The organism is Massilia scottii (assembly GCF_030846495.1).
Classification (GTDB): Bacteria; Pseudomonadota; Gammaproteobacteria; order Burkholderiales; family Burkholderiaceae_D; genus Telluria_A; species Telluria_A violaceinigra.
In genome coordinates, this window is the sequence record NZ_JAVCWM010000018.1 from 57,672 (window position 1) to 115,342 (window position 57,671).

The following is a 57,671-nucleotide window of genomic DNA, read 5'->3' on the forward strand; positions in this document are numbered from 1 at the left end:
GCCTGACCATGCGCGCCCAGCCGGCCCGGCTGGCCGTGGCCAAAAGCGCGGGCACGCCGGCGCGCGCGGCCGTGCCGCCGATTCCCGGCATCGAAAACCTGTCCGGCATGCTGGACGCGAGCGAGCAGGGCGGCGCGATCAGCCTCGATTCGCAGCAACTGGTGCTGCAATTGCCGGCCTGGTTCGCCGACCCGGCCATGCCGTTCGACCAGTTCGCCGCGCGCGCGCGCTGGCGCTTTGCGACCGGCAATAAATTGATGGTGGACCTGGACAGCCTGAACTTTGTCCAGGGCGCGCTGAGCGGATCGCTCTCCGGCACGCACCAGATGACCCTCGGTTCGCAGCCGGGCAAGCCGCCCGCCATCGTCGACGTCAGCGGCACGCTCAGCGGGTTTGCCCTGAACACCATCGGGCGCTACCTGCCCCTGGCCACCCCGGAACACCTGCGCGGCTGGCTGACCGGCGCGCTGGAAGACGGCGTGGCCCAGGACGCCACCTTCCGCCTGCGCGGCGACCTGGCCCATTTCCCGTTCCGTAGCAATACGCCGGGCGAGCGCAAGGGCGAGTTCCGGGTCGGCGGGCGCCTGGAAAATGCGCGCCTGAACTACGCGCCCGGCCATTTCGCCCCCGACGGCGTGGCGCCGGTCTGGCCGCAGGCCGAGCAGATCAACGGCACCTTCCTGTTCGAGCGCGCACGCATGGAAATCAAGGGCGACACGGGGCGTACCCGCGGCGTGGCATTGAGCGCCGTCAAGGCCGTGATCGCCGACCTGGCCGATCCGGACAAGGTGCTGGAAATCGATGGCAACGCGGCCGCGCCCATGCAGGATTTCCTCGGCTACGTGGAAGCGAGCCCGGTGCTGAACTGGATCGGCCGCTTTACCGAACACACGCGCGCCAGCGGCAACGCCAGGCTGGCGCTCAAGCTGCAGTTGCCGCTGAACCATCTGATCGAATCGAAGGTGCAGGGCACCTTGCAACTGATGGGCAACGACGTGCTGCTGTTCGACCCCTTGCCGCCGCTGCAGGCGGCCATCGGCAAGCTCGAATTCAACGAACGCGGCATCAACCTGAACGGCGTCGGCGCCAGCTTCCTGGGCGGGCCGCTGGCCTTGACCGGCGGGAGCGGGCGCGACAATGCGATCGTGATCAAGCTGAGCGGCGTGGCCACGGCCGACGGCATCCGCAAGACCTATCCCTCGGCTGCCCTGCGCCACGTGCTGGGGCTGGTCTCGGGCGGCACCCGCTACACCGGCTCGGTGGTGGTCAAGGATCACCAGGCGCTGGTGACGGTCGACTCGACCCTGGCGGGCCTGGGCGTGGACTTGCCGGCGCCCCTGAACAAGGCGGCGGCCGACACCCTGCCGCTGCATTTCACCCTGGGCGGCCTGCCCGGCACCGACCCCGGCGTGGCGCGCGATGAAATCCGGGTGGCGCTGGGCGCCAACATGGGCGCGCGCTACCAGAGGATCAAGCATGGCAAGGGGCCGTGGCGGGTCGAGAGCGGCGGCATCGGCGTGAACGTGCCGGCCCCGGCGCCGGACAGCGGCATGATGGTCAATGTCGACATGAAGTCGCTCAACGTCGACCAGTGGATCGCGATCGCCGCCTCGGTGGCGCATGCCGCGCCCGAACCTGTGGGCGGCACCCCGCCGGCCGGCGGAGCGGCGGCCGGCGCAACGGCCGATGGCGGCATGGACCTGGCGCAGTACGTGGTGGCCGATGTGCTGGCCGCGCGCGCGGGCGAACTGATCATCAGCGAGCGCAAGCTCGACAACGTGGTGGTGGGCGCGTCGCACGTCAAGGATACCTGGCAGGCGAATATCGATGCGCGCCAGGTGGCCGGCCACATCACCTGGGTCGAGGGCGCCGGCGGCCAGGGCCTGGGCAAGGTCACGGCGCGCCTGGCCTCGCTGATCATTCCCGAGTCGGCCGCGGCCGGCGTAAAGGACTTGCTCGAAGGCGGCAAGAGCGCCGCGGCCACCATCCCGGCGCTCGACATCGTGGCCGAGCACTTTGAACTGTTCAACAAAAAACTGGGCCGGCTGGAACTGGTCGCCAGCAATGCCCAGGTTGCGAGCGGACGCGAGTGGCAGATCAACAGCTTGCTGCTGGCCAATCCGGACGGCGTGCTGCGCAGCACCGGCAAATGGGTGACGCGGGAAGGGCAGAGCAATACCAGCCTGAATTTCTCCATGGAGATCGAGGATGCCGGCAAGCTGCTCGACCGTTTCGGTTTCCCGGAAACGCTGCGCCGCGGCAAGGGCAAGATGTCGGGCGACATCGCCTGGAACGGCTTGCCGTATTCGCTCGATATCCCCAGCCTGTCGGGCAAGATCGACATGCGCGTGGCCTCCGGCCAGTTCCTCAAGCAAGACCCGGGCGCGGCCAAGCTGCTGGGCGTGCTGAGCCTGCAAATGCTGCCGCGCCTGCTCAAGCTCGATTTCCACGATGTGTTTTCGGAAGGCCTGGCGTTCGACGGCATCAGCGCCAACGCCAGCATCACGCGCGGCGTGGTGCGCACCGACAACCTCAAGATGCATGGCGTGGCCGCCACCGTGCTCATGGCCGGCACCGCCGACATTGCAAACGAGTCGACCAACCTCCATGTGGTGGTGATCCCCGAATTTAACCTGGGCACCGGCCCGCTGGTGTACGCGCTGGCGGTCAATCCGGTGGTCGGGCTGGGCAGCTTCCTCGCGCAACTGTTCCTGCGCGCCCCCGTGATGCGCGCGCTGACCTACGAAATGCAGATCACCGGCCCGTGGAAGGCGCCGGTCATCACCAAGCTGGGTTCGCCCAAGGGGCCGCCACCGCTGGCCGTGCCGGCAAGCAACGTCAAGCCTGGGACCAACTGAAGCGAACCACCGCAACGACCGACTGGAGAGAATGACATGAGCACCGTGGCCGCAGTACAAATGATCAGCACCCCTGATGTCGCCGAGAATATCGCCACCGCCCGCCGGCTGGTGCGCGATGCGGCCGCGCGCGGCGCCACCCTGGTGACCTTGCCGGAATACTGGCCCATCATGGGCATGAGCGACACCGACAAGGTGGCCCATGCCGAGACGCCCGGGCAGGGCCCGATCCAGGAATGCATGGCGCAGGCCGCGCGCGAGCACGGCATCTGGCTGATCGGCGGCACCTTGCCGCTGGTGTCCACCGACGCCGGGCGCGTGATGAACACCACCCTGGTGTACGACCCGCAGGGCCAGCCGGTGCAGCGCTACGACAAGATCCACCTGTTCGGCTTTACCCGCGGCGCCGAAAGCTATGACGAGGCGCGCACCATCGTGCCGGGCGAGGCCGTGGTGGCGTTCGAGGCGCCGTGCGGGCGGGTCGGCTTGTCGGTCTGCTACGACCTGCGTTTTCCCGAGCTGTACCGGGCCATGGGCGAGTGCGCGCTGATGGTCGTCACCGCCGCGTTTACCCACACCACGGGCCTGGCGCACTGGGAAGTGCTGCTGCGCGCGCGCGCCATCGAAAACCAGTGCTATGTGCTGGCCTCGGCCCAGGGCGGCACCCACCAGAACGGCCGCCGCACCTTCGGCCACAGCATGCTGATCGACCCCTGGGGCGAGGTCAAGGCCGTGCTGGAAGAGGGCGAGGGCATCGTCAGCGGCGCGCTCGACCCGGCCTTCCTGGCGGGGGTGCGCGAAAGCTTGCCTGCGCTCAAGCACCGCAAACTGTGAGCTACCGCAATAAGCCGACTATGGCACAATGGCTGATCCACACTGAAAGACCCGCAAAATGACCCCGTTCGAACCGAATCTCTCCTCCCTGGCTGTCGCGCGCGATGTGCTGCTGACGCCATTTGGCCTCGATGAAGGCAAGCTCCTCTCCACCCTGGGCACGATGTTCACCCACAAGGTCGATTACGCCGATCTGTATTTCCAGTTTACCAAGAGTGAAGGCTGGAGCCTGGAAGAAGGCATCGTCAAGACCGGCAGTTTCTCGATCGACCAGGGCGTCGGCGTGCGCGCCGTATCGGGCGACAAGACCGCTTTCTCTTACTCCGATGAAATCTCGGAACGCGCCCTGCTCGACGCGGCCGCGGCCACGCGCACCATTGCGCGCGCCGGCGCCGGCAAGATCAAGGTGGCGTCCTCGATGACGCCGGTGGGCGGACGCTCGCTGTACCTGCCCAACGATCCGCTGGCATCGCTCGACGCGACGGCCAAGGTCAAGCTGCTTGAGCGCGTGGAAAAAATGGCGCGCGCGAAAGATCCACGCGTGGTGCAGGTGATGGCGGGCCTGGCCGGCGAATACGATGTGGTGCTGGTGGTGCGCAGCGATGGCGTGCTGGCGGCCGATATCCGGCCGCTGGTGCGGGTCTCGGTGACGGTCATTGTCGAGCAGAACGGGCGCCGCGAAATGGGCTCCTCCGGTGGCGGCGGGCGCTACAACTACGGCTATTTCGACGACGTGGTGCTGGAGCGCTACGCGGAGGAGGCGGTCAAGGCGGCCGTGGTCAATCTCGATGCGCGTCCGGCCCCGGCCGGGCCGATGACCATCGTGCTCGGACCGGGCTGGCCCGGCGTGCTGCTGCACGAAGCGATCGGACACGGGCTCGAAGGCGACTTCAACCGCAAGGGTTCGTCGGCATTCTCGGGCCGCATCGGCGAGCGCGTTGCCGCCAAGGGCGTGACCGTGGTCGACGACGGCACCTTGGCCGACCGCCGCGGTTCGCTCAACATGGATGACGAAGGCAATCCGACCCAGTGCACGACCTTGATCGAAGATGGCATCCTGAAGGGTTACATCCAGGACACGATGAATGCGCGCCTGATGAAGATGCCGGTGACCGGCAATGCGCGGCGCGAATCGTTCGCGCACCTGCCGATGCCGCGCATGACCAACACGTATATGCTGGGCGGCGACAAGGACCCGGAAGAAATCCTGGCCTCGGTCAAGAACGGCTTGTACGCGGTCAATTTCGGCGGCGGCCAGGTCGATATCACCAACGGCAAGTTCGTGTTCTCGGCCAGCGAAGCGTACATGATCGAAAACGGCAAGGTCACCTATCCGGTCAAGGGCGCCACCCTGATCGGTAACGGTCCGGACGTGCTCAACCGCGTATCGATGATCGGCAACGACATGCGCCTCGATTCCGGCGTGGGCGTGTGCGGCAAGGAAGGCCAGAGCGTGCCGGTCGGCGTGGGCCAGCCGACCTTGCGCATCGAAGAGGTGACGGTGGGCGGCACCGCGTAAGTTTTTCAAGGCCGGCTACGTTTCAGCAGCGTCAGGCAGCGTCATTGCCGGCGCTGTTACACAAAGGGTGCACTTGCGGTGCGCCCTTTGTGCTTTCCGGCCGGCCTTCCCGCTGGCGGCACTCGCCAACGTCGCACTCAGAACTTGTACGTTGCCCTCACGTAAAACGTCCGTCCGAGCGGATCCGTGTAGCGCGGATCGTAGCCCTGCTGGAAGGTCGTACTCTGGACCGTGAAGGGCGGATCGTCGTCGAGCAGGTTCTTGACGCCGGCGGTCACGCTGACCTTCTGGTTGGCCGTGTAGGTGCCCGCCAGGCTCCAGGTGGAGTAATGTCCCACGCGGCCGGGCACGAGCCCGTTTTCATCGGGCTGGTCGTCGTAACCGGACAGGTAGCGGTTGGACAGGGTCATGTTCAGGGGACCCCGGGTCCATCCCAGGCTGGCGTTGTGACGCCAGCGAAATACCGGACTGGCATCGGCATAGCGCCCCGCGTTGACGGTGAACGGCCCGTTGCGCTCGTTCTGGTAGTCGTAGCGGTCGACCCAGGTGCCATCGACCCCCAGGGTGAAGTTACCCCACTGGCCGCGCTGCAGGCGCCACAGCAGTCCCAGGTCGACCCCGCGGGTCTTGACCTCGCCCAGGTTCTGGGTGATTGTCAGCACGTAGTCGAGCCGGGTGCGGGCGGCATTGTAGACATACAGGTTCTGGTATTTCTGGTAGTTGCCGAAGATCGATTCCTCCGCCAGTGGGCTGATCTGGTCCTTGAGGCGGATATCCCAGTAGTCGAGCGACAAGGTCAGGTCGCGCGTCGGTTCGAGCACGATCCCGGCGCTGTAGGTGCGCGAGCGTTCCGGTTTGACGTCGGGGTTGCCTCCCTGACGCTGGTTTTGTTGCTGGTCGCAGGCGAGATTGGGATTGGCCCCGGGAGCCGCCGTACCGCCCGGACACAGCACCGGATCGTCCCAGGGGCTGCTGGTGTTGGTGGTGGTTTGCGGCCCGTGCAGATCGTACAGGGTGGGGGCGCGGAAGCCCTTGTTGAACGAGCCGCGCACCAGTACCTGCTTGCTGGGCTGCCAGCGCAGCGCCACCTTGGGGTTGAAGCTGTGGCCGAAGTCGGTGTAGTCGTCGTAGCGCGCGGCCAGGTTGACTTCGAGGTCCTTGATGACCGGGATGTTGAACTCGGTGAACACGGCGCCGATGTTGCGGCTGCCGCTCTGGTCCTGGGCGTCGGCGTAGCCGGAACTGGACGCCTGGCTGGCCAGCGCGCGGTTGACGCGGTAGTCGGCTTCGTCGCGCCGGAATTCGCCGCCCAGCGCGAAGCCGAGCGGGCCGGCGGGCAGGTTCATCAGCTCGCGGCTGGCCTTGAAGTCGATGGCGCCGCTCTTGATCTTGGCGCGCAGGTATTCGCCCTGGAGCAGCGACTGGCGCAGGTAGTCGTTGCCGGCCGGGGTCTGCTCGCCGAACGGGTTGAGCAAGCCGTTGCCCACGCCCTCGATCATGCGCGCATCGATCACGTAGCCGTTGGTAAACGCGCTGCGCGCCCGCCCCACCGCGTACGACAGGCCGGCGTTGTAGTCCCAGCCGCCCATCGTGCCTTCCATGCCGGCCAGCAGGCGGTCCGACAGGCTCACGTCGAGGCCTTCGCGCTTGCCGGTCACCAGGGGCCGCCAGCTGACGTCGAGCGGCTCGCCGGTCAGGCCGGCCACGGCCGGGGTGATGCCGGCGCCCGGATAGAAGGGGCTGGTATTGGTCATGGTCAGGCCGATGCCGGCCAGCGGCGGCGGCGCCACGCGCGCTTCGTTGGTGCTGCGGCTGTGCAGGTATTCCAGGGTGGCGGTATGGTCGGCGCCGAGTTTCTTGCTGAAGCGGCCGAGGAAGGTTTCCTGCTTGGTCAGCGGAATCAGGTCGACGAACTGGGTGTAGTCGAAGCGGCAGCTCGGCCCGCCGGTCAGGTTGGGGATCGAATAGGGCGGGCGGCACCCGCTGGCAAAGCTGGGATTGCCGGAGATGTCGTTCTCCGAATAGAAGTTGGCGGGGAAGGTGGTGCCGCTGGTCTGGTACATGCCGCGCTCGGGGCGCACGCCGGTGCGCGCGAAGTCGCGGTCGGTGGCCGTCAGCGCGGACTGGCGGTGGAAGTCCACAATGCCGAGCACGTTGTAGCCGTCGGTGGCCAGGTCGCCCCAGCCGCCGATGACGTTGATCCGCTGCTCGTCGCCGCCCCCCGAGCCAACCGGTTCGTACGCTTCCACGCTCACTTCCAGGCCGCGGTAGGAGCGCTTGGTGACGAAGTTGATCACGCCGCCGATGGCGTCGCTGCCGTAGATGGCCGAGGCGCCATCGCGCAGCACCTCGACCCGGTCGAGCGCGGCGACGGGAATGATGTTCAGGTCGACCGTGTCGGCAAAGAAGGGGTGGTTGGCCAGGCGCCGGCCGTTGAGCAGCACCAGGGTCTTGTCGCCGCCGAGGCCGCGCAGGTTGGCCGTGGCGCGCCCGCCGGTGCCGGAGCCGACCGACTGGCTGGCGCCGGTCGAGGTCTGGTTCATCGGGATCGTGGCCAGCACTTCCTGCGCGGTCGAGAGGCCCTGCTTGGCGAAGTCTTCGGCGCGCAGCGAGGTGATCGGCAATGCGGTTTGCGCCTCGAGGCGCCGCCTGATCGAGGTGCCGACGATTTCGACTTTTTGCATCGTCTGGGAAGTGTCGGCGGGCGCCTGGGCCTGTGCGGGCAGGGCCAGCACGCCGGCGCCGAGAAGGGCGCCGCCGGCGCACAGGCCGCGGATGGCGGCGGGTAAGGCTTTTTCAATCATGGATTGCTCCGGTGGTTAAACGGTTGGTGAAAGGGTGCTGCTGAAAGTTGCTGCTAAAACGTGCGGCTAAAACGTGTAGCGCACGCCCGCCGTGAAAAAACGCCCCACGGCGCCGGCATGGTCGAGCGGGTTATAGGCGGTGGCGCCATACGTCAGCGGGTCGAGCGGGGCGATCTGGTCGAAGATGTTTTGCGCCGTTCCGAACACCTCGATGCGTGGCGCCGGCTTCCAGCGCACGGTCAGGTCGACCGTGGTGAACGATGGCAGTTCGCAGTCGGCCGGGGCCGGGTCGCCGTTGGCGAAGTGGCTGGCGCAACCAGCGGGGTCGTTCTTGAACAGGGTATTCTTGAGGTCGCCGCGGTAGTTCAGGTTGGCCGACACGCGCCAGGCCGCGCGCTCCCATGACAGCCTGAAATTGACCCGGTCGTCGGGCGTGCCGATGCAGTTGGTGACGTCGCAGTTGCCGTGCGTGCCGGCGTAGTCGCGCGTGCTGCCGTCCTGCTCGGTACGCTGCCACTTGAACAGGTGCGTCCACTTGACATCCATGCTCGCTTCGCCGGTACCCGGCCCGAAGTCGAAGTGCTGGCGCAGGTCGAGGTCGGCCCCGCGCACCTGGGTCCGCGCCGAATTGACGTAGCTGGCCAGCACCGCCGTGATCGGGCCGGGGTCGCCGGGACGGGCGGCGCTGCTCGGATCGCGCGCGATGCGGCCCGCCGCGATGGCGGCGTCGCTCTGCTCCTGGTTGATGTCGTTCTTGCGCTTGACTTCCCACAGGTCGAGCGCGATATTGGTGCGCCGGTAGGGGTCCCACACCATGCCGACGTTGATGCTGCGCGATTTTTCGGGCGACAGCGCCGGGTTGGGCGAGGTGATGATCGCCACCGACGCCGGGCTGCAGGCGATCTCGATGCCCAGGGCGCAGCGCAGCGGGTCGGCCGCGGTGGAGTACGCGGCCAGGCCGCCGACCCCGTTTTCGGCCGTGCTCGGTGCGCGAAAGCCGCGCGCGTAGGTGCCGCGCAAGGCAAACTGGCGCAGCGGCGTCCATTTGAGGCCGAACTTCGGTGTGTAGGAGTCGCCCGCGTCGGTGTAGTGGTCGGCCCTCAGCGCAGCGGACAGTTCCAGTGTGCGGTGCACGGGCGCGAGCACCTCGCCGTACAGCGCGGCCACGTTGCGCGCGCCCTTGTAGGCCGAATAGCCCTGGCCGACGATATTGCCGCGCCCGGTGCCGGGGACGGCTTCCAGATCGGCCGTTTCGCGGCGGAATTCACCGCCGAACGCGATGCCGAGATTCCCGCCGGGCAGCTCGGTCAGCTGGCGCGAGGCGCGCAGGTCGATCTGGGCGATGCGGCTCTTGGCGTCGTTGGCGAGCGTCGGCGCCAGCGCCGCGTACAGGGCCGGCGAATTGAGTCCGGCGTTTTCGGCGATGCGCCAGACGCTACCGGGGGGCAGCGCGGCATAGGCCGGATTGGCGCGCGCCGCCGCCACATTTTCCGGGCTCGGATTGAGCAGCGCGAACAGGACGTCGCGCTGCGGGTAATGGCTGCGTTCGCTACTGACCTGGTTTTGCGAGAACAGCAGGGCGGTGTCGAGCTCCCACGGGCCCATGCTGCCCTTGGCCCCGAGCAGGAAGCGCACGAAGTCCGAGTCGGTCTGGCTCGTGCGTGGGCCGAGGTCGGCCGCCATGTAGCGCAGCCGCGCCGGCCTGCCGAAGTACGGATTGTCGGGATGGGCCGCGCCCAGCGCCACGGCGGCGCTGTTGACCGGCCCGGCGGGCGAGCCGACCGCGCCGCTCACCGCCGACGGCGTGGAAGACGATGCCGATTCGCTGCGGTACAGGTTCAGCTCGGCGTAAGTCTGCAGCTGCGGGGTGGCCTGGAACGTGGCGCGCCCGAAAAAGTTGATCCGTTCCTGGCTGGGCTGGATCTGGCCGTACAGTTGCGCCGCGTCGACCAGGCAGCCGCCGCCCGGGTCGCCCTGCGGATGGCGCGTGAAGTTGGCGCAGGCCGCGCCCGGAAAGATGCGCGTGAAGCCGGCCCCGGCCAGGTTGCCGCGGTTAAAGTAGTCGAGCGTATCGGGGTTGCGTACATTGCCGTTGATGGCGCTGCCGGCGGCATTGTTGATGGTGATGGCGCCGGTGCCGCCGAGCGACTCCTGGGCGCTGAAACCCCACGGGCGCAGGTCGCCGCGCCCGATGTGGCCGCGCCCGGCGCGCTCGCGGTTCCAGATGGCGCCGCGCCGCCCGTACTCGAGGCTGGCCAGGACGTTGTAGCGGTCGGCGTCCAGGTCGCCGCTGCCCCAGGTCACGGCGGCGACGCCATCGTTGCCGTCGCGCTCGCGCGACTGGCCGAAGCTGGCGCGCAGCGCCGTGCCGTGAAAGTCGCGCCGCAGGATGACGTTGACCACGCCGGCGATCGCGTCCGAACCGTAGATGGCCGAGGCGCCATCCTTGAGCACTTCGATCCGCTCGACCGCGTCGGCCGGGATGATGTTCAGGTCGGAGAACATTTTCTGGCCATCGTCGGCCAGGCCGTAGGGCGCCACCCTGCGCCCGTTGAGCAGGACCAGGGTGGAGGCGGCGCCCAGGCCGCGCAGCGAGATGCCGGAGGCGCCGCTGGCGAAGCCGCTGCCGAAACTGGACGGCACCGAACCCTGGTTGTCGACGGCCAGGGTTTGCAGCAGTTCGGCCACCGTAGTTTTGCCGGAACGCTCGATATCGTTGCGGTTCAGGGTGATGACGGCGGCCGCGGTTTCGGCCGTGGCGCGCGGGATGTGGGTGCCGGTGATTTCCACCCGTGGAATGGGACCGGGCGGCGCCGGGGTCTGGGCCTGGACGGCCAGCGAGAGCAGGGCCAGGCTGGCACCGCCGCCGCCGGCGAACAGGCGCCTTAGCGAACACGAAATGACGGATTCTTTCATTGCGGACTCCGGAAAACGGTTGACTGTCCAGCCCGCTTCGCCCCGGGATGACCATGATCTAGGTCAATCTATCTATTTGGAAAAGTTGACCGGGGTTTGATCTGGCGCAAGGATCGGTTGAGGACTGGATGGACCGAGTTTTGCACCGGGCGCGCCGGCACAACTGATCTGGATCAAACGTGACAGGCATCGGCGCGCCCATTGTGGGGAAGGCGCAACCGCTTGTGGCGTATCGCCTTGACGGAAGCCGATAAAACAGCTTGCCAAATTGCAGGAATCGTTGTTATAGTCGTTGCACCACTTTTGGATTCTTGCCATGCACAACGTCGTTTTCTTTACCTGCTACTTTTACTTTAGCAATTCCAACCCAAAGGCGGTGGAGTAGCGGCAGGTTCACGTAGCAACGACGAGATCTTGCAACATCCAGAAAAACCGCCAGCCATGGCGGTTTTTTTTTAGCCCATCCATTTTGAATGACCCAGCCACGGAGAACAGCATGCCCCGCACCGACGATCTACGCATCCGCGAAATGAAGGAATTGACGCCGCCCTCCCACCTGATCCGCGAGTTTGCCTGCGGCGAGCGCGCCGAGCAGACCGCCAGCGCGTCGCGCGTGGCGCTGCACCGCATCCTGCACGGCCAGGACGACCGCCTGATGGTGGTGATCGGCCCGTGCTCGATCCACGATACCAAGGCGGCGATGGAATATGCGCGCCGCCTGATCGGCGAACGCGAGCGTTTCAAGGACGAGCTGGAAATCGTCATGCGCGTGTACTTCGAGAAGCCGCGCACCACGGTCGGCTGGAAGGGTTTGATCAACGATCCGTACATGGACAACAGCTTCCGCATCAACGACGGGCTGCGCATGGCGCGCGAGCTGCTGCGCGACATCAACGAGCTGGGCTTGCCGGCCGGTACCGAGTACCTGGACGTGATCAGTCCGCAGTACATCGCCGACCTGATCAGCTGGGGCGCGATCGGCGCGCGCACCACCGAGTCGCAGGTGCACCGCGAACTGGCGTCCGGGCTGTCCTGTCCGGTGGGCTTCAAGAACGGGACCGACGGCAACATCAAGATCGCGGTCGAAGCGATCAAGGCGGCCTCGCACCCGCACCATTTCCTGTCGGTGACCAAGGGCGGGCATTCGGCGATCGTCTCGACCAACGGCAATGAGGATTGCCACGTCATCCTGCGCGGCGGCAAGACGCCCAACTATGACGCGGCCAGCGTGGAACTGGCCTGCCAGCAGATCGCGGCACTCGGCCTGGCGGCGCGCCTGATGATCGACGCGTCGCATGCCAACAGTTCCAAGAAGCCGGAAAACCAGGTGCCGGTGTGCGCCGACATCGCGGCCCAGGTGGCCGGCGGCGACGAGCGCATCGTCGGCGTGATGGTCGAGTCGCATCTGGTGGGGGGGCGCCAGGATCTGGTGCCGGGCAAGGAACTGGTCTACGGCCAGTCGATCACCGATGGCTGCATCGATTGGGACAGCAGCGTGGCCGTGCTCGAAGGCCTGGCTGCGGCCGTGCGCCAGCGCCGCCTGCGTCAGGACCCCTGAGCGTTCGTTGACTGTTGCGCGGGGCTGCGCCGGCACCCCGCTGTTTTCCCGAGGCGCCGCCGGCGGCGGCGCCGGCCTGCGCGCAGGCGTATCGAACGGCGCCAGCGCCCGCAGGGCGCGCTTCAATCGTGCCGAATGTGCCCCCGCGACGAGCGGGCACGGCTTCGCATTGCAAACCACGGCAATCAATTACCTTTATTCAATCACAATTTCCTGGCCTGCATGTAAAAAAATGCCCCGGAAACGTATGCAGGACACCAAGCCTGTTGTTTATATACATATTCGGTATTTACCGTTGACATCAATTATTCCCGTATGTTTCTATCTTGGGCTTGATTGGCAAAAAGGCATAGCCGAACGCCAATTGACAAGTCGCTCTAAGCGAAGTGAAGAAGTTCAGCCGACGGAGACAGCGCTACCAAGAACTCGGCTGGTTGTACCTTGCAACGGAAGACTCCGCAATCCGGAGCCGGCCACCGCAAGGTTCGCTACTTAAATTGATGCACCCTCCAAAAGATGGTGTTAATACTAATATTTTATAAATCAAGGGATTTCACACATGATGACAGAAACCGTTTTATCGCGTTCACTGCGCCTGGTTTTCTCGGGCGGTATCGCAGTCGGCCTTGGCCTCGCAGCGTTGCCTGCCGTGGCGCAGACCGCTTCCCAGGACAATTCGATGCAGCGCGTCGAGATCACCGGCTCCTCGATCAAGCGCGTCGCCGCTGAAACCGCACTGCCTGTCACCATTCTTCGCCGCGAAGACATCGAGCGCACCGGCGCCACCTCGGCCCAGGATCTGGTCAACCTGATTCCGGGTAACTTCGGCGGCAACGTGGCCTCCAACAACGTCGGCGCCTCCGGCGTGCCGTCCACCGCCAACCTGCGCGCCCTGGGCGCCCGTTACACGCTGGTGCTGCTCAACGGCCGCCGCGTGGCTAACTATGCAGTGGGCAACTACCCGGTCGACCTCAATTCGATTCCGCTGTCGGCCATCGAACGCATCGAAGTGCTGCGCGACGGCGCCTCCGCCGTGTACGGCGCCGATGCGGTGGCGGGCGTGATCAACTTCATCCTCAAAAAAGACTACAAAGGGATGGAAGTATCGGCCTACAAGACCCACGTGGACCAGGGTGGCGGCAACACCACCAGCTTCAACCTGACCGGCGGCTTCGGCGACATCGCGACCGACCGCTTCAACGTGCTGTTCAGCGCCAACCACGAAGAAAACGACAAGCTGCGCGCCTCCGACCGCAGCTTCTCGACCAGCGCGGTGCGTCCGGACCTGGGCATCAACAAGTCCTCGCCGCGTAACGGCGTGCCCAACCTGAATTTCAACGATTCGCTCGGCAACAAGTATGTCGGCGTGAATCCTTACCGCTACAACGGGTGCAAGAACGACGAGTTCAGCCTGGTGGTCATCAGCGAAAAAGGCTGCGGCACCGATTACGTCAAGTACATCGACCTGATGCCTGAGGCCAAGCACGACAACCTCGTCACCCGTGGCGTGTTCAGGATCAACGAAGGCCTGGAACTGTTCGCCGAAGCGTCTTACACCAGGGACAAGATGATCGCGGCGGCGTCGCCGGCGCCTTACACCAAGCCGATGACGTATCCGGCCAACGGCCGTTTCTATCCGAAAAACATCACGCTGCCGAAAGGCCTGGTCCTGCCAGCTGGCTACAAAATGCCAAACGGCACCGTCACTACGGCGGAGACCGTCCTCGCGGCCGACATGGATGTGACGCCGACCGGCCCGATGACCGGTACCTGGCGCACCGTCGCCGGTGGCGGCCGTAACGACCTGACCAAGACCGAGAACACCCGTGTCGTGGTGGGCGCCAAAGGCACTCTGGCGGGCTGGGATTACGAGACCGCGCTGACCTACGCCAAGAACGAAGTCGAGATCCAGTTTGGCCCAGGCAAGTTTGGCTATGCCAAGTTGAAACCGCTGGTCGATTCCGGTGAAATCAATGTGTTCGGCACGCAAGACGCGGCCAGCCTGGCGGCGTTGCTCGGTTCGCAACTGAGTGGCTTTGAAAATGGCGGCCTCTCGACCTCCAACGAGTTCGATTTCCGCATGTCCAAAGAACTGTTCAACTTGCCTGCTGGCGGCGTGGGCTTTTCCGTTGGCACATCGTTCCGCAAGGAAAAGCTGACCCAGACTTCCTCCCCGGTGCTGGCCTCCGGTGACGAAGTCGGCGGCGCCGGCGAAATTCCTGGCGTGAGCGGCGACCGTAAAGTCTTCGGCCTGTTCTCGGAAGTGGTCGTGCCGGTCTTCAAGAGCCTGGAACTGACCGCTGCCGCGCGCTACGACAAGTACAAGAACGGTTTCGGCACCGAATTCGACAACCTGAGCCCGAAACTGGGTTTCACCTTCCGTCCGAGCACCGTGATCATGGCGCGCGGTTCGGTGGCGCGCGGCTTCCGCGCACCGACCCTGGTGGATAACCTGAATCCAAAGGCGTTGAACAACACGTCGTCGAGCTTCAGCGATCCGGTGCGTTGCCCGAACGGTGTGCCAATCAACAGCGTCAATCCGGTTGGCGAGCTGCAGGACGAATGCTCGGTCCAGCTCGATGTCCAGAACAGCGGCAATCCTGACCTCAAGCCCGAGAAATCGAAGCAGTACACCCTGGGCCTGGTATTCCAGCCTGTGTCCACCATCAGCGGCTCGATCGACTATTGGAACGTGAAGATCGACAAGTCGATTAACGCGATGTCGGAAAACACAGTGTTCGGCGATCCGGTTGCCAACCTGGCGCAGTTCTACCGTTATGATCCGGCCACCGATATTGTTTATCCAGGTAGCAACAACAAGGACTTCCCGCTCAAATATGTGGCCCTGCCACGCGTGAATACCGGCAAGTTCTACGCCGCTGGTGTCGACCTGAACCTGAACTATCGCCAGAAGATGGGCGACATGGGCACGGTTGGCGCGAACTTCGATTCGACCTACTACACCAAGCACGGCTACCAGTACCAGGGCGAGAAGGAAGTAAGCGATCTGGGCAACTACAAGGATTTCGGCCCGACCCCGCGCTTCCGTCATACCCTGGGCCTGACCTACGGCATCGGCCAGTGGAATACCTCGCTGACGCATAACTACACCAAGGGTTATTGGGACTACACCGATCCAGCGGAGATCGGCCCTACATACCCTGAGCTGCGCAAAGTCGGTGCCTATTCGACCTTCGATGCCACCCTGGGCTGGAAACCGATGAAAAACGTGAGCATGACCTTCGGCGTGAAAAACATTGCGGACGAGGATCCACCATCGTCGCGTAACGGCGCCAACTTCCAGGTCGGTTACGATCCAACGTTCACCAACCCGCTGGGCCGCACGTTCTACGCACGTCTGAACTACAAGTTCCTGTAATTGCCGGGGTGCGCGGCGGTTGACAGACAGCCGTCGCGTACTCTTGTAAGAAACTTGTATGACGTAAAAAACCCCGCCGGACACGCTGTCCGGCGGGGTTTTTTCTTTGGCGCCTGCCGCACCTCTGAACTACAATTGAAACGGTAATAAGGGAGGCATTCCATGACCGCCGTTTTCAAAAAGAACCCGCGTACCCACTCCATCGCGTCCGACCCGTTGGCTGGCATCGCGGAAGCCCTGGTGTCGAAGTTGCCGAGCCTGGCGGCCGAGACGCCACAGCAGATTGCCGATGCGCTCCATGAGCTCTTGGACGGGCAGGATGACTCGGCGCGTCACATGCGCATCGTTATGCAGCGTTATTTGGCTGACGTCGGCTTACTCCATGCTAAAGCGCCGTCTGAAACCGCGTTTGCCCACAAAATGTTGACGACCGAGGATGCAGCCGCGCTGATGCAATGCAGCCTGCCGTATGTCGCGATGCTCATCGATAACAACAAGCTGGAGGGGGCGTTGGTCGCAGAGGACGGACCACGCAGTGTTCCAGAAACATCGGTGCGCGCCTGGATTGCGCAGCGCGATGCTAATGCTGCGCAGTCCGACTACCGGGCGGTCGCCGCCGAGACCGGCATGTATGCGATTCCTGACGCAGCATTTGCGGACCTGAAGACCCGCCGGCGAAACTGAGGTGGCGCTCGACCACCCTCTGTCTCCTGGCGGCACCACCCACGCGTTGCTCGACGCAAATGTCCTATTGCCGCCGCGGCTCTCCGACATCTTGTTCGATTTGTGTTTGCTAGGCTTGTTCTCCGCGAGATGGAGTGTGAACATCGAAGCTGAATTCTTGCGCAATTGGCCAAAAGTCGCTCTCAAACAGGGTAGAGGCACAGCGTCACGCATGGCCGGACAGACTATCGCCGAAGAGAAAAAGGCGGAGAAACGTTTGGCTTGCTACAAGGGGGCTGTTGCCGAACATGCAGTCTTCGGACATGACAATCCGGCCATGCTGGACAAGGTGCCAAGTGCTGTGGATCCGCGCGACAAGCATGTCGCTGCAGCCGGGTTGGTGTTATTAAACTACGCCCTGCAGTTCAATGAAAAAGATAAGGTTTTTATCGTGTCGAGCAATCTCAAGCATCTCGCAGTGCCTGACATGGCGCAGCTTGGCGTTGGCGTTGTCTCGCCGGGGCAATTTATCGATAATCTCGCCCAAGCTGACAGTGCCCGGGTTGGTCGTGCCTTGAACAATTGCGTGGGCAGCCTCGACAATCCGCCTTGCACTCGCGCACTTCTCCTGGACGCGCTGCTCTTGCATGGGGCAAGGAAAACCGTCCAACATTTTTCGCGTGAATGGGGGGTAACGCCTGCGTTGACAGGTGCGCGTCGCAAGTGAACAATGCGTCGCGAGGCGACATGCGCCGTGGTATCGGGAAAGGAACCGCCGCGCCTGCGGAGGGCCAGCGAAGACGAAAAAAAACCGCCGGACTGCGGCGGTTTTCTCGTCAGCTGAAAACGCTTAAAACGCGTAGCTGGCGCGCAGATACACGGCGCGGCCGATCGGGTCGCTGAAGCGCGGATCGTAGCCCTTCTGGAACAGGGTGCCCTGGTTCGAGAACGGCGGCTGTTCGTCCAGCAGGTTTTTCAGGCCGGCGGTCAGGGTCAGGCCCTTGATGCCGCTGTAGCTGCCCGACAGGTTCAGCAGGCTGTACGCCTCGACCTTGTGCTTGAACTCATCGGCGACCTGGTCCTGATCCTGGTACGAGGACTTGAACGATTGCGACAGGTTCGCGCCCCACGGGCCGCTGTTCCAGTTCAGCGCGGCGGTGTGCTGCCAGCGGAATACCGGCGCCATGTCGGCGTAGCGGCCCACGTTGTGCACGAATTCGCCATTGCGCTCGTTCTGGTAGTCGTACTTGTGCACATAGGTGCCGTCCATCGTCACGGTGAAGTTGCCGACGCTGGTGCGCGGCAGGCGCAAGGTCATGCTGACGTCGACGCCGTCGGTCTTGACTTCGCCCAGGTTGTTGAGGAAGTTTTCGATCGCATTCGGCGAGCCGTCCGGATTGCGCAGGAACAGCGCCTTGTACTTCTCGTAGTTGCCGTAGATGGTTTGCTCAGGCAGGGCGGCGATCTTGTCCTTCAACTGGATGTTCCAGTAGTCGGCGGCGATCGTCACGCTCGGGATCGGCTCGATCACGGCGCCGAACGAGAACGACTTCGATTTTTCCGGCTTCAGGTTGATATTGCCGCCCTGCAGCTTGAACTGTTGCAGATCGCAATCGCGCAGCGGATTCGAGCCTGGCTGGGGCTTGCCGCCCGGGCACAGGATCGGATCGCTGTAGCTGTCGTTGGTATCGTTGCGCGACGGCGGACCGTTCTTTTCAAACAGGGTCGGGGCGCGGAAACCGGTGCTGGCCGAGCCGCGCACCAGCAACTGCGGGGTCGGCTGGTAGCGCAGGCCGATTTTCGGGTTGGTGGTGTTGCCGACGTCGCTGTAGCGGTCGTAACGGGCCGCCAGCTGCACTTCGAGTTCCTTGGTGAACGGCAGGTTCAGTTCGGTGAACACGGCCTGGATGTTGCGCGAGCCGGTCTTCGACAGCGAACCCGACAGACCCGAGCTCGACGCTTGCGAGGCGATCGCGCGGTTGACGTTGAAGTCGGCCGTCTCGCGCCGGATTTCGGTGCCGACCGCCACCGCCATCTGGCCGCCGCCCATCGGCATCAGGTCGCGGCTGGCCTTGAAGTCGAACGCGGTGTTCTTCACTTCGGCGCTCTGCACGCGCCCGCGCAGGGCGGTGCTCTCCAGATAGGTCTTGCCGGCCGCATCCTGCAGCGCGAACGGGTTGAGGATGCCATTGGCCACGCCGGCCGCGAACGCGGCGTCGGCCACGTAGCCGCCCACGAAGTCTTCGCTCGACTTGGACATCGAGTGCGACAGGCCGCCCTTGTAATCCCAGCCTGCCAGCAAGCCTTCCATGCCGAACACGATGCGGTCGGCCTTGCCTTGCGAATCGATGGTGCGCTGGCCCGATTCGAGCGGACGCCAGTTGATCGACAGCGGTCCGCCGGACACGCCGCTGGTCGGATAGTACTTGCTGGTGTTGGTCATGATCAGCCCGGTTTGCGGCGGCGGCGCCGTGCGCGAGGTCACGTCGTTTTGCGAATGCAGGAATTCCAGGCTGGCCAGGTGGTCGGCGCCGAGCTTCATGCTGCCGCGCGCGAAGATGGCCAGTTGTTCCTGGTCGGGCATGCTGTCGATCTGGCGCGTGTAATCCTGGCGGCAGATGCCGGCCGCGTTCGGTACCGAGAATGGTGGATTGCAACCAGTGGCCCAGCCCGGATTGCCGGACTTGTCGGCGCCGGCATCGTAGTAGTTGCCGGGGAAAGTGGTGCCGGAAGTCAGGTTCAGGCCGCGGCTCGGGACGATGCCGGTCTTCGAGAATTCGCGCTGCTGCGAGTTGATCGATTTCTGCTTGTGCCAGTCGACGACGCCGAAGACGTTGAAGCCGTCCTTGTCGAGGTTGCCGAAGCCGGTCGACAGGTTGACGCGCTCTTCGTCGCCGCCCGCCTTGCGTGGGCGTACCAGTTCGCCGGTGATGGTGGTGGTGTTGACCGAGCGCTTGGTGATGAAGTTGATCACGCCGCCGATGGCGTCGGTGCCGTAGATGGCGGAAGCGCCGTCGCGCAGCACTTCAACGCGGTCCAGGGCGGACAGGGGAATCATGTTCAGGTCGACGCTGGAGCTGTCGTACGGGTGGTTGGCGAGGCGCCGGCCGTTGAGCAGCACCAGCGTCTTGTCGCCGCCCAGGCCGCGCAAGTCGGCGCTGGCCTGGCCGCCGGTCGGCAAGCCGCTGCTATTGCCGCCAACGACGTTGCCGCTGCCCATGGTGGTCTGGTTCGATGGAATGCGCGACAGCGCTTCCTGGGCCGTGGTCAATCCCTGCTTGATGAACTCGTCGGCTTTGATGACGCTCAGCGGCGTGGCGGTTTCGCTTTGCATGCGTTTGATCGACGATCCGGTGATCTCGACGCGCTGCATTGGCTGGCCGTCCTGTGCGAACGCCGCGCCTGCGAGTCCGCCGCCGGCAGCGAACATCGCGCCCAACGACAGGGATAATACGGTTGGCTTCATCATGCTGTTCAACTCCATCCAAAAGTGAGAGGGGACTATAGAATCATCAGGTAGTGCGGGTGTCAATCGTGCAAGATTCCGTTTGATCAAAATACAACGGAAATGGCTAAATTGTTTAGCTTGATTTACAAAGTAAGCTTCCCGTCAGCAAGCATGTTCCTGCAGGCAGCAATTGCTGCCGTTGAACAGCGTGCTAACGATCGGCGTCTGCATATGTACATCAGGGCGGGCATAAAAAAGGGCGATGCCTGCGCATCGCCCGGTGTCATGCGTTCGCTGCCGGTTCAGACTAGAACTGGTAGCGCGCGCCGGCCTTGAAGTAGCGGCCGATGGCGCCGCTGGCGTCCATCGGGTTGTAGCTCATGCCGCCGTAGGTGAGCGGATCGAGCGGTGCGACCTTGTCGAACAGATTGTTGATCGAACCGAACAGCTGGAAATTCTTCGACAGGTTGTAGCGCACCGACAGGTCGGTCGCGGTGAACGAGCCGAGCGTGCATTCGGCGTTCGGCGCCGGGGTGCCGTTGGCGAATTTCGATGCGCACAGCTCGCCTTCGAACTGCACGTTCTTCATCTTCGAGCGGTAGTTGGTGGTGAGCGTCAGGTTCAGGTCTTGCCAGTCCCAGCCTGCGACAAAACTGATCTTCTGCTTCGGCGTGCCGGCGCAGTTGGAGGTGTCGCAGTTGCCGTGGGTGCCGGCGTACTGGTACTTGACGGTGGCCGATTCGGCCCGGATCCACGAATCGATGTAGGTCCAGGTCAGGCCCAGGTTGGCGCGGCCCATGTCGCCGAGGCGGAACTTTTGCTTGATGTCCAGGTCGACGCCCTTGATCTCGGTAAAGCTCGAATTGCGGTACGGCGCGTTCGAGATCAGGATGGTGCCGGTGTTCGGAATGGCCACGCCGCCGACCACCAGGTTGTTATCGGCGCGCACGGCGGTCGGCAGGGCGGCCGCTTCGTTGTACGGCAGCGGATTGATCTCGTCGCTGCGCTTGATCTTCCACAGGTCGACCGACAGGCTGGTATCGTTGAGCGGATCCCAGACCATGCCCAGCGTCATGCCTTTCGAGGTTTCCGGCTTCAGGTTGGGGTTGCCCACCTTGACCGCGGCCAGCGAGACCGAGCAATCGGTGGCGCTGCCGCCGCCGGCTGCCGGCGTGCCGCCCGGGCAACGGATCGGATCGCGCGTGGTGGCGGTGCCGGTCGAACGCGACGAGGCGCTCGCTTCGGCGGCGCCCGGCGCGCGGAAGCCTTCCGAGTAGGTGCCGCGCAGGGCGAAGGTTTTGAGCGGAGTCCACTTGGCGCCCAGTTTTGGCGTGGTCGAGGAGAAGTTGGTGTACTTGTCGTAACGCAGCGCGGCCGACAATTCCACCGATTTCAATACCGGCGCCGCCACTTCGAGGAACACGGCCGAAATTTTCTCTTCGCCCTTGGCGGCCACGTAGGACGAATTGATGCTGCCGTCCTCGGTGCCCGACAGGGATGGATTGTCGAGTTTTTCGCGGCGATGCTCGCCGCCCACGGCCAGGCCCATGGCGCCGCCCGGCAGCTGGAACAGCTCGCGCGAAGCCTTGAAGTCGACGATGTCGAGCTGGGTGGTCGAATGCGAGGTGGCGGTGCGCACCATGGCCGCGTACAGCGAGGCCGGGTTCTTGCCGGCCTGCTCGCCGATATAGTACGGGAAGTACGGGCTGGCCGGATTGCCCAGCGCGGCCTGGACCACGCGCAGGTTCAGCATGTTGCTGTACTTGAGGTCGAGTTTCGATTCCGAATGCACGTAGGAGGTGTCGAAATCCCAGCCCATGCCCGCGCCCTTCAGGCCCACCACGAGGCGGTTGAATTCATTGTTGACCGAACGCTCGCTCGGACCGACGTCGAAGGCCGAATAGCGCACGCGCACCGGCACGCCGTACGGGTTTTGCGGGTGGTTGGCGGCCAGCTGCATGGTGGTGCCGGCGCCCGAACCCCAGTTGGTCACGCCGGTCGGATTGGCAGCCGTCGGCGGACCGGCATAGGTCCGCGTGATTTCGCCCGGCACCAGGGTGAACGAGGTGTTGCGCTTCGAGTAGCCGACTTCGCCGTACACTTGCAGGTCCTCGCCCAGCTTTTTGCTCACGCGCGTGTACAGGTTCAGGCCGTCGACCTGCGGCTGCATCGAGCGGAACTGGTCGTGGTGCCACAGGCAGCCGCCTTGCGGATCGCTGTTGGCGGTCTTCGACAGGGCGGCGCAGCCGGGCAGCGACACGTAGGTATTGTTGGCCGGGTTGCGGATCGAGCCGGTCGGGCTGGCGCCGGTGTTGTTGCTGCCCGCCAGATAGCCGGAAGCGAACTGGGTATCCATCGCATAGCCGTACGGACGCAGGTCGCCGTGGCCGATCCAGCCGCGGTTGGCGCGGTCTTTGTTCTTCAGTTCGTTGTTGGTGTAGTACTCGGCGTTGACCAGCACGTTGTAACCGTCGGCTTCCAGGGTGCCCTTGCCCCAGGTCAGCGAGCCCTTGGCCATTTCGCCGTCCTTGTATTTGGACTGGCCGATCGTGCCCTTGGCGATCAGGCCCGTGAAATCCTTGCGCAGGATAATGTTGACCACGCCCGCGATCGCGTCCGCGCCATAGGTCGAGGAAGCGCCGTCTTTCAGCACTTCGATGCGCTCGACCGCTTCCATCGGGATGGTCGACAGGTCGGTAAAGCTCTTCTGGCCATCGTCGGCGCGCGCGAACGGCGCCATGCGGCGCCCGTTGAGCAGCACCAGGGTCGACGTGGCGCCCAGGCCGCGCAGCGAAATCGCGGTCGAACCGGCGGCAAAACCGTTGCCGAAGCCTGTCGGCAGGGAACCGGCGCCATCGGCGGTGAGGGTCTGGAGGTATTCCGCGACCGTGCCCTTGCCGGACTTGGCCATGTCTTGCGCGGTAATGACTTGCACTGGAGAAGCGGTTTCGGCGCTGGCGCGCTTGATGCTGGAACCGGTGACTTCGACCCGCTGGATGGGACCGGTTGGTGCGTCCTGCGCCATGGCCGGTGCGGCCACGGAAAGTGCTGCCGAAGCGATCGCCAGAGAGACGGCGTGCGCAATTGCGGTTTTTCTAAACATGTGTAACTCCAGAGGGTATCAATGTTAAAGACGTCTGTACCTGCATGCATATTTTTCGCTTTTTGCCCCATTCCCAGCACAGGCTTGCTGAAATAGGCAAAAAACACATGCAGTCTCCCGGTTTCTTGGGAAATAGTTGGTGAGAACATTTTCCAAGCGCACATATATCAACACCTGCGTGTCGGACTGTCAATGTACACACCGTTCATTTTGGCAACGAAACAACAGTTTCTTGACGCTACAAATTTGTACTTGAATTTGTCGGCGTAGTCTGTCGTCGGCCTGTGTTTACAGGGGGTCTGCGATGCCATGGCGCGCTCGGACATTGTTCGCCTGGCATGACCGCGCATGGCCGAAATGCGCTATCGTGATGGCCTGCGCAACGCCGCCACCGAACCGAACCGAACCACGACCAGGAAAGACCGCGCCACACCCCATGCCTGCCTATCTCCTGCGCCGCCTGTGGCAGATGCTGCCCACCATGGCCGGCGTCGTGCTGCTGGTGTTTATATTGTTTAACTGGATTGGCGGCGATCCCGCGTATCTGCTCGCCGGCAAGATGTCCGATGCCGCCGAGATCGAGAACATCCGGCGCCAGCTCGGCACCGACCAGCCGATGCACGTGCAGCTGTGGATCTTCGTCAAGCAGATCGTGACCTTTGACTTCGGCAACGCCTGGAGCACCGGCGAGCCGGTCGCGCGCATCATCGCCAGCCGGCTCGGGCCGTCGCTGACGGTGCTCATTCCCCTGACCGTGCTCGAGACCGTGATCGGCATCGCGCTGGCGCTGGCCGTGGCCTTCGTGCGCGGCTCGCTGACCGACCGCGCGGTGATGGTTGCGTGCACGGTCGGCATGTCGGTCAGCATCCTGGTGTACATCATCGCCTTCCAGTACGGCCTGGCCTACAAGCTGGGCCTGTTCCCGGTGCAGGGCTGGGGCACGGGGCTGGGCGAGAATCTGCTGCGCTATGCGGCGCTGCCGGTGCTGATCGGGCTGGCCGTGTCGATCGCGCCGACCCTGCGCCTGTACCGCAGCTTCGTGCTCGACGAAGTGCAGCAGGACTATGTGCGCACGGCGCGCGCCAAGGGCTTGTCCGAACGGCGCATCATGTGGGTGCACGTGCTGCGCAATGCCGCCATTCCCATCATCACGCACGTGATGGCGAACCTGCCGGCGCTGCTGATCGGCGCGTTTTTGCTGGAACGGTTCTTCGGCATTCCCGGTATCGGGCGCGAAGTCATTCTGGCGGTCGAGCGCAGTGATTTTCCGGTCATCAAAGCGATTACCGTGTACGTGGCCGCCGCCACCATGGTGTTCAATTTGCTGGCCGACCTGCTGTACAAGGCGGTCGATCCGCGCGTGCAGCTCGCATGAGGATGGGCGCACCAGCAAACGCGCCGGCCGGCCTGTGGACCCTGGCCATGCGGCGCCTGCGCGCCGACCGCGTGGCGATGGTCTCGCTGGCGGTGGTGGCGCTGTTCCTGGCCATGCTGGCGCTCTCGGTCATGGGCCTGATCGGCGCCGGCTGGGAAGAGGAGGTGGCGGTCACCTACGCGCCGCCATCGTTCATCGGCCCCGATGCGGTAACGCAAGAGGGCGCCGGCGTGGCGCGCACGGCGCCGCCGCCGAACCTGTTCGATCCGCTGGCCGGCGACATCGCCGCCATCATCGAAGCGCAGGGCGCCGCCATCACCGCGCCGCCGCCGCCGCGCCTTGCCACGCTGGCGTTCGGGGCCGACAAATGGGGCCACGACGTCCTGCTCAAGACCATCAAGGGTGGCCAAACCTCGATCGTGGTGGGGCTGGCGGCGGCGCTGCTGGCGGTCTTTCTGGGCACCTTGTTCGGCGCGCTCTCCGGCTACTTCGGCGGCGTGGTCGACGACCTGTTCAACTGGTTCTACAGCGTGTTCACCTCGGTCCCCTCGATCCTGATGATCCTGGCGGTGGCCGCCGTGCTGCAGCACAAGGGCGTGACGACCATCGTGCTCATTCTCGGGCTGACCGGCTGGACCGGGCCGTACCGCCTGATCCGCGCCGAATACATGAAGCACAAGGGGCGCGAATACGTGATGGCGGCCGACGCCATCGGCGCCTCGCACTGGCGCAAGATGTTCTCGCATATTTTCCCCAACATCAGCCATGTGGCGCTGGTGCAGTTGTCGATCCTGGCGGTCGGCTTCATCAAGGCCGAAGTGATCCTGAGTTTTCTCGGCTTCGGCGTGCCGGTCGGCGTGGTGTCCTGGGGCAGCATGCTCAATGAAGCGCAGAACGAACTGATCCTCGGCAAATGGTGGCAGCTGACCGCCGCCGCGAGCGCCATGGCGCTGCTGGTGACGGCGTTTTCGCTATTTACCGATGCGCTGCGCGACGCGCTCGATCCGAAACTCACCTAGAAGGCCCGCATGCTGCTTCACGTAGACAACCTGCGTATTGCCTTTCGCGTCGACAAGCACACCACGGTCGAGGCGGTGCGCGGCGTCTCGTTCGCGGTGCCGCGCAATGCCACCGTGGCGCTGGTGGGCGAATCGGGCAGCGGCAAGTCGGTCAGCTCGCTGGCGGTGATGGGCTTGCTGGCGCCGGAAACGACGCTGATCGATCCAGCCTCGCGCATCGTGTTCGACGGGCGCGACTTGCTGGCGCTGCCGGCGCGCGAGCGGCGCCGCCTGTGCGGCAAGGAGATCGCGATGATCTTCCAGGAGCCGATGTCGTCCCTCAACCCCGTGCTGACGGTCGGCTACCAGATCGGCGAAGTGCTGCGCCTGCACATGGGCATGAGCGCCAGGCAGGCGAGGGCGCGCACGCTGGCCTTGCTCGATGAAGTGGGCATGCCCGACCCTGCGCACAAGATCGACGCCTATCCCGGCCAGCTGTCGGGCGGCCAGCAGCAGCGCGTGATGATCGCGATGGCGATCGCGTGCGAGCCGGCCCTGCTGATCGCCGACGAGCCGACCACCGCGCTCGACGTCACCATCCAGAAACAGATCATGGCCCTCATCGCCCGCCTGCAACAGCAGCGCGCCATGTCGGTGCTGTTCATCACGCACGACCTGGGCCTGGTCAGCGAGATTGCCGACCACGTCATCGTGATGCGGCACGGCGAGGTGCGCGAGCAGGGCCTGGCGCGCCAGGTGCTGGACCAGCCGGCCGACGCCTATACGCGCGCGCTGCTGCACTGCCGCCCGCGGCTGGACCAGCGTCCGCTGCGCCTGCCGGTGCTGGACGATTATCTGGACGATCAGTTGGAAGTGCGCGAGCGAGCCGCCGGCGCCCAGCGCGCGCGCGGCTACGCGGCCGGCGACGAGCAAGTGCTGGTCGTGCGCAACCTGAGCAAGAGCTTTTATGCGCGCGAAGGACTGTTCGGCAAGCGCGAGCTGCGCGCGGTGAGCGACGTCTCGTTCACCCTGGCGCGCGGCAAGACGCTGGGCGTGGTGGGCGAGTCGGGCTCGGGCAAGACCACGGTCGGACTGACCCTGCTGCGGCTGCACCGGGCCACCGGCGGCACGGCGATCTTCGACGGCAAGGACCTGATCGGCATGCCGGCGCGCGAATTCATGGCGTACAAGCGGCGCATCCAGATCGTGTTTCAAAACCCCTACGCCTCGCTCAATCCGCGCTTCACGGTGGGGCAGATCCTGTTAGAGCCGATGCGCATTCACGCCATCGGCGCGGGCGACGGCGAGCGCACCGCCATGGCCCTGCAACTGCTCGACAAGGTGGGGCTGCCGGTGCAGGCGATGCAGCGCTACCCGCACGAGTTTTCGGGCGGGCAGCGCCAGCGCATCGCCATTGCGCGCTGCCTGACCATGCGTCCGGAGATCCTGGTGTGCGACGAATCGGTGTCGGCGCTCGACGTCTCGGTGCAGGCGCAGGTCCTCAATCTGCTGCAGGACCTGCAGGACGAATACCGCATGAGTTACATCTTCATTTCGCACGACCTGTCGGTGGTGAAGTACATGGCCGACCGGGTCATGGTGATGCGCGCCGGCAGCGTGGTGGAAATGGCCGATTCCGACGAGCTGTACCGCAATCCGCAGCATGCGTACACCAGGGCCTTGCTGGGTGCGATTGCGCGCACGTAAAGACGCCGCTGCGCGACGGGCGGCGGCGTCGATGAAGGGTCGGGGCGAATTGCGGCGCATTTTCGGCTAAGATAGCGCCATGCCCAATCTTATCGAATTGCTTCAGCTCTACGGTGTGCTCATCGTGTTTGCCATCGTACTGGTCGAGCAAATCGGACTGCCGATTCCCGCTTTCCCGATCCTGATCGTGGCCGGCGCGCTGGCCGCGGGCGGCGAGATCAGCTGGCCGGTGTGCCTGGCCGCCAGCGTCGGCGCGTGCCTGATCAGCGACGTGTTCTGGTTCAACGCCGGGCGCTTTTACGGCAAGCGCATCCTGCGGCTGCTGTGCAAGATATCGCTCTCGCCCGACTACTGCGTCAGCCAGACCGAAGACCGCTTCAAGCGCTTCGGTCCCAAATCGCTGATGGTTGCCAAATTCATTCCGGGCTTTAACATCATCGCCTCGCCCATGTCCGGCGCGCTGGGCGTGAGCACGCCGCGCTTCCTGGCCTTCAGCATGACCGGCAGCCTGCTGTGGAGCGGCGCCGGCATTGCCATCGGTGCCATCTTCCACAAAAGTGTCGACAAAGTGCTGGTCATGCTCGAAGAGATGGGCAGCACCGCCCTGATGGTCCTGCTGACCTTGCTCGCATTGTTCGTCTTGTACAAGTACATCGAGCGGCGCCGCTTCCGCCAGGGCATGCAGATCGAGCGCATCAGCATGAGCGAGCTGGCCCAGCTGATCCGCGGCGGGCAGCAGCCGATCATCATCGACGCGCGCAGCATTACCGCCCAGCAGCTCGAACAAGCCGTGCCCGGCGCGCTGATCTACAACGCCTGCACCCCCGACAGTTTCATGGCGCTGCTCGACAAGGAACGCCACATCGTTGTCTATTGCAGCTGCCCCAACGATGTCACGGCGGCCCAGGTCGCCAAGCAACTCATTTCCAGAGGCTATCACCGTGCCCGTCCCCTGCATGGCGGACTCGATGCGTGGAACGCCCACCACGCCGGGCAGGGCGACCCCCTCACTGTCCACGCGGGCTGATTCCGCAACGTCCGACGCTGTTTTGCCGCTGTCGCGCGTAGCTATACTACGCACAACGGTGTCCAAGCTCGCCTGTACGCAGGATTTTATGACGTGAATGTACTAAAACTACAAAGAAAGCTTGCACCTCGGGCATGTGATCCATTAAGCTTGGCGAGTCCATAGAACACTCGCCACCATGACTCAGCAATACACCGCGCCATCTTCCGTTTCCCCGTCCCCTGGCTACGCTGACGGGCCGCGCCTGCTGGCCGACATCGGCGGCACCAACGCCCGCTTCGCGCTGGAGACTGCGCCCGGCCAGACCGGGCTGATCGCGGTTCTGCCCTGTGCCGACTACCCGACCCTGGCCGACGCCCTGCGCGCCTATCTCGGCTCGCCGAAGGTGCTTGCCGCCGGCGTGGGCGCCTTGCGTCACGCCGCGCTGGCCATTGCCAATCCGATTACGGGCGACCTGGTGCGCATGACCAACCATCACTGGGAGTTCTCGATCGCCGCGTTGCGCCTCGAGTGCGGCTTCGAGACCTTGGAAGTGGTCAATGACTTTACCGCGCTGGCGCGTGCCTTGCCGCACCTTGCCGATAGCCAGAAGCTGCAGATCGGCGGCGGCGCGGCGCGTGCGCGTACGCCGCTGGGGCTGGTCGGCGCCGGAACCGGGCTGGGCGTGTCGGGATTGATTCCGGCCGGCGACAGCTGGACAGCGTTGCTCAGCGAAGGCGGGCACGTGACGTTTTCGCCGGCCAACGAGACCGAAGTTGCGATTTTGCAATTCGCGTGGCGCCAGTACGAGCACGTATCGGCCGAGCGCCTGCTGTCGGGCGATGGCATCGAGCTGATCTACCGCGCGCTGGCGCACCATACGGGGCAGGTGGCGCAGGAGCTCGATGCTCCCGAGATCTCGCGGCGCGCGCTGGCGGGGGAGTGCGCGCTGTGCGACCAGGCGATCGAAGCCTTCTGCGGCATGCTGGGCACGGTGGCGGGCAATCTCGCCATTACGCTCGGTGCGCAGGGCGGTATCTATATAGGTGGCGGCATTGTGCCGCGGCTGGGCGAGCGCTTTGCGCGCTCGTGCTTCCGCAGCCGCTTCGAGCAAAAGGGGCGTTTCGTCAACTATCTGGCGCAAGTGCCGACCTTCGTCATCACGGCCGAGTATCCCGCCTTCCTCGGCGTCTCCGCCATCCTCGCCGAAAAACTCGGCAGCCAAAAAATTTCCTAACCGGGGTCAGACCTCCGATTAGAAATAAAAGTGTTTCGATTCGGAGGTCTGACCCCGGTTAGGAAACTTTGTGGGCCATTTTGGTGCAAGGCATTTGCAGGGGTTTCTGACGCCCATGCTTGTCCTTTTCGCGCTTTTATCAGGTACAATGGCCGCAGTTGGAGGAAACGATGTCGATCGTTCGTGTAGTGCGCGCCCGGAGCTTGGCCTCCTTGCCGCTGCGGCGAACCAGCGTTTCTCTTGAAAATCAACGGTTTAGCCTCGCCAGGTATGCAGGTAACCGTGTGGCAGGGTTCGCATCTCGCCACCAGTAACATTCCCGCCCAGCGCGCTTCGTCCCGGGCGACGGATTCCAGTTTCAACGTGTTTCTCTGCAAATCGGCGTCATTCTGTGACGCGCGCTGCCATGCGTTGAGTGGTATTTGTTTGATTTTTTCTCTGCAGACCTAATTGCAACATCCGCACACGACATCGTTATGAATACTGATGAGGCCAAACGGGTCCTCGAAACCGCTTTGCTCTGTGCGCGCGAGCCCATGTCGATTCACGGCATGAAGAAGCTGTTCGTCGATGTCGATGACCATGGCCGCCCGATCGGCGCCGGGGTCGGCGCCGATACCATCAAGATCATGCTCGAGGAATTGCGCCGCGACTGGAGCGAGCGCGGTATTGAAATCGTCAGCCTGGCCAGCGGCTGGCGCTTCCAGAGCCGCCCGGAAATGAAGCAGTACCTCGATCGCCTGAGCCCGGAAAAGCCGCAGAAGTATTCGCGCGCCACCCTGGAAACGCTGGCGATCATCGCTTACCGCCAGCCTGTCACACGCGGCGATATCGAAGAAATACGTGGCGTTGCCGTTAATTCGCAGACGATCAAGATGCTGGAAGACCGCGGCTGGATCGATGCCATCGGCCACCGCGAAGTGATCGGCCGCCCGGCCTTGCTGGGCACGACCAAGCAGTTCCTTGACGATTTGGGGTTGAATTCGCTGTCCCAGCTGCCTCCGTTGCAGCAAATCAGCGACATGCAGGGCGGTCTCGAAATGGAAGCACTCGAGGCGGCCTTGCAGGAAAATTTTGATAAAGCGGCGGCCTCGGAGGCCGCAAACGACGATGGTGCAGGTAGCGGCGACGCGCAGGAGGCATTTCCTCCCGCCGTCGCGGATGCGGCCGGCTCCGATACTTCATCTCTTGAAGTCCTCATCCACGACCCTGCGCCAGAAATAACGGTTGACGCTGCGCCAGGTCAGCACAACCAAGAAACGAATAATGAATCCAACTAAATCGACAGAGACAAGTAGCGCCGACGTAACAGGCATGGATGAGGCCGTGGCCAAGCCAAAACGCCGCACCAAGGCACAGATAGAGGCGGACGCCGCCGCCGGCACCGACGCGCCGAAACCGAAGCGCGCCGCCGCCAGGAAGGCCGTTGCCGACGTCGAGGCCGCCGCGCCCGCCGTGGCATCGGCTGAGGCGCCAGCCGCCGCGGCCAAGGCCCCGGCCAAGCCGCGTGCTAAAAAAGCCGCTGCCGTTGAAGCGGCCCCCGTGGTAGCGGCCCCCGTGGAAGCGGCCGATTCCGCTCCGGCAGCCGCCAGTGCCCCAGCCGCCGCGAGCGCAGCGCCTGCCGCCGACACGCCAGCCCCGGCCGCCCGCAAGCCGCGCGCGCCGAAAGCGCCCGCCGCCGATGCCGCGCCAGCGCCCGCCGCCGATGGCGCCGCCCCGGCCGCCGACGGCGCCGCGCCTGCGAACCAGGAACGCGGTCCACGTCCGCCGCGCGGCCCGCGCCAGATGCGCGAACTGCGCGGCCAGCGCGAAGCCCGCATCCAGATGGAGCGCGCCGAATCGGGCGAGCCGGAAGTGCTCGCCGAAGCACCGGCCGAACCGGTTGCCCGTCCTGAGCGCGGTCCGCGCCCGGAGCGCAGCCTGGATGCCAAGCCGCGCGTGAAAAAGAACAAAAAAGGCAATCCGGGCTTGCAGCACCACGGCAAGAACAAGATGAACGATGCCGATGCCGCGTTTTCGTACGTGACCTCGGACGCGTTCGACGCCAACGACGGCGGCCACGCGCAGCCGGTCAAGCAGGTGCGCCGCGACCTGACCTCCGACGACGACGCGCCGAAGCTGCACAAGGTGCTGGCCGAAGCCGGCCTCGGTTCGCGCCGCGACATGGAAGAGCTGATCATCGCCGGCCGCGTTTCGGTCAATGGCGAGCCGGCCCACATCGGCCAGCGCATCCTGCCGACCGACGCCGTGCGCATCAACGGCAAGCTGATTCACCGCAAGGTCACCAGCAAGCCGCCGCGCGTGCTGGTGTACCACAAGCCGGCCGGCGAAATCGTCAGCCATGACGATCCGGAAGGCCGTCCATCGGTGTTCGACCGCCTGCCGACCATGAAGGCCGGCAAGTGGCTGGCCGTCGGCCGCCTCGACTTCAATACCGAAGGCTTGCTGTTGTTCACGACCTCGGGTGACCTGGCCAACCGCCTGATGCACCCGCGCTACAACATCGACCGCGAATACGCGGTGCGTACCCTGGGCGAGCTGGAAGAGGGCATGCGCCAGAAGCTGCTGGCCGGCGTCGAACTCGACGATGGCGTGGCCTCGTTCACCAAGATCGCCGACGGCGGCGGTGAAGGCATCAACAAATGGTACCGCGTGGTCATCGGCGAAGGCCGCAACCGCGAGGTGCGCCGCATGTTCGAGGCGATCGGCCTGACCGTCTCGCGCCTGATCCGTACCCGCTACGGCATCATGACCCTGCCAAGCAACCTCAAGCGCGGTCGCTGGGATGAGATGGAAGAAAACACCGTGCGCGACCTGCTGGCCGCGTTCGGCGTCGAGAAGAAAGGCGCCGGCAACGATGCGCGCGGTCCGAAAGGCCGCAGCGACGCCAAGCCGCGCACCGACGAGGACAAGCGTTCCGATGGCAACCGCATCGACCGCGTCGACGCCAACCGCAATGCCGATCCGTTTGGTCCGCCAAATGGACGTGGCGGTGCGGGACGCGGCGCCGGTGGCCGTCCGCAGGGGCGTCCCGGTGGCGCGGGTGGCGGCATGGGCGGCGGCATGGGCGGACAAGCGCGCAGTGCCGGCGGCTTCGATGGCCAGAGCCGTGGCCAGGGTCGCCCGCAGGGTGATGGACAGCCGCGTTCGGCGCGTCCGCAGGGCGATGCGCAGCCGCGCACCGGCCGTCCGGGTGGCAATGGCGGCAATGGCGGCGGGGCCAAGGGGCCGCGCCAGCCGGATCCGCTGCAAACGACCTTCGGTTTCGGCAATGCCGGGGGCGGGAATCGCCGTCCGCAGGGTCCGCAAGGCCCGCGCAGCGCCGATCACGGCATGCCGCGTCGCGGTCGCCGGGGTTAAGCGCTAGCTCGTCGTTCCCGTAGCCACGGACACGTCGTTCCCGCGCAGGAACGACGGTGGCGGTGTTGTTTTGTGATCCGCACCACCGCGCACGCATCGCCGCACGGCACCCGCCCTGCGGCTTTTGTTTTAAAATTGATAAGTGTTGTATGCCTGTTCATTTGCCCGTCATCGGATTGCGGGCAGCCCGATAACAGGTTATAATCTGCAGCCTAATAAAAGTTCTTCCCACCACAGACTGGTGCAAGTGCTTTCATCTGGTTGGGAGTATAGGAAGATGGGCAGATGCCCATTTTTTTTTTGGTAAATCGTTTTTAGTGGTCCCGCGGGACCGTGATCTGGAGAACTTGTTTGCAGCAGTTTGAATTAATCGCCAAGACAGTCAGTGGCCTGGGCTACGAACTCGTTGATGTCGAACGGGGCGAGCGCGGCATCCTGCGCGTGTATATCGATTTCACTGCAGCCGACGCGGCCGAAAAAGGCCCGATTACGGTCGAGGACTGCGCCACCGTGAGTCACCAGCTGTCGCACGTGCTGACTGTAGAAAATGTCAACTACGAGCGCCTGGAAATCTCGTCGCCGGGGCTGGACCGCCCGGTGCGTACCCTGGCCGATTTCGCGCGTTTCGCCGGTTGCGAATGCACCGTGAAGCTGCGCGTGGCCATGCCCGGTACGGCCGACCGCAAGACCTACACCGGTATCTTGCAGGCCCCGCAAGGCGAGAATATCGCATTGGAATTTGAAAGCAAGGATGGTCCGGCGCTGTTGGAGTTTACGCTCGCCGACTTGGATAAGGCACGCTTGGTGCCGCAGGTGGATTTTAGGAGTCGCAAAGCATGAGTCGCGAAGTTTTGTTATTGGTTGATGCGCTGGCGCGCGAAAAAAATGTCGATAAAGATGTGGTCTTCGGGGCGCTCGAATTCGCCTTGGCGCAAGCCACGAAGAAGCGTTACGAGGGCGAAGTCGACATTCGCGTGTCCATCGACCGTGATTCGGGCGAGTTCGAGTCCTTCCGCCGCTGGCACGTCGTGCCCGACGAGGCCGGCCTGCAGCTGCCCGACCAGGAAATCCTGCATTTCGAAGCCAAGGAAAACATCCCCGACATCGAAGTCGACGAATATATCGAAGAACCGATCGAGTCCGTCGAATTCGGCCGCCGCTTCGCGCAAGACACCAAACAGGTGGTCCTGCAGCGTGTGCGCGACGCCGAGCGCGAACAGATCCTGGTCGACTTCCTGGAGCGCGGCGACTCGCTCGTGACCGGCACCATCAAGCGCATGGAACGCGGCGACGCGATCGTCGAATCGGGCAAGATCGAAGCACGCCTGCCACGCGACCAGATGATCCCGAAAGAGAATCTGCGTATCGGCGACCGGGTGCGCGCTTATATCCTGCGCATCGACCGCAATATGCGCGGCCCGCAGGTGATCCTGTCGCGTACCGCGCCGGAATTCATCATGAAGCTGTTCGAACTGGAAGTGCCGGAAATCGAACAAGGCTTGCTGGAAATTAAATCGGCTGCCCGCGATGCGGGTGTGCGCGCCAAGATCGCCGTGTACACGGCCGACAAGCGCATCGACCCGATCGGTACCTGCGTCGGCATGCGCGGTTCGCGCGTGCAGGCCGTGACCGGTGAACTGGGCGGCGAACGCGTCGACATCGTGCTGTGGTCGGAAGACCCGGCGCAATTCGTCATCGGTGCCCTGGCTCCGGCCAATGTGTCGTCGATCATGGTCGACGAAGAAAAGCATGCGATGGACGTCGTGGTCGACGAGGAAAACCTGGCCATCGCGATCGGCCGTTCGGGCCAGAACGTGCGCCTGGCTGCCGAGCTGACCGGCTGGAAGATCAATATCATGACGGCGGAAGAGTCCGAGAATAAATCGGCTCAGGAAACCGCGGCAGTACGCGCGCTGTTCATGGAAAAACTCGACGTCGACCAGGAAGTGGCCGACATCCTGGTGGAAGAAGGCTTCGCTAGCCTGGAGGAAATCGCGTATGTGCCGATTTCCGAGATGCTCGATATCGAATCCTTCGACGAAGATACCGTCAACGAACTGCGGACCCGTGCCCGTGATGCGCTGGTGACTGAAGCAATTGCTTCGGAAGAAGGCCTGGAAGGGATGGACGAGCAGCTGGTTAACCTGGAAGGCATGGACCGCAACACTGCGGGCAAGCTGGGCCTGGCCGGTATCAAGAACGTTGAGGCGTTCGCGGCGCTCGCGTACGACGAATTTGGCGCTATTTTGGCGCTGGCGTCGGACCGTGCACGTGATCTGATCAAGAATGAATTTAATGATGTGACCGACGACGAGATGAAGCTGGTCGACTCAAAGTATGACGACCGCGCCAAGGCGCTGCAGGCGAAAGCCTGGAGCCTGGCAGAAGTGGCCAAGGCTTAATTTGAGTAACCTTATCATCTGTCTCGACACAAAGAAAAGAGGACTGAATGGCGAGTAACAACGTAGCCCAATTTGCCACCGAACTGAAGATGCCTGCAGATTTGCTGCTGACGCAGCTGCGTTCTGCCGGCGTCGATAAAAGTTCGACGTCAGATCCATTGTCGAAAGATGATAAGGATAAGTTGTTGGATCACCTGCGCCGTACCCACGGCACGGCGACCGACACCGAGAAGAAGAAAATCACGCTGACGCGCAAGGAAACCACTGAGATCAAGCAGGCTGACGCCACCGGCAAGTCGCGCACGATCCAGGTAGAAGTGCGCAAGAAGCGCACGTTCGTGCAGCGCGACGATCCGGCACCGGCGCCAGCGCCAGTGGCCGCGGCGCCCGTTGCACCAGTGATCGACGCGGCCGAAGTGGCCCGTCGCGAGGAAGAAGCACGCCGCCAGCAAGAGCTGATCGCGCGCCAGGAAGCCGACCTGCGTGAAAAGCAGGAGCGCCTCGCCAAGCTCGACGCCGAAAAAGAAGCCCAGGCCAAGCAGGCCGAGACCGACGCCAGGAAAGAAGCGGATGCGGAAGCGAAGCGCGCCGCCGCCGCTGCCGCCGCCGCCGCCGCTGGCGCCGATCAGGCTGCCGCCGACGAGTCGAAGAAAGCTGCTGCCGAAGAAGCCAAGAAAAAGGCTGCCGTGGCTGCGCAAGAAGCTGCGGCCCGCGCCGAAGCGAACGACCGCGCCCGCAAGGCCGTGGCCGACGAAGTGGCGCAGATCAAGGCCATGATGAATGCGCCGCGGCGCGCCATCAAGGCACCTGAGCCAGTTGCTCCACCGGTCGCGGCATTGAAGCCGAAGCCGCCGGAAGGCACCTTGCACAAGCCAGCCGACAAGAAGCCGGGCGACAAGCCGGGCGACAAGAAGCCGGTTACGGCGGACAAGAAGTCGATCAAGTCGGCCAATGTCTCCTCGACCTGGTCGGACGACGCGAAAAAACGCGGCGCGCCGGGTTCGATCAAGCCACGTGGCAACACCGGTTCGCCGGGTGGCCGCGACAGCTGGCGCGGTGGCGCCAAGGGCCGTCGTTCATCGCACAGCGATGACCGCGAAACCAATTTCCAGGCGCCGACCGAAGCGGTCATCAAGGACGTTCACGTTCCTGAGACCATCACGGTCGCCGAACTGGCGCACAAGATGTCCGTGAAGGCATCGGAAGTGATCAAGCAGCTGATGAAGCTGGGCCAGATGTGCACCATTAACCAGGTACTGGATCAGGAAACGGCGATGATTCTGGTTGAAGAGATGGGCCACAAGGCATTTGCGGCTGAACTCGACGATCCGGAAGCACTGCTGGCCGACCAGGGCGAACACGCCCACTTCGAAGCCGTCTCGCGCGCACCGGTGGTCACCGTCATGGGTCACGTCGACCACGGCAAGACCTCGCTGCTCGATTACATCCGCCGTGCCAAAGTGGCGTCGGGCGAAGCGGGCGGGATCACGCAGCACATCGGCGCTTACCACGTCGAAACGCCGCGCGGCATCATCACCTTCCTCGACACCCCGGGTCACGAAGCGTTTACCGCCATGCGTGCCCGTGGCGCCAAGGCAACCGACATCGTGATTCTGGTGGTTGCCGCCGACGATGGCGTGATGCCGCAGACGAAGGAAGCGATTGCTCACGCAAAAGCTGCCGGCGTACCGCTGGTCGTGGCGATCAACAAGATCGACAAGCCGGGTGCGAATCTGGACCGGGTCAAGCAGGAACTGGTCGCCGAACAAGTCGTGCCGGAAGAATACGGTGGCGAATCGCCATTCGTGCCGGTGTCGGCCAAGACCGGCGAAGGCATCGATGCGCTGCTGGAACAGGTTCTGCTGCAAGCCGAAGTGCTGGAACTCAAAGCCCCGGTCGACGCGCCAGCGCGTGGCCTGGTGGTCGAGGGACGCCTGGACAAGGGCCGTGGTCCTGTCGCGACGATCCTGGTGCAGTCCGGTACCCTGCGTCGCGGCGACGTGATCCTGGCTGGTTCCTCGTATGGCCGCGTGCGCGCCATGCTGGACGAGAACGGCAAGGCGATCAGCGAAGCTGGTCCGTCGATCCCGGTCGAAATCCAGGGCCTGACCGAAGTGCCGGTTGCCGGTGAAGAAGTCATGGTCATGGCCGACGAGCGCAAGGCGCGTGAAATTGGTCTGTTCCGTCAAGGTAAGTTCCGCGACGTCAAACTGGCCAAGCAGCAAGCGGCGAAACTGGAAAACATGTTCGACAACATGGGCGAAGGCGAAGTCAAGAATCTGCCGGTCATCGTCAAGACCGACGTGCAGGGTTCGCAGGAAGCGCTGGTTGGCTCGCTGCAGAAACTGTCGACCTCCGAAGTGCGGGTACAGGTTGTGCACGCAGCGGTCGGCGGCATTACCGAATCGGACGTCAACCTGGCGGTCGCATCGAAAGCGGTCATCATCGGCTTTAACACCCGTGCTGACGCCCAGGCGCGCAAGCTGGCCGAGTCGAACGGCGTGGACATCCGCTACTACAACATCATTTACGATGCGATCGACGAGATCAAGGCGGCGTTGTCGGGCATGCTGGCACCGGAGAAGCGCGAGCACATCACCGGTCAGGTCGAGATTCGCCAGGTTATCCTGGTCTCGAAAGTGGGCGCGATTGCCGGTTGCCTGGTCACCGATGGCGTGGTCAAGCGTTCGTCCTCGGTACGCCTGCTGCGCAACAACATCGTGGTGTGGACTGGCGAGATCGATTCGCTCAAGCGCTTCAAGGACGACGCGAAAGAAGTGCGCGCCGGTCTGGAATGCGGCCTGTCGCTCAAGAACTACAACGATATCGAAGTCGGCGACGTCCTCGAAGTGTTCGAAGTTCAAGAGATCGCCCGTACCCTGTAAGGTCCACTGCAATACGTAGCGTGGAAAACGAAGCGCCCCTGTTCCGGGGCGCTTCGCTTTTCCACCTTACCAAATCATAAAGAGTAGTATACGACCATGGCTAAACACAGCAAAACCATTCCCGCCCGCGGCTTGCGCGTGGCCGACCAGATCCAGCGCGACCTGGCCGAAATCGTCGCGTACGGTCTGAAAGACCCGCGCATCGGCATGATCACCATCACCGAAGTGCAGATCACGCCCGACTACGCCCACGCCAAGGTGTTCTTCACCATGTTCAAGGACGACAAGGAATCGATCAAGAACACGGTCGACGGCCTCGGCGCCGCTGCCGGCTTCATCCGCAACCAGCTGGGCAAGCGCCTGCACATCCACACCTTGCCGATGCTGCACTTCGTGCACGACACCTCGACCTCGCGCGGCATGGAAATGTCGCTGCTGATCGACCAGGCCAACGCCACCCGCGCGGCCGATGCCGAGCCGGATCCGTTGCCGGAAGACCAAGCCAGGCCGGACGCCGAATAAGCCAGCATGAAACAAGCCCATATCAAACGCGTGCGCGACCTGGTCGACGGCGTGCTGCTGCTCGACAAACCGGTCGGCCTGTCGTCCAACGACGCGCTGATCAAGGCCAAGCGCGTGCTCAACGCCAAGAAAGCCGGCCACACCGGCACGCTCGACCCGTTCGCCACCGGTTTGCTGCCGCTGTGCTTCGGCGAAGCGACCAAATTCTCGCAAGACTTGCTCGAAGCCGACAAGACCTACGAAACCACGGTCCACCTGGGCATCACCACCACCACCGGCGACACCGAAGGCGAAGCGATCGACATGCGCGACGTCGACGTCACCCTGGCCCAGATCGACGCCGTGCTGCCGCAGTTCCGCGGCCCCATCATGCAAGTGCCGCCGATGTATTCGGCGCTCAAGCGCGACGGCAAGGCGTATTACGAGTACGCGCGCGAAGGCATCACCCTGGAGCGCGAAGCGCGCCCGGTCACCATCCTCAAGCTGGAACTGATTTCGTTCGAAACGCCGCTGCTGAAGTTAGCGGTTACTTGCAGCAAGGGCACGTATATCCGCGTGCTGGGCGAAGATATCGGCCACGCGCTCGGCTGCGGCGCCCACCTGATCCAGCTGCGCCGCACCCAGGTCGGCGCCCTGACCATCGACGGCATGGTGACCCTGGAAGCGTTGCAGGCGCACGCCGAACCGCTTACCCTGCTGGCACCGGTCGATGCCTTGCTGTCGAGTTTTCCGGCGGTGCGGCTGACCGAGGAACTGGCCAAGCGCTTCCTGCAGGGCCAGCGCCTGGCGCTCGGTAAGGAAGCGCTCACTTTGCCCGACAGCCTTGGCCGGGTGAGGGTGTATCACGAGACCCGCCTGCTGGGCACGGCGAACTTGCAGGAATACGCCATCCTGGCGCCCGAGCGCCTGATCGCCGCCTCGCACGCCTAAATGCCGTTCACGCCCTTCCACCTCGGTCCCGGTGCGGCCATGAAGGCCGTGGGCGGGCGCCATTTCAGCTTCATGGTGTTCGGCGGCGCGCAGGTGCTGATCGACATCGAGCCGCTGGTGGGCCTGATCCAGGGCGCCGACATCCTGCACGGTCCGACCCATACCCTGGCTGGCGCGCTGCTCATCGGCGGCGTGGCCGCGCTGACCGGCAAGCCGGTCAGCGAATTCGTGCTCAGGCACCTGAATATTCCTCATCAACGGATCAGCTGGCTGGCCTCGTGCACGGGGGCGTTCCTCGGCACGCTGTCGCATATCGTGCTCGACGCCATCATGCACAGCGATATGCATCCGTGGCGGCCGCTGTCGGATGCCAATCCATTGCTCGACCTCGTGTCACTGGGCACGCTGCACCTGGCTTGCCTGCTGGGGGTGGTGCTGTGGGGAGCGCTCGAGGCCGCGCGCCAGTTGAGGCGACGCCGCAACGGCGCAGGGGCCGATCACCAGTGATAGGTCAGCATCGTGAACAGGGCGGCGTTGTGCGGACTGTCGGTCAGCGGGCTGTCGGCCGCGCTGCCCATCAGGCGCGCGAGGCTCACGCCGCTGGTCAGCGCATACTTGGTGCTCAGATCCACATTCCAGCGTAGCGACAGATAAATATCCTTGACCCCGGCCCCGGCCCGGTACGCCGGCCTGCCGCTGCGCGCCGCCTGCTCCGGCGAGATGCCGAAATACGATTGCATGTAGCCGCGGTTGACCACGTTCATTCCCGCACCGGCACTGAGCGACTGGTGCGCCGTGAGGCGCATGCCGTAGTTGCCGCCGAGATGGAGGCGCACGCCGCGCCGGTCCTCGCCGCCCCCGTACATCACGCTGGAATGAAACGCGATATTGTGCGCCAGCTGGTAATTGGCGAACGCCCCCGCCTCGATGCCGAGACTGAACTTGTCCTCCCTGTCATCGGCCCGGCGCGAGCGCGAGCCATAGGTGAGCAGGGGGCCGTACTTGAACATGGGATCTTCCGACAGCTGCATGCCGACTTCGCCCGGTTCGGCAAAGATGCCGTTGCTCCACTGGGCTGACATAGTGGGCAGCACAATCATCTTCATTGCGCTGCGGCCCTCGCTCACCGGCACCAGCGCGGCGATCAGGCTGATGTCGACATCGGTCGTTCCTTCCGGCATCTGTGTGGTCGGCGATTGCGCCGCCGCCGGCATGCAGCAAGCGGCCAGGGTCGTGAACGTGGCGAGGGAGGCAAAGCTGGCGCAAGCGCGCGCCCGGGTCGGGATGGTCATGGTTTCCTGTGGAAGTGCGTTGGTCAGATGTAGCCGAGTTCGAGGCCGCGCAGCACCGCGCGCACGCGGTCGCGCACGGCCAGCTTGGCAAGGATGTTTGAAACGTGGTTCTTGATGGTGCCTTCGCTCGGCCCCAGCGCGGCGCCGATCTCGCTGTTGTTCAAACCGGCCGCCATCAGCGCCAGGATTTCGGTCTCGCGCGCGGTCAGGCGCGTGCTGCCCGGGACCGGTACTGTCGCGCCGCCGGACTGTTCGTAGGCGGCGCGCGTGCGCTCGGTCAGCCCCGGACGGAACAGGGTGGCGCCGGCGGCGACGCTGCGAATGCCCTCGGCCAGCCGTTCGAGCGAGATATCCTTGAGCAGGAAGCCGCGCGCCCCGGCGCGCATGCCGTCGAACAGCGCCTCGTCATCGTCGAAGGTGGTCAGGAGGATGGCCGGCGGCAGCAAACCCTGCTGCCGGCGCAGCAGCTCGATACCCGAACACTGCGGCATGCGCACGTCCAGCAGCAGCACATGCGCTTGCGCCTGGGCGATCACGGCCACGGCTTCATCGCCATTGGCCGCTTCGGCCACGACCCGGATGTCGTGCGTCAGGTCGAGCAGGCCGCGAATGCCGCTGCGCACCAGCATCTGGTCGTCCACCAGCACCACGCGGATCATGGCGCCGCTCCCGATGCCGGCAGGCGGATGCCGAGCGCGTAGCCCTGGCGCGGGCCGTTGGCGGCGTGCAGGCTGCCGCCCAGCTGGGCCAGCCGTTCGCGCATGCCGCGCAAGCCATTGCCTTCGGCCGCGCCGCCGCTGCCACGGCCATCGTCGGCGATGTCGAGCAGCAGGTCGCCGCTGGCGTCGCGCCGCAAGGCGACCGTCATGATGGCCGCGCCGGCGTGGCGGATGGCATTGCTGAGCGCTTCCTGCACCGCGCAGAACACCGCATGCGCGACCGCCGCCGAATCGATCCCGAGCCGCTCGCCGATGCATAGCTCGATGCGCGGCGCCGGAATGCCGGCGCACAGGGTTTCCAGCGCCAGGCGCATATCGATATCGCATCCGCCGCGTTCGCTGCTGACCAGCAGGCGCACGTCGGCCAGCAAGGTGGCGGCGAGGCTGCTGGCCGTGGCCAGCGCCGCCGGGGCCGCGTCGCCGGCCTGGCGCTTGGCCAGGTCCAGGTGCAGCTTGAGCGCGGTCAGATGGTGGCCGGCCATATCGTGCAGGTCGCGCGCCAGGCGCAGGCGCTCGCTGGCGCGCACCGCTTCGCCCAGCAGGGCCTGGGTCGCCTGCAGTTCCGCGTGCGCCGCGGCCAATGCCACGCGCGCGCGCCGTTCGCCCAGGGCCACATGCACCACCGCCGTGACGACGGCCATGATCAGCGCTTCGCCCGCCGCGACCATGCACGCCATGATGAAGCGTGCGTCGGGCATGGGCAGGTCCGCGATCACCAGCAGGGTTGCGCCCGACGCGAACAGGGTCGCCGCCGCCAGCCAGCGCAGCGCGCTGCGCAGCGGCAGTGTGCCGAGCTGCGCGGTGAAGACATAGATCAGGCCCATGTCGCCGACCACCGCCAGCACCAGTTGCAGCCCCAGCGCCGCCGGCGAGCGCAGCACGGCCGGCCAGGCCGGCCCGCTGGCGCGCAGCCAGGCCAGCGCGGCAAAGCCGATGGCGCAGCCGGTGCGCAGCAGCCGCAGCAGCAGGGCGGTCAACTCCTTGCGGTCGGTACCGGCGCTGAGCGCCGATGGCGGCGTGGTGAAGTGGCTGGCGACGACGCCGGCCAGGCGGCCGGCAGCGCTATGGAGCGCGTCGAAGTCGGCCTGGTAGCTCCACAGCAGCGCGCAGCCCGGTCCCGTCACCAGCAGGCAGGCCAGCGGCCAGACGGCGCGGGGGAACAGTTTGTCGAATCGGGATGTCATCATGGCGCTTTGTGAGCGCCGGGAGCGCTTGCTGTCGAGGTGGCAATTCTACGTGACGCCGCGCGGCGCGGGTCAGTGCCGGAAGTCATGCGGCGCCTCTATCTTGTGGCACATGGCGGCGCGGCCGCCCTGGACTAGAATGGCCCTCCCACTTTCTGTATTGCCGCCGATGAAAACGCTGACGAAATTATGCTTGCTTGCCGCCTGCCTGCCGAGCGCCGTGCCGGCCGCCGAAACTGTCGTTACCGATCCCGTCATGACGGTGGAGGTCAACGCCCAGCGCGATCCGGAATGGATCGGCTACCGGCGCGCCTACAAGGCGGCGGCTTTCTTCGCGCCGTTCGTGCGCGCGCGGCCATTGATCCAGGCGCATCTGCAGGTGCGCAGCCTGCGCCCCGGACTGCCGCTCGACGGCCTGCGCCTGAGCGTGGCGGGCGCGCGCACCCGCTTCGAGGTGGCGGTCGACGCCATCGGACGGGCCGAGCTGCCGATGGAAAAGACGGCGTACGAAGACGACGCCGTCATCACCCTGAACCGGCAAAAGGGCCACTACTACTTCAGCGGCCGCTACAGCATCCGCGAGCGCGACGACGGCGTGTACGACGCGGGCCTGCTGCGCGACGCCTGCGAGCAATTGCTGGCGGCCCAGCGCGCCTCGGGCTACCGCATGCGCCTGCTGGGCAAGCAATGCGCCGGCATCAAGATCGTCTATCCGGCCGGTTCCATGCCCGAGGTGGCGCTGGAGGACGGCGCTGCGCCGCCGCGCATGCTGGCGGCGGCCGAGGCGCACCCGTTCGAGGATGGCTCGATGGGCCTGTACCAGGTGGTGACGGTGCGCTTTGCCGACTTGCCGGCCGGGGCAAAGGTGACGGCCGCCACGCGCCCGCTGGCGATCGGTACCTTGTACGAATAGCGGGACGGGCCTTAGCCGATGGTCTGCACCAGCACGCCATCGGCATCCCTGATCAGGGTCTTGCGGATCGACCAGGCGAGCTGCGTCAGGCCGGCCACCTGGTAACAGCCTTCGCGCGGTGCCAGCGCCGCCGTGAATGCGGCCAGCGTGGCGGGGCGCATGCGCACGGTCAGCGTGGTGTCGACCAGCAGCGCGCCGTCGGCCGCGCCAGGTTCGAACAGCAGTTGCCAGTGCCTGCCTTCCAGTGCGAGCGAGCGAGCGAACGGCAGTCTCAGTGGCAGCAGGGTCAGCAGGTCGGCGACCTGGCGCGCGCCCAGCGTGACCTGGATCGTGGCGGCGGCGTCGGGTGGGGCCAGTTCGGCCACCTCGAGCACATCGGTGAACATGGCGCAGGTCGAGGAGCCGTCGCGCGCCAAGCCGGCCGCCACCACGGCGCCCACTCCCGGCGCCGCGAGCAGGCTTGGGCGCCCGAGGTCGGTAATCCACAGCGGCATGTGCGGCAACAGCGCTTCGAGCAACTGCTTGGGCGCCCATTGGGTTCCCACCCGTTCTTCCTCGATCGTCAGGCCGACGACCTGCAGGAAGTCGACCCGGCCGTTGACCGTATCGATGGCAGGCAGTCCCGGGTCGCTGGCAAACGCCATGGAGCAGATGGCGGTAGGCGTACCGAGCGCGATCGGGCCGTTGGCGGTCATCCAGTGGCCATCCGCGAACACGTTGCCGGTGCGGAAAACGTAGCGCGCCAGGTTTTGCAGAAAATTGAACGGCCACGACGGCGCTTCGGTCTCGCCGGGCAGGGCGAGCAGGCGGAACGTCAGTTCCAGGCCATAGCCGCTGTAGTCCGGGTCGCCCGACTCCTTGCCGTACAGTTCCGACAGGCCGTAGGTGACGTAATGCCAGTGCGGCAGGCCCTGCGTGCTGCGATAGACGCTGATGCCGTCCAGCGGATCGCCGCCGCCCATGCTTGAGCGCAGCACCGTTCCCACATGGCGCGGCTGCTGGCCTGGATACAGCCGCGCCAGGCTGGCGTCGATGGCGTCCCAGCCATCGTTGGTGGTGTCGCTGCCGGCGTGATCGCTCATCATGATTCCATTTGGTAAAGGGAGGGCGATTATGCGGCGCATCGGCGCCACTTGGCAATCGCGGCGCGGTGAGCTTGTCATGCTGCTGACACGAAAAGCGCTCACAATTGCACCGGAGCGGTGCATGCCTGTGGTGAAAAAAGCAGCAAGCCATTGAAATTGCAGGGCTTTTCAAATTGGCGATGCGCAATACACCGCTTTAGCATGCTATACTAGTCGGTTCCTGATTTAAGCAGCACCGTACACCTTCGTACACCACGTACATTTCCGTTCCTTACGACCATGTCAAATTCAAAACGCGCAATTCGTAACATCGCTATCATCGCCCACGTTGACCACGGCAAAACCACGCTCGTGGACAAGCTGCTGCGCCAATCCGGTACCTTCCGTGAAAACCAGGCAGTCGAAACCCGCGTAATGGATTCGAACGACCTCGAAAAAGAACGTGGCATTACGATTCTGTCGAAGAACTGCGCGGTTGAATACGAAGGCACCCACATCAACATCGTCGACACCCCAGGCCACGCCGACTTCGGCGGCGAAGTCGAGCGCGTGCTGTCGATGGTCGACTCGGTGCTGCTGCTGGTCGATGCACAGGAAGGCCCGATGCCACAGACCCGCTTCGTGACGCGTAAAGCGCTGGCGCTGGGCCTGAAGCCGATCGTCGTCGTCAACAAGATCGACCGTCCGGGCGCGCGCGCCGAATGGGCGATCAACCAGACGTTCGAACTGTTCGACAAGCTGGGCGCCACCGACGAACAGCTCGACTTCCCGGTCGTGTTCGCATCGGCCCTGAACGGCTACGCCAGCCTCGATGCGGAAGTGCGCGAAGGCGACATGACCCCGCTGTTCGAAGCCATTCTCAAGCACGTTCCAGTGCGCGACGACAATCCGGACGGCCCGCTGCAGATGCAAGTGACCTCGCTCGATTACTCCTCGTACGTCGGCAAGATCGGCATTGGCCGCATCTCGCGCGGCCGCATCAAGTCGGGCCAGGACGTCATCGTCCTGAACGGTCCTGATTCGACCCCGATCAAGGGCCGCATCAACCAGGTTCTGAACTTCAAGGGCCTCGAGCGCGTGCTGGTCGACGAAGCCGTTGCCGGCGACATCGTCCTGATCAACGGTATCGACGAAATCGGCATCGGTTCGACCATCTGCCAGCCGGACACCCCGGATGCGCTGGAAATGCTGACCGTCGACGAGCCGACCCTGACCATGAACTTCATGGTCAACAACTCGCCACTGGCCGGCCGCGAAGGCAAGTTCGTCACCAGCCGCCAGCTGCGCGACCGTCTGGACCGCGAACTGAAAGCCAACGTTGCCCTGCGCGTAGCGCCGACCGACGACGACACGATTTTCGAAGTCTCGGGCCGCGGCGAGCTGCACCTGACGATTCTGATCGAAAACATGCGTCGCGAAGGCTTCGAGCTGGCCGTATCGCGTCCACGCGTGGTGTTCAAAATGGTCGATGGCGTGCGCCACGAGCCGTTCGAGCAACTGTCGGTTGACGTTGAAGAAGCCAACCAGGGCGGCGTCATGGAAGAACTGGGCCGTCGCCGTGGCGACCTGCAGAACATGGAATCGGATGGCAAGGGCCGTGTTCGTCTCGAATACAAGATTCCTGCGCGTGGCCTGATCGGCTTCCAGGGCGAATTCATGACCCTGACCCGCGGCACCGGCCTGATGAGCCACGTGTTCGACGAATATGCACCGGTCGACAACTCGAAAGGCGAAATGGCTGGCCGTCGCAACGGCGTGCTGATCTCGCAGGACGATGGCGCAGCGGTTGCTTACGCAATCTGGAAACTGCAGGACCGCGGCCGCATGTTCGTGGTTCACAACGACCCGGTGTACGAAGGCATGATCATCGGCATTCACTCGCGCGACAACGACCTGGTCGTCAACCCGATCAAGGGCAAGCAGCTGACCAATGTGCGTTCGTCGGGTACCGATGAAGCGGTGCGCCTGGTACCGCCAATCCAGATGTCGCTCGAATATGCGGTGGAATTCATCGCCGACGACGAACTGGTTGAAATCACGCCTAAATCGATCCGTCTGCGCAAGCGCTACCTGAAAGAGCACGAGCGTAAAAAAGCTGGCCGCGATTCCGCGTAATTGACGCGTACGGAGTGCCCCGCATTCCGTAGCGACAACGCCTTTCCTCGGGCTTGCATCCACATGATGCGGGTCTGAGGGAAGGCGTTTTGCATTTCAGCACACCGGGGTCAGACCTCCGACTCGAAATATTTCTTAACCGGGGTCAGAGCTCTGACTCGAAACATTGCAGAAAGAACATGCATGTCCTACCCGTATTTAAGCGATGTCATCAGGGACTTCACCGGCATCGACCTGCCGCTGCCGATTGCCACCTTCGGCCTGCTGGTTGCCTGCGCCATCATGGCCGGTGCCGAGTGCCTCAAACGCGAGCTGGCGCGGCTGTACGCGGCCGGCCGCATCGGTCCGGCACACAAGCGCGTCAAGGGGGACGATGGGGTGGTGAGCGAGGTGGCGGTGCCGCCGCAGGACATCGTCAACGATCTCGCCTTTGTCGTGGTGCTGGTGGGCGTGGTCGGCGCGCGTCTGTTCCACATCCTGGAGCATACCGATCAGTTCATGGCAGATCCGTGGAGCATGATTTTCAGCCGATCCGGCCTCAGCGTGTTCGGCGGACTGATCCTCGGTACGGTGGCCGGCGTGATCTGCATCCGGCGCTGGAAGTTGCCGATCCGCCCGCTGCTCGACGCGGTGGCGCCGGCCATGATGCTCGGTTACGCGCTCGGCCGCGTCGGCTGCCAGGTCTCCGGCGACGGCGACTGGGGCACGGCGGCGAACATGGCGCTCAAACCCGACTGGCTGCCGACCTGGTTCTGGGCGCAAACCTACGACAACAATATCTTCGGCGAAGTGCTGGCGGCGCCGGGCGTGTATCCCACCTCGGTGTATGAAACGGTGATGGCGCTGGCCTGTTTCGCGCTGCTGTGGAAACTGCGCAAGCACGCTTTCCGGAGCGGCTGGCTGTTTTCGGCGTACCTGGTGCTGGCGGGGCTGGAGCGCTTGCTGATCGAGCAAATCCGGGTCAATCCGGTGCTCGACTTCGGCGCTATTCAAGCAAGCCAGGCCGAGATCGTCGCGGTGGCCCTGGCGCTGGCCGGGCTGGCGGGATTGGCAATGCTGAGCCGTCGCACGGACGCTGCGCAGAGCCAGGCTCCGGCCGTACCCGCACCCTAGCAAAAGTGCAAAACCCGCCTCAGCGGGTTTTGCAATGTTTCGAGTCGGAGGTCTGACCCCGGTTAAGAAATGTTTCGAGTCGGAGGTCTGACCCCGGTTAAGAAATGTTTCGAGTCGGAGGTCTGACCCCGGTTAAGAAATGTTTCGAGTCGGAGGTCTGACCCCGGTTAGGAAATGTTGCGAATGAAAGCGCTGGCGCCGGTGGGTTTAGTGCAGGCCGAGCAGGGCGAGCACGCGCTCGCGGCTGATGCCGACCAGCGCCGAGGTCAGCGCCAGCAGCGATTCGTAGTTCGGCGTGCTGGCGGTGTCGGCGAAATCCTGCGCCATCACTTCGATGTCGGCCGCCGGCGGCTGGTTGGCGGCGGCGCGGCTGGCCGCCGCACTGAGCGCCTGGCTGGCCGCATCCTGCGAGCGCTGCACCTGCGAGAGCGCTTGCACCACTTCATGCAAACTCTGGCGCAGGGCGTCGCTGTTGTCGGCGCCCCATTGCTGCGGCATGATGACGTCGGTATCGGCTTCCACCGCGACCCGTCCCACACCCTGGATCGAGAGCGAATCGCGCACCATCGGCCAGGCCGACTCGGGCGTGCTGAAGACCAGCGCGCCGCTGCCGTCGGCGCTCACGCGCATATTGGCCGGGGCCAGCGCGCGGTCGAAGCGCACCACGATGTCGTCGCGCGTCATGGACGGGTCGACCGCCACCGTCAGCGGCTGGGTGTTGCTGCCCACCGAAAACGACAGCGATTGGCCGGCCCCGGCGGTGAGCATGTCGAGGTTCAGGCCCTTGATGCGGAAGCGCTGGCTGGCCGGTTCCGGGCTGCTGAAGTTCAGGCGCGCGTCGACGCTGCCGCCGCTCGCCTGGCGCCGCTTGTCCATGGTCGCGCCGAGCTGGCGCAGATGGGCTTCGATGGCGCCGCTGTCGCCGCGGCGCGAGCTGAGTTTGGCGCTCAGTTCGCCCTTGAGCGCCTGCAGCTGGCCGGCCACCTGTTCCAGGAAATCGAGCGCCTGCTGGGCGCTGGCGACATCGCCCTGCAGCTGATGGTCGACCTTGGCCAGGCCGCGCCGCAAGGGAGCGGCCGCGACCGGCGTCGGCGCCACCGGAGTCAGCTGGGGCGGACGTCCGGGCGTGGCGCCCGGGGCCGCCTCGCTGCGCACGCCGGTGCCGTTGGCGCCGGCCGGGCCGCTGGTACTGCCGGTGGTGGGACGGATCGCTTCCATGGCGTTACAGCGCCGCGAACAGGGACAGGTTGCCTATCTTCGCATAGGCCTTGTAGGTCGCTTCCAGCGCACTGGTGTAGCCGTTGAGCTCGGTCGCGGCGAGGCCGTAGTCGAGCTGGCCGATGTCGGTCAGCGCCATCTGGTTCGACAGGCTCACATTGCTGTGATTTTCGTCGAGCGTGTTGAGGATGTTCTGCGAGCCGCCCAGCACGGCAATCTTGCCGGAAATAAGGTCGAGCGCGGTGTCGAAGCCGTCCAGGTTGGCCGCGAGGGTGGCCCGGGTGGCCGGGTCGTTGGCGCTGGCGCCCGGCGCGCCGAGCGCGGCCAGGGTCATGTCGAGCTGGTTGAGCAAGGTGTCGATGCCGCTCATGTTGCCGTTCGCAACCTGGGTGATGCCATTGCCGACCACCACGGTCTGGTCGTTGGTGTTGCCGGCGTAGCTGTAGCGCGAACCGATCGCGGCGGCCGCGTTGTAGGCAATCGGGGCGGTGCCGGTCTGGGTGCCGGAAAACACGTAGCGCCCTTCCTGGTCGATCGAATTGGCGCTGTAGAGCAGGCTTTCGCGCAGGGCGGTCAGCGGCGAGACCATGGCGGCCAGGTCGGCCGGGGCGTTGCCGCCGTCGGACGACCAGACCAGCAGGTCGCGCCCCTGCATCATGTCGTTGACCATGCTGCCGAGGTAAGCTTCGTTCTTGGTCAGGCGGATCTTGAGCGCGGCGATGTTGGCGCGGTACTGGGTCACGTCGGACTCCTCGCGGTGCAGGCGCGACATGCGCACCGTGTCGACCGGGTCGTCCGACGGCAGCAGGATGCGGGTACGGCTCGACATCTGCTGGTTCACGTGGCTGATGCGCTCCTGGTTCAACTGAAGCGAGATATTCATCGTCGCTTGATACTGGCTGGTGGCAATGCGCATACGTTTCTCCTTAACCCATCATGGCCAACGTCGCATCGAACAGCGAATTGGCAACCGACATTACTTTCATGTTCGCCTGGTACATATTCTGGTACTCGACCAGATTGACCGCTTCTTCATCCTTGTTCACGCCGCTGGTCGAGGTCCAGTCGTCCATCGCATGGTTGCGCATGGTCTCGGCGGTGGCCAGGGCCACCCGGTTTTGCTGGCTGTCGACGGCGAGCTTGCCGACCAGCTGGGAATCGGTGTCGCTGATCAAGACCGATCCGATCCCGCTGATGGTGACCGGCTGCTTTTTGATGTCGATCAGTTTTTGCAGGTTGCCGCTGTCGCCCGGGGTATTATCGCCCGAAAACGCGAGGTCGGCGGTCTGGTAGCCGGCCGTGACCTGCAGCATGTTCGACGGGCTGCCCGGGGTGAACACGAACATCGGGCCGCCGGCCGCGCCGCCGCTGGTGTAGCCGGCCGCCAGCTGGGTGTTGACCTTTTGCGCCAGCTGCTGGGCCAGGTCGGACACGCCTTGCTGCATCGGCAGCAAAATGTCGCGTTCGTACAGGCCGAGGCCGCCGAGCTGGGCGCCCACGCCAGCCTTGTCGAGCTGGAACGAGGAGCCGGCGAAGTCGACCCGCAGGTTCTGGGCCGCGCCGCCTTCGGCCACCAGGGTGGCGGCGATGTCGCCGATCACCAGCGCCTGGCCGGTCTTGAGCGAGATGCTGCGCGTGCCGTCGGGCTGGTCGGTCACTTCCAGGCCCACCTGGGTCGACAGGGCGTCGATGGCCAGGTCGCGCGCGTCGACCAGGGTCGAGGTGCTGCTGCCGGAAGCGCTGGCCAGGCCGATCTGGCGGTTCAGGTTGGCGATGGTCTGGATCGAGGCGTTGGCCGACGCCACAATCGCGCCGCGCTGGTCGCGCAGCGATTGCAGCTGGCCGTTGTACAGGTTGTTCATGCTGTTGAAGCGCTGCGCCATGGAGCCGGCGGCGGTCAGCACTTGCTGGCGCAGCGGGGTCGAGGTCGGGTCGACGCCGGCCACCGCGTTCAAGGCCTGGAAGAACTTGTCGACGCCGTTGCTCAGCCCGGCGTCGTTGTCGCCCATCACCCGTTCGAGCTGGGTCAGGTAAGGCTGGGTCTGGGAATACTGGCCGACGCCGGAGGCGGCGCGCCACAGTTGCTGGTTCTTGTAGCCGTCGCTGAAGCGCAGCAGGGAATTGACCTCCACCCCGTTGCCGGCCGAACGGGTGCCGAACTGCGGACCGACCGCGGTCAGCAGCGCCGACTGGCGCGTGTAACCTTTGGTTTGCAAGTTTGCAATGTTCTGGCTGGTTGCCTGCAGCGCGAGTTGGGAAGCCAGGGCGCCGCTCAGGGCGTTGTTCATGATGCTCATGGTGTCACTTCTTTCTCGATGGGCCGGCAAGATGGGTCGTCATACCTACAAGGCGACCGTTTACTTGCCGCCATTAAATTTTTTGGTGCGAAGTTTTCAGCGGAGTTTGCAGCGAAGTTTGCAGCGGAGCTTGCGGCGCGCTCTGCGCCGGCGTTTGCGGCGCGGCCGCCGGCAGCAGCTGGCGCAGGATGGCGTCGGCCACGCCGAAGGCGCGCTGCTGCGCCATTTGCCCGGCCATCATGTTGTCGGCCATGTCTTGCATGTCGCGGTTGACCGGGTCCTTGAAGACGCTGTCGTCGTCGGCCATGGCACGCGTGCCGCTGCGCATTTGCTGCAGCATATTGCCGATAAAGAAACTTTCGAATTCGATGGCGGCCTTGGTGGCTTTCGCCACGAACAGCGGATCGGCGGCCGGGGCGACAGCGGCCTCGTGGCCGGGGCCCATGCCGGCACGGTTGAGCTTGGTGGTCAGGTCGAGTGGATTCATGGCAGCAACTCCTTAAATGACAACCAGTTCGCCTTCGATGGCGCCGGCCTGGTCGAGCGCCTGCAGGATCGCCATGATGTCGTCGGGGGTGGCGCCGAGGCTGTTGACGATGTCGATGATGGTTTGCAGCTTGGCGCTGGCGGGCCACTTGAACATGGCGCGCCCGGCGCCCTGGTCGACCGACAGCTTCGATTGCGGGGTGACGGCGGTGCGCCCGCCCGAAAACGGGCCGGGCTGGCTCACGGCCGAGCTTTCGGCGATCACCACCTTGAGCGAGCCGTGGGTGACGGCGGCGGCCTTGACGCGCACGCCTTCGGCGATCACCACGGTGCCGGTGCGCGAATTGAACACCACTTTCGGCACGTCGGTGCCGACGTCGATCGACAGCGCCTGCAGCTTGGCCATGAAGGCCACGCGCTCGGTCGGGTTGGCCGGGGCGATCACCTGGATGCTGGCGCCGTCGGCCGTGGTGGCGAGCGGCCCGAAGCGGCGGTTGATGGCTTCGACGACATTGGTGGCGGTCTCGAAGTGCGGCGCTTTCAGGCGCAGCATGACTTCGGCGCGGGTCGAGAAATCGCTGCCGATTTCACGCTCGATGTTGGCGCCGTTGGGAATGCGTCCGCCGGTCGGGGTGTTGACGGTGACGCTCGAGCCGCTCGCGCCGGTGGCGTTCAGGCCGCCGACCACCACATTGCCCTGGGCCAGGGCATAGACTTCATTGTCGGCCGCGCGCATCTGCGTGAGCAGCAGCACGCCGCCGCGCAAGCTCTTGGCGTCGCCCAGCGAGGAGACGTTGACGTCGATCGGCTGGCCGCGCCGGTAGCCGGGCGGGAACACGGCGCTGACCATGACCGCGGCCACGTTCTTGTTCTTCGCTTCGGCGCCGTCGGGCAGCTTGACGCCGAACTGCTTGAGCATGTTGACCACCGACTGGCTGGAAAACTTGACCTGGCTGCTGTCGCCGCTGCCGTTCAGGCCGACCACGAGGCCGTAGCCGACCAGCGGATTGTCGCGCACGCCTTCGACGCTGACCAGGTTGCGCAGGGTTTGCGCGGCCGAGGCCGTGGTCGGCAAGGCCAGGCAGGACAGCAGGGCCAGGACGGAAAAGGGGAGGGCGAGGCGGCGCAGGAAAGCGGGTGATTGCATGGTGATTCCTTAGAACGGCACGAACGTCGCGGCGTTTAAAACGGCATCCAGGGGCCGAGGAAGAAACGGGTCAGCCAGCCAGGCTCATTGGCATTGGCCAGGGCGCCCCGGCCCGAGTAGCTGATCTGGGCATTGGCCACGCGCAGCGACGAGACCTGGTTGTCGGCGTCGATGTCGGCGGCGCGCAGGAAGCCCTTGAGGCGCACGAATTCCTCGCCCTGGTTCAGGGTCAGGCTTTTTTCGCCGGCCACGCGCAGCAGGCCGTTGGGCAGCACTTCCTGCACGATCACGGTCAGCGCGCCGGACAGGGCGTTCTGCTGGGTGCTGGTGGCGTCGCCCTCGAAGCCGCGTTCGGCCGACAGGTCGATGCCGGCTTTCGGGAACGTCTTGCCGAGCAGGATAGGCGGCGTCACGCCCACGCTCGACTCCTTGCTGATGCTGGTGCCGGCGCGCTTGCTGGCCTGCGTGGTTTCCTGCAGGATCACGGTGACCACGTCGCCGGTGCGGAAGGCCCGGCTGTCGGACGTCAATGGCACCGCGTCGGCGTTGAACACGCCGCCCGACAGGCCGCCGCGCGCTTGCGCGCGCGGCAGCGGCGCGGTTTCCTCGGCCATCGCGCGCGGTGGCGGCTGGCCGCTGCTGGCGCAGCCGGCCAGCACTGCCAGCGCAAACAAGGCGGCCGCCGCTTTCATCAGCGGGCCGCCTGGGCCAGGTACTGCAGCATGTTGTCGGCGGCCGAGAGCACCTTGGTGTTCATCTCGTAGGTGCGCTGGGCGGCGATCATGTCGACCATTTCCTCGACCACCTGGACGTTCGAGCCTTCCAGCGCGCCCTGCTTGAGCTTGCCGAAAGCGCCATCGCCCGGACGCCCTTCGGCGGCGGCGCCGCTGGCCGGCGTTTCCGAGAACAGGTTTTCGCCGAGTGCCAGCAGGCCCGTCGGGTTGACGAAGTTCGACAGGGTCAGCTGGCCCAGTTCGGACGGCGTGGTGCTGCCGGCGATGGTGGCCGAGACCATGCCGTTTTCACCGATGGTGATCGCGGTGGCGTTGTTCGGTACCGTAATCTGCGGCACCAGCGGCAAGCCCTGGGCATTGACCAGGGTACCGGTGGCGTCGACCTGCAGCTGGCCGGCGCGGGTGTAGGCCGGGTCGCCGTTCGGGCGGCGCACTTGCAGAAAGCCATTGCCGGAAATGGCCACGTCGAGCGGCTGGCTGGTCGTTTGCAGGCTGCCGTTGGTGAACACTTTCTGGGTGCCCAGCAGGTGCGTGCCGTTACCGAGCTGCACGCCCGATGGCGACAGGGTATTGTCTGCGCGCTGGGCGCCCGGCTGCTGGTCGATCTGGTAGAACAAGTCCTCGAACACGACACGGTCGCGCTTGAAGCCGACGGTGTTGACGTTGGCCAGATTGTTGGCGATCGCCTGCAGTTTGGCGTCCTGGGCTTGCACCCCGGTTTTGCTGATCCACATTGCTGGATTCATGATCTTTTCCTTTTACGTGTTGGGGGGCGCGTCAGGCGCCGAGCAGGCGATTGCCCACTTCATTCATGGTGTCGCTGGCCTTGAGCAGCTTCATCTGCATCTCGAAGCTGCGGTTCAGGCTCATGGTGGCGACCATTTCTTCGACCGCCGACACATTGCTGCCTTCCAGGTGGCGCCCGCGCACGGTCACCGTTTCGTCGGCCGCCAGCGGCTGGCCGCTGCGCGAGACGATCAGCCCGCCTTCGTTCTTGGTCACTTCGCCGGCTTCGGCGTTGACCAGGCGCAGCTTGTCGATCACCTGCATGTCGGTCGTTCCCGGTGCCAGCACCGAAATCGAGCCGTCCGCGCCGATGGTGAGCGCGTTATGCGGCGGCAGCACCACCGGGCCGCCTTCGCCCAGCAGCGGATGGCCGTTGACCGAGAGCGCGCCGTCGGCATCGATACTGATGGCGCCGGCGCGGGTATAGGCTTCGCCACCCTGCCACTGGACCGTCAGGTAACCGTTGCCGGTGATGGCCACATCGAGGTCGCGACCGGTTTCCTTGACCGGACCGGAGCGGGCCGACACGGAGTCGGACTGCATCCGCACATAGTGGCGGTCGTCGAAGCCCGCGCCGCCCAGCGCTTGCGTCGACGACATTTCGAGGTTGGCGCGAAAGCCCGTCGTGTCCATGTTCGCCAGATTGTTGGCGTGGACCTGCTGGGCCTTCAGCGCGCGTTCGGCGCCGCTCAATGCTGTAAAGATCAATTTATCCATGTTGCTCCCTCAATGAATTCAGTATTTCCGTGCAGATACTTATAGTGCCTGCATTAAGGATTGAATCATCTGATTTTCTGTTGAAATCACCTTGGAATTTGCCTGATAGTTGCGCTGTGACGTCATCAGGCCCACCAACTCTGACGTAATGTCAACATTCGAGCGTTCCAGCGCGCCGGTATTGAGCTTGCCGGCCAGGCCGCTGCCCGGGGTGCCGTACAGGGCCGCGCCGGACGCGGAATTGGCGGTCCAGCTGGTGTCGCTGACCGAGGTCAGCGAACCTTCGTCGGCGAAGGTGGCGATGGCCACCGTGCCCACCACCTGCTGCTGCTCGTTGCTGTACTTGGCCAGGACGGAACCGTCGGTGCCCATTTCGACGCCGATGAAGGTGCCGGAAGCATAGCCGTCGGTGCTGTTGGTGGTGGTGATGGCTTCGCCGGCGAACTGGGTGGTGCCTGCGTAGTTCACGTCCAGCGTGATCGGGGCCGAGCCGTTGGTCGGGGTGATGTTCAGGGTGGTCACGGGCGGCACCGGCGGCAGCTGGCCCATGTTGTCGAACGCCAGGGCGGTGGTGGTGGCCAGCGGCGCGCCGCCGTCGACCGTGTAGTGCACGGTCATGTTGGTGCCCGCACCCTTGACGAAATACTGCGACAGGGTGTGCTGGCTGCCCAGCGAATCGTAGACCACCGATTGCTTGGCCATGTTGTAGGACGAGGCGTTGGCCGGATCGAAGGCGGCGGCCGGGGTCACCCAGTCGTTCGACAGGTTGCCGACGTAGTTGACCTTGGTGCTGGCGACGGCTGGAATCTGGCCGGTCGGCACGGTGATATTGCCCATCACGCCCAGCGCGCTGCTGCCCTTGACGGCGGCGTAGCCCTGCACCGAGCGGCCGTTGCTGTCGACCAGGAAGCCATCCTTGTTGGCCGAGAAGATGCCGACGCGGCTGTAGTTGACCACGCCCTGGCTGTCGCGGCTGACAAAAAAGCCACGGCCGTCGATGGCGGCGTCGAGGCTGCGGCCGGTGGTGGTCACGCCACCGTTGAGGCCAATGCTCTGGGTCATCGAACCGACTTCGACGCCGGTTGCCTGGGAACCGGCATACATCGAGGAAAAGTTGGCGCGGGTGCTCTTGAAGCCGTAGGTGCCGGCGTTGGCGATATTGTTACTGACTGCCTCGAGCTGGGTGTTGATCGACTGGATGCCCGACAATGCGATTTCGAAACTCATGATGGTCTGCCTTTAATTTGCGGTGGAGGAGTTGGCGGCCGCCAGCGATGCGCCGGACTTGCCGTTGAAGCCAGTGACGGACGACGGCGCAACATCGCCGATTCCTGCCACCTTGAGGACCACACCGCCACCGGCCGACATGCGCACGCTGTCCAGGCGGCCGATGACTTCGATGGCGTCGAGCGCACCAGCGCTCGTTTGTACTTTGATATCGTATTTCCCAGGCGCCAGACCAAGCGCGACCGGATCGATGGAAAACGTTTGCGGACCCGAACCGCGCGAACCGAGCTGTACTTCGCGCTTGACGCCGTCGGGGCCAAGCAGGGTCACCGTATTGGTGGCGCTGGCCGCGCCCAGGGTGATGCTGGCCTTGAGCGGCGTGCCGTCCAGGCGCACGCTGTTGGTCTTGACGGTGATGTCGGAGCCGACCTGGGCGCCCAGGGCCAGGGTCTGGATGCTCTCGAGCACGCTGGCGCTGGCGCTGTTGAGCTTGGCGAGGCTTTGCATCGCCTCGGTCTGGCTCAGCTGCGAGAGCTGGTTGACGAACTGCGACGGATCGCTCGGCTCCAGCGGATCCTGGTTGCGGATCTGCGCCACCAGCAGCTTGGTGAACATGTCCGCCGTTTCGCTGGCCGGGGCCTGGCCGACGATGGTGTTGGCATTGCCGGCAGCCTGGTTATTGGCGCCGTTGAGGTTATTGGTGATCATCGGATCAGCCTTCGCCGAGTCGCAGCAGGCCCGCTTGCATCGACTTGATGCGTCCCAGGACTTCCACATTGGTTTCAAAGGCACGCGAGGCCGACATCATGTCGGTCATCTCGGCCACCTGGTTGACGTTCGGGTAGAACACCATGCCGTCGGCATTCGCCACCGGATTGCCCGGCTCGTAAGCCTTGCGCAGCGGTTCGGCCGATTCGACCACGTCGAGGACCTGGACCCGGCTGCCGGCGCCGAGCTTGCCGGCACCGCCGTCGAGCATGGCGGCGAACACGGGTTTGCGGGCACGGTAGGTTTCGCCTTCCGAGCCGGACACCGAATCGGCGTTGGCCAGGTTGCTGGCGATGGTATTGAGGCGCACCGACTGCGCCGCCATGGCCGAACCTGCAATTTGGGAAATGTCTTTAAAGCTCATGA

At 64.6% G+C, this 57,671-nt stretch carries 42 protein-coding genes (1 of these 42 only partly in view); 23 read left to right on the top strand and 19 right to left on the bottom strand.

All coding sequences use genetic code 11. The features are described from left to right. The 3 genes in view from RBA41_RS22750 to tldD are tightly spaced (at most 58 nt apart) and all read left to right on the top strand, a layout consistent with a single transcriptional unit that may run on beyond the window. Positions 1-2,858, top strand: partial view of a YhdP family protein gene (locus RBA41_RS22750; RefSeq protein WP_306626526.1) — the 3' portion only. It extends 1,363 nt beyond the left edge of the window; the window shows 2,858 of its 4,221 coding nt (coding positions 1,364-4,221); its start codon lies beyond the left edge, outside the window; it ends in the stop codon at positions 2,856-2,858. A gap of 36 nt (positions 2,859-2,894) precedes the next feature. Next, positions 2,895-3,692, top strand: coding sequence for a carbon-nitrogen hydrolase family protein (locus RBA41_RS22755; protein WP_306626527.1), 798 nt, complete (start codon positions 2,895-2,897; stop codon positions 3,690-3,692). Between the two features lie 58 nt (positions 3,693-3,750). Further along, positions 3,751-5,211 (top strand): metalloprotease TldD, encoded by a 1,461-nt coding sequence (gene tldD / locus RBA41_RS22760; RefSeq protein WP_099874580.1) that lies wholly within the window; start codon positions 3,751-3,753, stop codon positions 5,209-5,211. A 137-nt stretch (positions 5,212-5,348) separates the two neighbouring features. Here the strand turns inward: tldD and RBA41_RS22765 are convergent, their stop codons facing one another. After that, positions 5,349-8,015, bottom strand: coding sequence for a TonB-dependent receptor (locus tag RBA41_RS22765; RefSeq protein WP_306626528.1), 2,667 nt, complete (start codon positions 8,013-8,015; stop codon positions 5,349-5,351). 66 nt (positions 8,016-8,081) lie between these two features. Continuing rightward, entirely contained in the window at positions 8,082-10,931 is a 2,850-nt protein-coding gene (locus tag RBA41_RS22770) for a TonB-dependent receptor (protein ID WP_306626529.1), read from the bottom strand. A gap of 496 nt (positions 10,932-11,427) precedes the next feature. Between RBA41_RS22770 and aroG the strand changes: the two genes are divergently transcribed. The 4 genes from aroG to RBA41_RS22790 all read left to right on the top strand — a co-directional run bounded on the left by aroG (position 11,428) and on the right by RBA41_RS22790 (position 17,258). Then, positions 11,428-12,489, top strand: coding sequence for a 3-deoxy-7-phosphoheptulonate synthase AroG (aroG, locus tag RBA41_RS22775; RefSeq protein WP_306626530.1), 1,062 nt, complete (start codon positions 11,428-11,430; stop codon positions 12,487-12,489). Positions 12,490-13,048: 559 nt separating this feature from the next. Further along, positions 13,049-15,868, top strand: coding sequence for a TonB-dependent receptor plug domain-containing protein (locus tag RBA41_RS22780; RefSeq protein WP_306626531.1), 2,820 nt, complete (start codon positions 13,049-13,051; stop codon positions 15,866-15,868). 162 nt (positions 15,869-16,030) lie between these two features. After that, positions 16,031-16,552, top strand: coding sequence for a hypothetical protein (locus tag RBA41_RS22785; protein ID WP_306626532.1), 522 nt, complete (start codon positions 16,031-16,033; stop codon positions 16,550-16,552). Between the two features lie 136 nt (positions 16,553-16,688). Then, positions 16,689-17,258 (top strand): VapC50 family PIN domain-containing toxin, encoded by a 570-nt coding sequence (locus tag RBA41_RS22790; protein ID WP_306626533.1) that lies wholly within the window; start codon positions 16,689-16,691, stop codon positions 17,256-17,258. Positions 17,259-17,381: 123 nt separating this feature from the next. On the opposite strand, the gene RBA41_RS22795 is transcribed toward RBA41_RS22790, so the two are convergent. Both RBA41_RS22795 and RBA41_RS22800 read right to left on the bottom strand, forming a co-directional pair. Beyond that, entirely contained in the window at positions 17,382-20,000 is a 2,619-nt protein-coding gene (locus RBA41_RS22795; RefSeq protein WP_306626534.1) for a TonB-dependent receptor, read from the bottom strand. 286 nt (positions 20,001-20,286) lie between these two features. Further along, positions 20,287-23,082, bottom strand: a complete 2,796-nt coding sequence (locus RBA41_RS22800; RefSeq protein ID WP_306626535.1) for a TonB-dependent receptor — start codon at positions 23,080-23,082, stop codon at positions 20,287-20,289. A gap of 436 nt (positions 23,083-23,518) precedes the next feature. Here RBA41_RS22800 and RBA41_RS22805 point away from each other — a divergent pair, with 436 nt between their 5' ends. From RBA41_RS22805 to RBA41_RS22865, 13 genes are all read left to right on the top strand, one after another. Beyond that, positions 23,519-24,457, top strand: coding sequence for an ABC transporter permease (locus tag RBA41_RS22805; protein WP_306626536.1), 939 nt, complete (start codon positions 23,519-23,521; stop codon positions 24,455-24,457). Continuing rightward, on the top strand, positions 24,454-25,476 hold the full coding sequence (locus RBA41_RS22810) for an ABC transporter permease (protein WP_374709589.1): 1,023 nt from the start codon (positions 24,454-24,456) through the stop codon (positions 25,474-25,476). Before RBA41_RS22805 ends, RBA41_RS22810 begins: the two co-directional genes overlap by 4 nt. A gap of 9 nt (positions 25,477-25,485) precedes the next feature. Next, the gene (locus RBA41_RS22815; protein WP_306626538.1) at positions 25,486-27,162 is read left to right on the top strand and encodes an ABC transporter ATP-binding protein; all 1,677 of its coding nucleotides are present in this window, start codon (positions 25,486-25,488) and stop codon (positions 27,160-27,162) included. A 79-nt stretch (positions 27,163-27,241) separates the two neighbouring features. Further along, positions 27,242-28,189, top strand: a complete 948-nt coding sequence (locus tag RBA41_RS22820; protein WP_306626539.1) for a DedA family protein/thiosulfate sulfurtransferase GlpE — start codon at positions 27,242-27,244, stop codon at positions 28,187-28,189. A 178-nt stretch (positions 28,190-28,367) separates the two neighbouring features. Beyond that, on the top strand, positions 28,368-29,405 hold the full coding sequence (locus RBA41_RS22825) for a glucokinase (protein WP_306626540.1): 1,038 nt from the start codon (positions 28,368-28,370) through the stop codon (positions 29,403-29,405). Between the two features lie 476 nt (positions 29,406-29,881). After that, on the top strand, positions 29,882-30,685 hold the full coding sequence (gene scpB / locus RBA41_RS22830) for an SMC-Scp complex subunit ScpB (RefSeq protein ID WP_306626541.1): 804 nt from the start codon (positions 29,882-29,884) through the stop codon (positions 30,683-30,685). Continuing rightward, entirely contained in the window at positions 30,672-32,765 is a 2,094-nt protein-coding gene (locus RBA41_RS22835; RefSeq protein ID WP_306626542.1) for a pseudouridine synthase, read from the top strand. The genes scpB and RBA41_RS22835 overlap by 14 nt, the downstream gene beginning before the upstream one ends. A 351-nt stretch (positions 32,766-33,116) precedes the next feature. Then, positions 33,117-33,605: a ribosome maturation factor RimP gene (gene rimP / locus RBA41_RS22840; RefSeq protein WP_306626543.1), complete on the top strand. Its 489-nt coding sequence runs from the start codon at positions 33,117-33,119 to the stop codon at positions 33,603-33,605. Then, positions 33,602-35,167 (top strand): transcription termination factor NusA, encoded by a 1,566-nt coding sequence (nusA, locus tag RBA41_RS22845; protein ID WP_099874597.1) that lies wholly within the window; start codon positions 33,602-33,604, stop codon positions 35,165-35,167. Before rimP ends, nusA begins: the two co-directional genes overlap by 4 nt. Positions 35,168-35,214: 47 nt before the next feature. Then, entirely contained in the window at positions 35,215-38,052 is a 2,838-nt protein-coding gene (gene infB / locus RBA41_RS22850) for a translation initiation factor IF-2 (protein ID WP_306626544.1), read from the top strand. A 96-nt stretch (positions 38,053-38,148) separates the two neighbouring features. Next, positions 38,149-38,574, top strand: a complete 426-nt coding sequence (rbfA, locus tag RBA41_RS22855) for a 30S ribosome-binding factor RbfA (RefSeq protein WP_306626545.1) — start codon at positions 38,149-38,151, stop codon at positions 38,572-38,574. A gap of 6 nt (positions 38,575-38,580) precedes the next feature. Next, positions 38,581-39,504, top strand: a complete 924-nt coding sequence (truB, locus tag RBA41_RS22860; RefSeq protein WP_306626546.1) for a tRNA pseudouridine(55) synthase TruB — start codon at positions 38,581-38,583, stop codon at positions 39,502-39,504. Then, positions 39,505-40,011 (top strand): metal-dependent hydrolase, encoded by a 507-nt coding sequence (locus RBA41_RS22865; protein ID WP_306626547.1) that lies wholly within the window; start codon positions 39,505-39,507, stop codon positions 40,009-40,011. Here the strand turns inward: RBA41_RS22865 and RBA41_RS22870 are convergent. The 3 genes from RBA41_RS22870 to RBA41_RS22880 are packed head-to-tail and all read right to left on the bottom strand — an operon-like array spanning position 40,002 to position 42,702. After that, complete coding sequence (locus RBA41_RS22870) at positions 40,002-40,796, bottom strand: MipA/OmpV family protein (protein WP_306626548.1); 795 nt, start codon at positions 40,794-40,796, stop codon at positions 40,002-40,004. The two genes, RBA41_RS22865 and RBA41_RS22870, sit on opposite strands and share 10 nt — an antisense overlap. Before the next feature lie 23 nt (positions 40,797-40,819). Then, positions 40,820-41,455, bottom strand: coding sequence for a response regulator (locus tag RBA41_RS22875; RefSeq protein ID WP_306626549.1), 636 nt, complete (start codon positions 41,453-41,455; stop codon positions 40,820-40,822). Then, positions 41,452-42,702 carry a sensor histidine kinase gene (locus tag RBA41_RS22880; protein ID WP_306626550.1) on the bottom strand — a complete coding sequence of 417 codons (1,251 nt, stop codon included), beginning with the start codon at positions 42,700-42,702 and terminating at the stop codon, positions 41,452-41,454. The genes RBA41_RS22875 and RBA41_RS22880 overlap by 4 nt, the downstream gene beginning before the upstream one ends. 190 nt (positions 42,703-42,892) lie before the next feature. Here RBA41_RS22880 and RBA41_RS22885 point away from each other — a divergent pair, with 190 nt between their 5' ends. Beyond that, the gene (locus RBA41_RS22885) at positions 42,893-43,612 is read left to right on the top strand and encodes a hypothetical protein (protein WP_306626551.1); all 720 of its coding nucleotides are present in this window, start codon (positions 42,893-42,895) and stop codon (positions 43,610-43,612) included. An 11-nt stretch (positions 43,613-43,623) separates the two neighbouring features. Here the strand turns inward: RBA41_RS22885 and RBA41_RS22890 are convergent, their stop codons facing one another. Further along, positions 43,624-44,694, bottom strand: a complete 1,071-nt coding sequence (locus tag RBA41_RS22890) for a suppressor of fused domain protein (RefSeq protein WP_306626552.1) — start codon at positions 44,692-44,694, stop codon at positions 43,624-43,626. A gap of 282 nt (positions 44,695-44,976) precedes the next feature. Here RBA41_RS22890 and typA point away from each other — a divergent pair, with 282 nt between their 5' ends. Together typA and RBA41_RS22900 are read left to right on the top strand one after the other, a co-directional pair. Next, the gene (gene typA / locus RBA41_RS22895; RefSeq protein ID WP_306626553.1) at positions 44,977-46,812 is read left to right on the top strand and encodes a translational GTPase TypA; all 1,836 of its coding nucleotides are present in this window, start codon (positions 44,977-44,979) and stop codon (positions 46,810-46,812) included. A gap of 183 nt (positions 46,813-46,995) precedes the next feature. Then, entirely contained in the window at positions 46,996-47,925 is a 930-nt protein-coding gene (locus tag RBA41_RS22900; RefSeq protein ID WP_306626554.1) for a prolipoprotein diacylglyceryl transferase, read from the top strand. Between the two features lie 207 nt (positions 47,926-48,132). Here RBA41_RS22900 and RBA41_RS22905 read toward each other — a convergent pair whose 3' ends face one another. The 11 genes from RBA41_RS22905 to flgC form a co-directional block, all read right to left on the bottom strand. Further along, positions 48,133-49,143 (bottom strand): hypothetical protein, encoded by a 1,011-nt coding sequence (locus RBA41_RS22905; RefSeq protein WP_306626555.1) that lies wholly within the window; start codon positions 49,141-49,143, stop codon positions 48,133-48,135. Between the two features lie 4 nt (positions 49,144-49,147). Next, the gene (gene flgL, locus RBA41_RS22910) at positions 49,148-50,059 is read right to left on the bottom strand and encodes a flagellar hook-associated protein FlgL (RefSeq protein ID WP_306626556.1); all 912 of its coding nucleotides are present in this window, start codon (positions 50,057-50,059) and stop codon (positions 49,148-49,150) included. A 10-nt stretch (positions 50,060-50,069) separates the two neighbouring features. Then, the gene (gene flgK, locus RBA41_RS22915) at positions 50,070-51,440 is read right to left on the bottom strand and encodes a flagellar hook-associated protein FlgK (protein ID WP_306626557.1); all 1,371 of its coding nucleotides are present in this window, start codon (positions 51,438-51,440) and stop codon (positions 50,070-50,072) included. A gap of 73 nt (positions 51,441-51,513) precedes the next feature. After that, positions 51,514-51,927: a rod-binding protein gene (locus RBA41_RS22920; protein ID WP_306626558.1), complete on the bottom strand. Its 414-nt coding sequence runs from the start codon at positions 51,925-51,927 to the stop codon at positions 51,514-51,516. A 12-nt stretch (positions 51,928-51,939) separates the two neighbouring features. Next, complete coding sequence (locus RBA41_RS22925) at positions 51,940-53,073, bottom strand: flagellar basal body P-ring protein FlgI (protein WP_306626559.1); 1,134 nt, start codon at positions 53,071-53,073, stop codon at positions 51,940-51,942. Between the two features lie 35 nt (positions 53,074-53,108). Further along, positions 53,109-53,765 (bottom strand): flagellar basal body L-ring protein FlgH, encoded by a 657-nt coding sequence (gene flgH, locus RBA41_RS22930; RefSeq protein WP_306626560.1) that lies wholly within the window; start codon positions 53,763-53,765, stop codon positions 53,109-53,111. Next, complete coding sequence (flgG, locus tag RBA41_RS22935) at positions 53,765-54,553, bottom strand: flagellar basal-body rod protein FlgG (RefSeq protein WP_187362720.1); 789 nt, start codon at positions 54,551-54,553, stop codon at positions 53,765-53,767. The genes flgH and flgG overlap by 1 nt, the downstream gene beginning before the upstream one ends. Positions 54,554-54,584: 31 nt before the next feature. Beyond that, positions 54,585-55,310, bottom strand: a complete 726-nt coding sequence (locus tag RBA41_RS22940; protein ID WP_306626561.1) for a flagellar basal-body rod protein FlgF — start codon at positions 55,308-55,310, stop codon at positions 54,585-54,587. 39 nt (positions 55,311-55,349) lie between these two features. Further along, complete coding sequence (locus RBA41_RS22945) at positions 55,350-56,537, bottom strand: flagellar hook protein FlgE (protein WP_306626562.1); 1,188 nt, start codon at positions 56,535-56,537, stop codon at positions 55,350-55,352. A gap of 12 nt (positions 56,538-56,549) precedes the next feature. Beyond that, entirely contained in the window at positions 56,550-57,245 is a 696-nt protein-coding gene (locus RBA41_RS22950; protein ID WP_306626563.1) for a flagellar hook capping FlgD N-terminal domain-containing protein, read from the bottom strand. Between the two features lie 4 nt (positions 57,246-57,249). Further along, positions 57,250-57,669, bottom strand: coding sequence for a flagellar basal body rod protein FlgC (gene flgC / locus RBA41_RS22955; RefSeq protein ID WP_306626564.1), 420 nt, complete (start codon positions 57,667-57,669; stop codon positions 57,250-57,252). Between the last annotated feature and the right edge of the window lie 2 nt (positions 57,670-57,671).

Bases quoted from the DNA above. Each gene is read 5' to 3' on its own strand.
- RBA41_RS22820 (WP_306626539.1), top strand. From the start codon at position 27,242: ATGCCCAATCTTATCGAATTGCTTCAGCTCTACGGTGTGCTCATCGTG.
- flgH (WP_306626560.1), bottom strand. From the start codon at position 53,765: ATGAAAGCGGCGGCCGCCTTGTTTGCGCTGGCAGTGCTGGCCGGCTGC.
- RBA41_RS22880 (WP_306626550.1), bottom strand. From the start codon at position 42,702: ATGATGACATCCCGATTCGACAAACTGTTCCCCCGCGCCGTCTGGCCG.
- RBA41_RS22940 (WP_306626561.1), bottom strand. From the start codon at position 55,310: ATGGATAAATTGATCTTTACAGCATTGAGCGGCGCCGAACGCGCGCTG.
- typA (WP_306626553.1), top strand. From the start codon at position 44,977: ATGTCAAATTCAAAACGCGCAATTCGTAACATCGCTATCATCGCCCAC.
- flgK (WP_306626557.1), bottom strand. From the start codon at position 51,440: ATGAGCATCATGAACAACGCCCTGAGCGGCGCCCTGGCTTCCCAACTC.
- RBA41_RS22875 (WP_306626549.1), bottom strand. From the start codon at position 41,455: ATGATCCGCGTGGTGCTGGTGGACGACCAGATGCTGGTGCGCAGCGGC.
- tldD (WP_099874580.1), top strand. From the start codon at position 3,751: ATGACCCCGTTCGAACCGAATCTCTCCTCCCTGGCTGTCGCGCGCGAT.
- RBA41_RS22900 (WP_306626554.1), top strand. From the start codon at position 46,996: ATGTCCTACCCGTATTTAAGCGATGTCATCAGGGACTTCACCGGCATC.
- RBA41_RS22770 (WP_306626529.1), bottom strand. From the start codon at position 10,931: ATGAAAGAATCCGTCATTTCGTGTTCGCTAAGGCGCCTGTTCGCCGGC.
- nusA (WP_099874597.1), top strand. From the start codon at position 33,602: ATGAGTCGCGAAGTTTTGTTATTGGTTGATGCGCTGGCGCGCGAAAAA.
- aroG (WP_306626530.1), top strand. From the start codon at position 11,428: ATGCCCCGCACCGACGATCTACGCATCCGCGAAATGAAGGAATTGACG.
- scpB (WP_306626541.1), top strand. From the start codon at position 29,882: ATGAATACTGATGAGGCCAAACGGGTCCTCGAAACCGCTTTGCTCTGT.
- RBA41_RS22925 (WP_306626559.1), bottom strand. From the start codon at position 53,073: ATGCAATCACCCGCTTTCCTGCGCCGCCTCGCCCTCCCCTTTTCCGTC.
- RBA41_RS22765 (WP_306626528.1), bottom strand. From the start codon at position 8,015: ATGATTGAAAAAGCCTTACCCGCCGCCATCCGCGGCCTGTGCGCCGGC.
- RBA41_RS22890 (WP_306626552.1), bottom strand. From the start codon at position 44,694: ATGAGCGATCACGCCGGCAGCGACACCACCAACGATGGCTGGGACGCC.
- RBA41_RS22825 (WP_306626540.1), top strand. From the start codon at position 28,368: ATGACTCAGCAATACACCGCGCCATCTTCCGTTTCCCCGTCCCCTGGC.
- RBA41_RS22795 (WP_306626534.1), bottom strand. From the start codon at position 20,000: ATGATGAAGCCAACCGTATTATCCCTGTCGTTGGGCGCGATGTTCGCT.
- flgL (WP_306626556.1), bottom strand. From the start codon at position 50,059: ATGCGCATTGCCACCAGCCAGTATCAAGCGACGATGAATATCTCGCTT.
- RBA41_RS22785 (WP_306626532.1), top strand. From the start codon at position 16,031: ATGACCGCCGTTTTCAAAAAGAACCCGCGTACCCACTCCATCGCGTCC.
- RBA41_RS22755 (WP_306626527.1), top strand. From the start codon at position 2,895: ATGAGCACCGTGGCCGCAGTACAAATGATCAGCACCCCTGATGTCGCC.
- RBA41_RS22870 (WP_306626548.1), bottom strand. From the start codon at position 40,796: ATGACCATCCCGACCCGGGCGCGCGCTTGCGCCAGCTTTGCCTCCCTC.
- RBA41_RS22815 (WP_306626538.1), top strand. From the start codon at position 25,486: ATGCTGCTTCACGTAGACAACCTGCGTATTGCCTTTCGCGTCGACAAG.
- RBA41_RS22950 (WP_306626563.1), bottom strand. From the start codon at position 57,245: ATGATCACCAATAACCTCAACGGCGCCAATAACCAGGCTGCCGGCAAT.
- RBA41_RS22865 (WP_306626547.1), top strand. From the start codon at position 39,505: ATGCCGTTCACGCCCTTCCACCTCGGTCCCGGTGCGGCCATGAAGGCC.
- infB (WP_306626544.1), top strand. From the start codon at position 35,215: ATGGCGAGTAACAACGTAGCCCAATTTGCCACCGAACTGAAGATGCCT.
- RBA41_RS22805 (WP_306626536.1), top strand. From the start codon at position 23,519: ATGCCTGCCTATCTCCTGCGCCGCCTGTGGCAGATGCTGCCCACCATG.
- RBA41_RS22810 (WP_374709589.1), top strand. From the start codon at position 24,454: ATGAGGATGGGCGCACCAGCAAACGCGCCGGCCGGCCTGTGGACCCTG.
- flgG (WP_187362720.1), bottom strand. From the start codon at position 54,553: ATGAATCCAGCAATGTGGATCAGCAAAACCGGGGTGCAAGCCCAGGAC.
- RBA41_RS22800 (WP_306626535.1), bottom strand. From the start codon at position 23,082: ATGTTTAGAAAAACCGCAATTGCGCACGCCGTCTCTCTGGCGATCGCT.
- RBA41_RS22920 (WP_306626558.1), bottom strand. From the start codon at position 51,927: ATGAATCCACTCGACCTGACCACCAAGCTCAACCGTGCCGGCATGGGC.
- rbfA (WP_306626545.1), top strand. From the start codon at position 38,149: ATGGCTAAACACAGCAAAACCATTCCCGCCCGCGGCTTGCGCGTGGCC.
- flgC (WP_306626564.1), bottom strand. From the start codon at position 57,669: ATGAGCTTTAAAGACATTTCCCAAATTGCAGGTTCGGCCATGGCGGCG.
- RBA41_RS22905 (WP_306626555.1), bottom strand. From the start codon at position 49,143: ATGGAAGCGATCCGTCCCACCACCGGCAGTACCAGCGGCCCGGCCGGC.
- truB (WP_306626546.1), top strand. From the start codon at position 38,581: ATGAAACAAGCCCATATCAAACGCGTGCGCGACCTGGTCGACGGCGTG.
- RBA41_RS22835 (WP_306626542.1), top strand. From the start codon at position 30,672: ATGAATCCAACTAAATCGACAGAGACAAGTAGCGCCGACGTAACAGGC.
- RBA41_RS22780 (WP_306626531.1), top strand. From the start codon at position 13,049: ATGATGACAGAAACCGTTTTATCGCGTTCACTGCGCCTGGTTTTCTCG.
- RBA41_RS22945 (WP_306626562.1), bottom strand. From the start codon at position 56,537: ATGAGTTTCGAAATCGCATTGTCGGGCATCCAGTCGATCAACACCCAG.